The organism is Hyphomonas sp., assembly GCF_041689225.1.
GTDB lineage: Bacteria > Pseudomonadota > Alphaproteobacteria > Caulobacterales > Hyphomonadaceae > Hyphomonas.
Window position 1 is genome coordinate 1 of the sequence record NZ_JBDNGN010000128.1, and the last position, 56,701, is coordinate 56,701.

Below are 56,701 nucleotides of genomic sequence, written 5' to 3' on the forward strand. Positions count from 1 at the left end.
AAAACTGAAACGCTCTAGTTCAGGCTGACCCTGCCTTTGGCGAAATCGTTCGGGACGCCGTTGATGGAAAGCATGTTGCCTTCCACCCCGACATGGATCGTTTCGCCGTCGGCAATCCGGCCCTCCAGCAGGAGGCGTGCAAGCGGATCCTGCAACTCCTTCTGGATCACACGCTTCAGCGGTCGCGCCCCATACACAGGATCATAGCCGCGTGCGGCCAACCAGTTGCGGGCATCGAGGCTGAGGTCGAGCTTCATCTTGCGCGCGGACAGAAGATGCTCGAGGCGGCCCATCTGGATATCGACGATATGGTCGATCTCACCGCGCCCAAGCCGCTTGAAGAAGACGATCTCATCGATACGATTAATGAACTCAGGCCGGAAATGCATCCGGATCGCGCTCATCAAGCTTTCGCGGGCCTCGTCGGTAATCTCTCCTTCGGCACCACTCGCCAAGGCATCCGAGCCGAGGTTCGACGTCATGATGATGATCGTGTTCTTGAAGTCCACTGTCCGGCCCTGACCATCGGTAAGGCGGCCATCGTCAAGCACCTGCAGCAAGGTATTGAACAGGTCCGGGTGAGCCTTCTCGACTTCGTCAAACAGGATCACCTGATACGGGCGCCGGCGTACTGCTTCGGTGAGCGCTCCGCCTTCCTCATACCCGACATAGCCGGGAGGCGCACCGATCAGGCGGGCCACCGAATGCTTCTCGGAATATTCCGACATGTCGAGCCGGAGGATCGCCGTGTCATCGTCAAACATGAATTCGGCGAGCGCCTTGGTAAGTTCCGTCTTGCCGACGCCGGTTGGGCCGACGAACAGGAACGAGCCGATCGGGCGGTTCGGATCCTGCAAGCCTGCGCGTGCCCGGCGAACGGCATTCGACACGGCTTCGAGCGCCGCATCCTGACCAACAACGCGCGCACGCAAGGCATCTTCCATATGGAGAAGTTTCTCGCGCTCGCCCTCAAGCATCTTGTCGACCGGAATGCCGGTCCACTTGGAAACCACCGCTGCAATATGCTCTGGCCGGACAACTTCCGAAACGAGGCCATCGTCCTCCTCATCGGAACCTTCGACATCCGTGATCTGCTTTTCAAGCGCAGGAATGATGGCAAACTTCAGTTCGGACGCGCGGGCGAGATCGCCCGAACGCTGTGCCTCAGCCATGTCGGCATAGGCTCGATCTAGTTGTTCTTTCGCGGCTGCCGTGCCCTTGAGCTTGTTCTTTTCAGCTGACCAGGTCGTTGTCAGTTCATCTGATTGCGACTGGAGTTCGGCAATATCGGTCTCGATTGTATTGAGACGGTCTTTCGACGCGGCGTCCTTTTCCTTCTTGAGGGCTTCCGCTTCGATTTTCAGCTGCAAGAGCCGCCGGTCGATCTCGTCGAGCTCTTCCGGCTTGGAATCGACCTGCATGCGCAGGCGCGCGGATGCTTCGTCCATCAGGTCGATGGCCTTGTCGGGCAGAAAGCGGTCGGTGATATAACGGTTGGACAGAGTCGCGGCGGAAACAATCGCGGCATCCGAGACACGCACACCATGGTGTGCCTCGTATCGCGCCTTGAGGCCTCGCAGGATGGAAATGGTATCCTCGACCGATGGTTCGTCGACAAACACGGCCATGAAACGACGGGCGAGCGCCGGGTCGCCTTCAACATGCTTGCGGTATTCGTCGAGGGTGGTCGCACCGATACAGTGTAGTTCGCCACGCGCGAGAGCTGGCTTGAGGAGGTTTGACGCATCCATCGCGCCATCGCCCTTGCCGGCCCCGACCAGCGTGTGCATCTCGTCGATGAACAGGATCACGCCGCCTTCGGCCTGCTGAACTTCGTTGAGAACCGCTTTCAGGCGCTCCTCGAATTCTCCGCGGAATTTCGCGCCGGCTATCAGCGCGCCCATGTCGAGCGAAAGCAGGCGTTTGCCTTTCAGGCTTTCGGGCACATCGCCGTTCACAATTCGCAGGGCAAGGCCTTCGGCAATCGCCGTCTTACCGACGCCGGGCTCACCGATCAGGACCGGGTTGTTCTTGGTGCGGCGGGAGAGAACCTGCATAGTGCGACGGATTTCCTCGTCCCGGCCGATGACCGGATCGAGTTTGCCCTCGCGGGCATCCTTGGTGAGATCGCGAGCATATTTCTTCAGCGCCTCATAGGCTTCTTCGGCATTGGCGCTGTCGGCCGTGCGCCCCTGGCGCAGCTCGTCGATCGCCGTTTCCAGCGACTTGACGCTGGCACCGGAACTACGGAGGATCTCGGCCGCCGGATCGCCGGACAATCCGGCAATCGCCAGCAGCATGCGCTCGGTCGTGACAAAGGAGTCACCAAATTTTTTTGCACCGGCCTCGGCATCCTGAAAAAGCTTTGCACTGGCTTGCTCTAGACGCAGGCCCGTGTTCGCACCGCTGACCTTTGGAATTTTGGCCAACGCCGCATCAACACCCTGGACAACGAGTTCGGGCCGTCCGCCACCAGCACGGATGAGATTGACCGCCATCTGGTCACGGTCTTCAAGCATTGTTTTAAGGACATGAGCAGGCGTGAGTGCCTGGTGGCCTTCTGCCAGCGCAAGAGTCTGGGCGCCTTGAACGATCGCGCGTGCGCGCTCGGTATAATGTTCGATATTCATTGTTCATCCCCTTCTAAAGGCAGACAAGAGCTGTGGAATCGAGACCCCGCTCAGCGGCGGCCTCTTTCTGTGTACTGGATTTGGGGAGTCACATCCGGTAGCGCAAGTCGCGCCGCCTGCGACAAGTTCAATCGCGTCTGAAAATGAATTCGCGATCCACCTGCGCGCCGACGGGGAAGTCATATTCGCCGACCTTGCTGAATCTGTATCGGGAATAGAATCGCTGGGCGCGGTCGTTACCTGACCAAACTCCCAGAAAGAGAGGTGGCCGGCCGGCAACTTCAACCCATTCGAAGACGCGCAACATCAGTGCGGCACCAATGCCCGCCGACAGGATATCCGGGCGAACATAGAGCCGCCGAAGCTGGAGTGCGCCCTCTGGCATCGGGTCGACCGGAAGATCGCAGGGGCTCGCCTGAGCGTAGCCCACCAGATCTCCGTCTGACGTTGTCGCAACCCATATCGGCCGGTCAGGTTGCGACGCCTGATGCTGCCACGTTTCGAGTCCGTAGTTCTCCGACAGGAACGCATCAAGATCTTCTGGCGAATAGAGATTCTCGAACGCCGCGACGAAGGATGCAATGCCAAGCTCCCGCAAGGCTACGGCATCCGCAGGCACGGCCCGTCGGATTGCTATTTCACCGCGATCGCCGTGCAAAACGACAACGCCTAGTCTGCGGCGGATTCAGCGGAATCGGCAGCGCCCGCTGATTCACTTTCCGCAGCCTGAGCTGGCTTGCGGCGACCGCGCGAGAGCGTCTTCATGACGCCATCCGTAACGACCTCAGGTTCTTCAGAGGTCTCTTTTGCGCGATACGGCTTGCGGCGTGATTTCGGTCGGTCGGAATCCGACTTTGGCTTCGGCTTCGTCTCCGCAGCCTTTTCAGGTTTCCCGGCGCCGTCCTCGGCATCAATAACCTTGATCGGATCCGCTTTCATATTCGCGGATTCGTCATTGTCCGAATCCTCGTTGCGGGGCGCACGCGACGTCACTTCTACCGTGGCTTCATCCTGATCCGCATCGGAACCGGAATTATCGTAGGAATCGTCACCGCGATTGTCGCGGCGGTTATCTCGATCATCGCGCCCACCACGTTGCTGAGGCTGAGGCTGAGGCTGAGGCTGCTGCCTGTCCTTGGCTTCCGCCTGCTTGGCGACAATGCGCTGATAGTGTTCAGCGAACTGGAAATAGGCTTCTGACAGGACACGGTCGCCACTGGTATGGGCGTCCCGGGCATACTGCTGGTATTTTTCGAGGACCTGTTGCGCTGAGCCACGGATCTTCACGTCCGGTCCGACGCTTTCATAGTGCCGGTTCGGGTTATTGTGATTGGCGTTAATGGTATTACCGCCTGAGCGACGATTGCGCCCGCGTGAGCGTTTCATGAATGTGTATCCTGTTTCATGCGCCTGCTTATCTTGCAGGCAATTCCCAACGCAATGGCCGAAGGATTTTTGGCCGAGCCCCGTATTTGCGCGAGTCTGACGAGGGTGGAGCGACTTGGCTTAAGCGGCTTCCAACACCTCACGCGTAGCTTCTAACCTGTATTATGCACGCCGCCAAGCAGAAAAGTGATTATCAGGAATCAGGCTGAATGGCCCATACTACGCGGTCATTTCCACCAAGGTCCTTGCCACCACCCACCCCGACAAGACCCGCCGCTGACAGAATCTCGCGTACTGCGCGATTTTGATCGAATCCGATCTCAAGCACCAGTGGCGTTCCTGGTTTCAGAAACGTTCGGGCAAGACCGGAAATCTCACAATACGCGTCCAGGCCGTCCTCGCCACCGTCGAGTGCCGCTGCCGGATCATGGATACGCACTTCAGGATCAAGCGTGGAGATCACGTCCGTGCAAATATATGGCGGGTTCGAAATGATCAGGTCAGCGCCCTGCCATCCCTGCCAATCCGTCCATGTCGACATCATAACGCTGGCCCGCCTTTCGAGGCCATGGCGCACGATATTCTCTGTCGCGAGGGACGCCGCATCCGGATCCGCCTCGATGCCGACACCTGTAACGCCTGGCCTGCCACTGAGCATGGCAACGAGCAGGCAGCCCGACCCCGTGCCAAGATCGGCGATCGACAAGCCAGGACGATCGGGCAAAAGGCGCAGCGCCGCTTCCACAACGGCTTCGCTATCAGGCCGCGGCACCAAAGCGCGCGCATCTGAAATGAATTCGAGTCCGAAGAAAGATGCCGAGCCAGCGATGTGCTGAAAAGGCTCGCGCGCTTCCCGACGCGCCACCATTCGACCGAACATATCCGCCAGACTTTCCGGAACCGCCTGATGTCCTCTGAGAATGAGGTCCGACGTGGTTAGCCCCGACGCCAGAGACATCAGGTGCCGTGCCTCACGTTGCGGTGTGTCCAGGCCGACACTACGCAGCCGACCGGCCGCCTCTACGATCAGGTCCGTATACGTCGGGCGGTTCAGTTGCCATCCTCCATGGCCGCGAGCTTGCGAGCCTGGTCTTCCGTGATGAGGGCCTCGATCACTTCATTCAGCTTGTCGCCGCCGATAATCCGATCGAGCGAATAGAGCGTCAGCCCGATACGGTGATCGGTCATCCGGTTCTCCGGGAAATTGTAGGTCCGGACTTTCTGGCTACGGTCACCTGAACCGATCTGGCTGGCGCGCGCTTCGGCCCGTTCAGCATCCTTGGCAGAACGTTCGCGTTCGTAGAGACGGATTTTGAGCTGCTCCATCGCCTTCTCCCGGTTGACGTGCTGGGACTTCTCGGAACTCGTTGCGACAATGCCCGTCGCAAGGTGCGTGATCCGCACGGCGGAATCGGTCGTGTTTACGTGCTGGCCGCCTGCGCCCGAGGAGCGCATCGTATCGATACGGACATCTTCGGGTCGCACTTCGATCTCGACATTTTCGGGGGCGGGCAGGACCGCGACTGTCGCCGCCGATGTATGAATGCGGCCCTGCGTTTCCGTGGCGGGCACCCTCTGGACACGGTGCACGCCGCTTTCCCATTTCATGTGCCCGAAAACGCCATCGCCCGACACATTGGCGATGATTTCCTTGTAGCCACCCGAGTCGCCTTCGGACGCATCAATGATATCAACTTTCCAGCCCATGATCTGAAAATAGCGCGAATACATTCGGAACAGGTCGCCCGCAAAAAGGGCCGCTTCATCGCCGCCGGTGCCAGCGCGAAGCTCCATCACGATATCAGCCTTGTCGTCGACGTCCTTTGGAAGGAGCAAGACCTGGACCTCCTGCTCCAGCGCAGGCAGCTGGTCCTTGAGCTCTTCGACCTCATCCCGTGCCAGTGCAACGATGTCGGGGTCGCCACTCGCGACAAGCGCCTCAGCTTCGCTCAGCTCCTTGCGGGCGGACATCAGCTCGCGCGCCTTGTCAACGACGGGCTTCAGCTCAGCATACTCTTTCGACAGGGAAATTATCTCGGGCGTCTCAGTCGCTGCGCCCATTCGCGCTTCAACCTGTTCGAACCGGTCGACTACCTGTTGGAGTCTGGAAGGGGAAATAGTGGCCATGGCCGCCCTTTAGAGCGGTTTTGAGGGCGCGTGAAGCGCCCTCGCTGCCACATCTTGCCCTTATACGAAGATTCGGAGCACTTCACGCACGGCCATGACGATCAGTGTGATCGATGCCAGCGCGAACACCGTGAAGCGCAGGATCACTTTCGGCTGCAATACCTGAACGAGCGAATGGAGCACCCGGAGCCCCACGTAAATCCATGCCGCCAGCACCATGAAATGCCCCTGGCCGCCCGTCAGGGCCGCGAAGAACATCAGCGCGTAGAAGATCGTCGGCTGTTCGTGGAGGTGATTATAGTTATCGGCAACCGACCGGACATTCGCTGGCAACTTGTCGCCATAAGTGCCCGGGTGACGGGCCGAATCGGGGTCGATTTTTGCCTTTTGCATGGCCGGGATGCGCGTCGCGTACATCCACAGCCACATGACAAGCGTCCAGCAGACCAGCGCAAGAACAGGTTTCAGAAGTTCAACATTTACGGACATTTTGCCCCTCCCTCAGTTATTATTGTGGGGGAACTTACGGGGCAATCTGCAGTTTGAACAGCAGATTCGCGTGGTTGTGGCTGACCGAGATGGGCATTGAGAAAGGCCGTAAATGCGTCGATGTCTTCAGACACGACGCTATGGCCACCGGGACGCAGCCAGAAGGCGAGGCCTGCACTGGGGTCAAATGACTTCATGCCGCTACCGGTGAGGCCTTTGGCCCCCTCTGCTCGGTAAATGTCCGACGCCGCCTGTGCGGCGCGATAGGTCGAGTTCGGATCGGACCACACATCGCGACGCCCGTTGCCGAGCAGCACAGGCGTCGGCCCGAGCAAGGCAAGCAATTCGTGCTGATCAACCGGTAGTGCCGCAAGGTCCGCAGCATAGTCCTGAGCCGTGGGTGCCAGCCAGTGCGGATATGACTTGGCCATGCGCACAAGACCTTCTCCGGTCTTGGAGCGGGACAACGCCGCCCCGGCAAAGCCGGACTGGTGGGCAATCACGGCGTCGACGCGGCGGTCCCACACACCCGCGATCAGCGCCGACTTGCCGTGACGGGAGTGGCCCATCAGAGCCGTATGGCCCGCATCAATGCGCGGGTCGGCCTCGAGCACATCGAGCGCTGCAGAGAAACCGTAAGCCCAGGCCATCAGGGCACTTGTCGGATTCACGGGGCCACCCATGCTTGCCATCACCGCCTGCGCTTCGCCATCTCGATCCGGCACGAGTTCGCTTGCATAGAAGCTCGCATAGGCAAGGCCCGCAACAAAATATCGGGAAACCGGGACTTCGGCGATGTAGGTGCCAAAAATGCTGGTCGCCAGGAACCCGAAGACCCCGTTCATCTCCGAACCATCGCAGATGGACCCGTCGGCCGCCGTCACCGGACTTCCGGGAAACGCGGCGCAATTGCTCGCAAACGTCTGACTGATAACGAGCGGGGATTTTCCCGATGTCTTGGGGAACGCGGCAACGAGATGGAACGTCCGAGCTCCGGCGCCCGATCCAATCGTGATACCCAACTCTTCGAGCGACCCGCGTCCGTCGAGATAGTCCGCGTCCACGACGCGCCAATCGCCATGCGTTACCGGCATGCCCGCTGGCCACGGCCCATAGAGCGTGTCCTCGAAAGCCTGTTTCAATGCATCCCGGCGGCCCGAATCCTCAGCGAATGCCGCAACATCGAGCGGCGGCTGCGGCAACGGTTTGTTGGTGGTAGTGAGACTGGCATAGTTCAATCCCAACATGGTGCAATTGGACATGACCAACGCCGTGATCGCAATCAGGAAGAAAAGGGGTATCCGTTTGAGAAACCAGAACATGCAGAAATTGTCCTTTCAGCCAGTTTATTGGTCGACTGAATTACTAACGTCATTCGGCGATTTCGGCAGTCCCCTCACGAGAACGTTGTTACTCGGCGGCCACGGCGGTCGCCTCACGCGCTTCCTGCAACTGCTTCGCCTTCGCTTCAACAGCGTCAACGATTTCCTCGACCATGGAGGCATTCCCCACCTTTCGGTTCGGCTTGCCAGCCGCATACATCATGCCGGATTCAGCGCCGCCGCCCGTGAAACCGAGATCGGTCATCGCCGCCTCACCGGGCCCGTTGACGACACAGCCAATGATCGAGAGCGAAATCGGCTCGGTAATGTGCGCAAGACGTTTTTCCAGCGTCTCCACGGTCGAGATCACGTCGAAGCCCTGCCGCGCGCAGGAGGGACACGCGATGATGTTCACACCCCGGGTCCGCAAACCGAGCGATTTCAGCATCTCGTAGCCCACTTTGACCTCTTCGACCGGATCGGCTGAAAGTGAGACCCGGATCGTGTCACCAATGCCCGCCCATAGCAGGCTGCCCATGCCAATCGATGACTTCACCGTACCCGTGCGCAAACCGCCCGCTTCGGTGATGCCGAGATGGAGCGGCGCATCCGTGGCTTCAGAAAGTTGCTGGTAGGCCGCAACCGTCAGGAACATGTCCGACGCTTTGACGCTAATCTTGTACTCATGGAACCCGAGGTCATCGAGGATACGGGCATGGTTCAGGGCGCTCTCGACCATGGCTTCCGGGCAAGGCTCACCATATTTCTCGAGCAGGTGCCGCTCAAGCGATCCGCCATTGACGCCGATCCGCATCGAACAGCCATTAGCACGCGCAGCCGCCACGACTTCGCGCACGCGCGCCACGGAACCGATATTGCCGGGATTGATCCTGAGGCACGCCGCGCCTGCATCAGCCGCCTCGATGCCGCGTTTATAATGGAAATGGATGTCGGCCACGATCGGCACGCCGACATTGCGAACGATCTCGTTGAGCGCCGCCGTCGAAGCCTCATCCGGACAGGAAACACGCACAATGTCGACGCCCGCCTCTTCCATCCGCAATATCTGGGCAATCGTCGCCGCGGCATCATGCGTCAGCGTGTTGGTCATCGACTGGACGGCAATCGGTGCGTCCCCGCCCACGTCGACGGATCCCACGCGAATCTTGCGTGACGTGCGGCGGTCGATATTTCGCCAGGGCCGAATTGGGTTGTGGCTCATGAGACTTGGGACTCCGTGCGGGTCTTTACAGGCCCTGATGTGGCGCGCACGAGGCCCCGCGTAAAGGCCTGAAGGTGTCGCGGCCTATCGTGTCGCCTTGCTGGCACCGTTTGATGCGACCGTTGGCGCGGCCATATCTGCTGCTTCGGCGAGTTTCTGGTCAACACTTACTGAGAATACCGCGCCCCCATCCGGCCCCAGCGGACCGATCACAGCGTCACCAATGCGCCACTGGAATGCCCCGCCATCCTTGGCCGAAACAGTCCAGCCGGCGTCCAGGCGTGGAAAATAATTTTCGCCAACCGCCATGATACGGCTGCGGAAGATCGTGCCGTCTGCGCCGCGCACTTCGAGCCAGCCCTGACGAGCTGCAACGAGTTCCAAGGGCAAATGAGTCGGCAGAGGCCGACTGGTACGGCTGGCGTCCTCGAAGAGGCTATGGCGGGCACCATTGACCGCCACAATTGCCGGGGCGGGCGCAAGTTCGGACGCTGGCTTGACCAGCTGCGTCAAGCCAATTGCGCCGCCAGCGACAAGGGCGAGGACAGCAGCCGTGGCGACCATGAGCGGCCATTTTGCCTTTGGCTGTGTGATTTCGCCAATCTTGGGGACGGGCGCTGAATTTCTCACCTCGGATACCGCACCGCATTCGAGCGTGTACTGGGCGATGACCTGGCTATCCGGCAGGCCAAGCTCAACGCAATAGGCGCGCAAATAGGGCGTCAGATATCCTTTGGGGATCTGGCCAATTTCCATGCGTTCGATCCACATGAGAAAGTCTTTGCGCAACAACGACTTGCGAGAAATGTCGGCGATATTCATTCCGAGCTCTTCGCGGACCCGGCGCAGGACCTGACCCATTCTCAGGCTTTCACCGTCGAATTCGCGGGACTTGAAGACTGCCATCGCGCGCTCACGCCGCGATGTGGCATCAGCCGGCTCTGGAAGCACCGCAGGCGCGCCCGATTCATCAAGGGAACGACCCGTTTCGTTTCCGAAAGAGGGCATATCCGCCTGCGATTCAGATTCTTGCGTATTGTGGGTCTCTTCGTGTCCCATATTCTTCCAATCCAGCCTTCTGTCAGGGGGTTCGCCCCATGGAGGAGCAAATACTGGTCCAGAAACATGGTGAATTTTGGACCAGTCCGCCTCACCCGTCAGACAATTCCACTCCATGATCCGCCGCCAAGGCTAACACTTGGTTACGGAACGCTGCGTTCGGCTCGCCCAACACCTTGAGAAAATCGTTCCGAAACGCCCCAAGGTCGACCGATCTTACCATGCGCTTGACCGGGCCTATGGCAGCAGCAGGCATCGAGAGCGCATGAAAGCCCAGAGCGAGAAAGCAAAGTGCCGAGAGCGGCGAAGCGGTCGCCTCACCACAAGCAGACATCCTGATCGAATGCGTCGTGCAGTCCTCAGAGACCTGTTTGAGAAATCGCATGCCTGCCGGGCTGACCAGATCGTAACGATCCGAGACTGAGGGCGTCATGCGGTCAGCTGCGAAGAAAAACTGCATCAAGTCATTGGTGCCGACGGACAGGAAATCCACTTCACCGGCAAGTTCCGACAGGCTGAACGCCAGCGCGGGCGTTTCCAACATGACTCCCACTTCGAGCTGGGAAGGCCTTTTTCCCGTTCTTTCCTCGCTCCATGCGACTTCCTTCATCAACAGGTCGCGCGCATCGAAGAACTCCCTCGGCACGGTTACCATCGGAAACATCACCGTCAGGGGGTCCGTACCGGCGGCCCTCACAAGCGCTCTCAGCTGGCGCCGGAACAGGCCTTTGTGATCGAGCGCGAAGCGGATGGAGCGCCAGCCCAGAGCCGGGTTCTCTTCCCGCGCCGTGTTCAATGCTGGCAGGACCTTGTCGCCGCCAAGGTCGACCGTACGGAAGATGACGCGTTTCCCGGCCGCACGGTCGAGCACACGTCGGTAGAGCGCCACCTGGTCGCCCAGCCTCGGAAGCGTCTCCGACACGAGAAACTGGAATTCGGTGCGAAATAGTCCCACCCCGTCAGCGCCAGCCTGGTCGAGCATGTCGAGATCAAGGTCGAGTCCGGCGTTCAGGTAAAGCGAGACATGCGTACCGTCACGGGTCTTCGCGGGCAGGCCACGCAAGGCGGCATAAGTTGCCTGACGCTCTGACCTCAGCGCAACCCGTCCCTTGTACGCATCGTAGAGGGAGTCATCCGGACGGATGTGAAGAGTGCCCTTTTCCGCATCGACGATAACCCAATCGCCTTGGTCGATCCGGGTCGTCAGGCCTTCGATGCCGCCCAGCGTGGGTATTCCAAGCGCCCGGGCAACGATCGCGGCGTGTGATGAAATCGCGGCCTCTTCCATCAAAATCGCGCGCAGGCCAACATTGGCATAGTCCAGCAATTCGGCTGGGCCGAGGCGACGGGCAACCAGCACGCTGCGCTCTTCACTGATCTGCGGCTTGCCGTCGTCACCTGCCAATACGCGCAACAATCGGTTGTCGAGGTCTTCGAGGTCATTTAGGCGTTCGCGCAGGTATGGATCGCGGGCGCTCTGCAACCGCGCACGGTGCTCGCGACGGGCCCGATCGACCGAGGCTTCCGCCGACAGGCCGGACCGTACGCCTTCACGCAGCTTTTCTGCCCAGGACGGGTCGTGAGCCAGCAGCCGGTACGTTTCCATGACGTCTCGTGGGTCGTCGCCCAATTTGGCGCCATCCAGCGCCATCATCTTGTCGATGGATTCCCTGAGCCCCTTCAACGCTTCGGTCAGCCGCAATGCCTCGAGATGCTGATCGGCGGCGAAAAACTTCGCCGCAGGCACGACGGGATCATGCAAGACCGCGCGCCCATATCCAAGGCCCTCACAAAGTACGCGGCCGGAGAGAGTGGCAAGATTGCGTTCACGTTTGTGACTATCGCCGTTTGAGATGTGCTCCGGGTCCATCCGGTCGACAATTTCAGCGAGGACCATGGCAATGGTCTGCAATGTGTCGATCTCATCGTCGCCATAGGCGCGCTCGGTCCGGTTCTGGACCGTCAGGACGCCCAGGACTCGCCCGCCACGCAGGATCGGCATGCCCAGAAAGGCGTGGAACGGGTCTTCGCCTGTCTCAGGGCGATAAGAAAAGGACGGGTGACGGGGGGCATCCTGAATGGCCATGGCTTCGGCCCGTTTGGCCACCAGGCCGACGAGCCCTTCATTCGCACCGAGCCGAGTCGTCGAGACGGCCTCGGGCTTCAGGCCCTCGGTTGCGATCAGAAGCAGTTCTCCGCCGGCGATGCGCAGGTAAATCGAACAAACGTCCGCCACCATCGTGGAGGCGATCAGCCTGACCACCTGATCCAGCCGAAATCGTGTATCACCGTCCTCCGCCATGACGTGGCGGAGGCGGTTCATCAGGAGACGCGTGGCCGGCAGGTTATAGGGCATGGTTCTCCTGAGTGTCGCAGTCGGATTTACACTGCGTCAAGTCCGAAGGCCGTGTGCAGGGCACGAACAGCCAATTCGGTATAAGGCGCGGCAATCAGAACGGAAATTTTAATCTCAGACGTCGAAATGACGTCGATATTGATGCCCTTCTCGTACAGAGCCGTGAACATGGTCTCAGCCACCCCCGTGTGGCTCTTCATGCCTACCCCGACGATCGATATTTTGGAGACGTCGCGGGTCACTTCCAGCCGGTCATAGCCGATATCGTCCGACATTTTTTCAAGCGTTTCCTTGGCGATCGGACTGTCGCGGTCAGTGCAGGTGAACACCATATTGGCCTTTTCCGGTCCGCGCGCATTCGCCTGGACGATCATGTCGACATTCACGCCGGCACGCGCCAGCGCAGAAAAGATCTTGGCCGAGACGCCCGGCTTATCGGCCACCCCGTACAAAGTGACCTTCGCTTCGTCGCGTGAATAGGCAACACCGCTAACAACCTGTTTTTCCACGATTTCATCCTCTGAGCAGACAAGGGTTCCGGGGTTCGGCTCGCCAGGCTTCAGGAAGCTGGAAAGCACGCGCACCGGCACATTATGGTTCATTGCAAGTTCCACAGACCGCGTCTGAAGGACCTTGGCACCGAGAGACGCCATCTCGAGCATCTCCTCGTAAGATATTTTAGGTATCCGCTGGGCTTTGGGCACCATGCGCGGATCAGTCGTGTAGACTCCATCCACATCCGTATAGATGTCGCAAACAGTAGCGTTCAGCGCCGCCGCCACCGCCACGGCGCTCGTGTCCGAACCACCGCGGCCCAGGGTGGCCACACGCTCGTCATCCGTGACACCCTGGAAACCGGCAACAACCGCAATTTCTCCCCGATCCACGGAATCCGGCAGGCCACTATTGTCGAAGCCCAGAATGCGCGCGCGACCATGGTCTTCGTCGGTTTTCAAGCGCAGCTGCCAGCCGAGCCAGCTGCGGGCCTTGAGGCCCCTGCGACGCAAGGCCAGCGCCAAAAGTCCCGCCGTCACCTGCTCACCGGAGGCGACAATCACGTCGTATTCGTCGTGAAACTGATCGCGCGGCAGGTCGGGGCCCGCTGCGCCTTCAGCATAGGCCACAAGCTTGTTCGTCTCGCCGGCCATGGCCGATACAACAACGGCGATGTGCTCACCGCGGGCCGCGCGGTAGGCCACAATGTCAGCCACGTTCGCGATACGCTCGAGATCGCCGACCGACGTACCGCCAAATTTCAGAACCGCACGCGCCATTTCGCCCCATATCCTATAAACCGAAGGGATTGCCCTTTATATGCGTCCTCATAGGGTTAAGTTCAGCGCGGATCAAACAGGAACGCCAGAGGATGGTAAAAACAATTGAAGGCTCGCGCGCAGCGCCTAGTACGCCGAGCATCGACGCTGACGAAGTCGCCAAGTTTTCCGCCATGGCCGCTGACTGGTGGAACCCCACTGGAAAGTTCAAACCCCTGCACCGGTTCAACCCCGTCCGGCTGAAGTTCATCCGGGACACCGCGGAAGCCCATTTCGGGATTCCGGCGGGCAAGCTCAAACCACTCGAAGACCTGCGTCTGCTCGATATTGGATGTGGTGGCGGCCTCGTCTGCGAACCCATGGCGCGCCTCGGTGCCAAGGTGACGGGGGTCGATGCGTCCGAAGCCAATATCAAGACCGCCCTGACCCACGCCCAGGAACAGGGCCTGGAAATCGACTATCGTGCGGGCACCGCCGAAGGGCTGATCGACTCAGGCGAGGCGCCATTCGACATGGTCCTCAATCTGGAAGTCGTCGAACATGTCGCCGACGCCCACCAATTCCTGATCGATACCGCCAGTCTTGTCCGGCCCGGCGGCCTCATGATCGTGGCAAGCCTCAACCGCACGGCTAAGGCGCTCGCCACGGCTGTGATTGGCGCCGAGTACATTCTCGGATGGTTGCCACGCGGCACGCATGACTGGTCGAAATTCGTCACGCCGGAAGAAGTGCGCACGGCGTTGCACGCTGCAGGAATGCAACCCGAACCCGCAACCGGCGTATCCTACAAACCTCTCTCGGGTTCATGGGTGCTATCCAACGACACCGCCGTCAATTTTATGGTCGTCTCCAAGAGGCCTGCCACATGACCGCACTTCCTGCTCCGAAGGACGTACTCGATTTCTGGATCGGCGAGGCGGGAAATTCCGCCGAGTCGGCGACGTCGAAAAACAAGATGTGGTTTGCCAAGTCAGCGAAGATCGACTCCGATCTTCGCAAGAAGTTCCTGTCCTTGCTCGAAACGCTGGCCGCCGGACCATTGGCCGACGATTGGTCCGGCCGTGGCGCGCGCGAACGGTTGGCCGCTATCATTGTCCTGGACCAGTTCAGCCGGAACCTGTTTCGCGACAGCCCCCGCGCGTTTTCACAGGACGCGCTCGCCCTTCGCCTGTGCAAGGAAGGACTGTCCCGTCGCGAAGACCTGACGCTCAGTGAGGCTGAACGCATCTTCTTCTATCTGCCCCTCGAACATTCAGAAGATATCGGCGACCAGACCCGCGCCGTCGAGATGTTTTCAGCGCTGCATAAAGATGCCCGCAGCGATTTCAGGAAACTAACGGAAAGTACGCTCGAATACGCCTATGCCCACCAGGCAGTTATCGAACAATTCCGCCGCTTCCCACACCGCAACGAGGTGCTGGCCAGGACCTCCACTTCGAAGGAACTTGCCTACCTTGCCAAGCCCGGCAGCGGCTTCTAGTCGAGTGTCTGGGGGCCGCGAGGGTCTAGGCTCTTGGCCACGTCCATCTGCATCGCGCGTGACAAGGGGTAGGTCCAGGATGCGTATGACGCGCCGAGATACAGCACCCCCGGCAACAGGCAGAAGATCATCAGCAATCCGTTGATCGCTTCGGGCGTATTCGGCTCGCCCGGATGGAACCCTGCCAACTGGCCTACCATCAGGTACCCGACGCCGAAAGCCAGGCTTGAGCCGATCTTGTAGGCGCTGGTCAGGATCGAATAATAAATACCGGCACGGTTTTCTCCGGTCCTTGAAGTATGCCATTCGACCACATCTGCCGTCATGGATCTGGTCAGGATGATCGGTGCGCTGAACGCGGCGCCGTTGATGACGGCCCCGACAAGCAGGGGCCAGAACCCGCCGACCTGTCCGAAAAAGAAGTAGAGGATATAGCTGAGCGCCGACATCATCGTCGCCGCGCGAAAGGCAACATTCTTTTCCGTTCGCTTCGCCAGCAACAACCAGAGCGGCATGGCCGCAACGGCCACGATAAAGAAGATCATCAGGATCAGGCTGGACTGGACACCGGTCAGCCCAAACACGTATTCGGCGACAAAAAGGTAATTCGCGGCAGTGACCGCGATGGCTGTGCCAGCCAGCAATTCCATCGCGAGCAAGCGACCGAACATCTGGTTCTTCAGGGCGGCCAGAATGGGCTTCAGCTCGAATTTCATGGCATGGCCCTGGTCCCCCGGCACGGGCCGGTCCGGCACGAAGAAGAATGACAGGGCGCCCGCCACGGGCAAGGAAACGAGCAGAACGACGCCCATCACGGCAACCTGCCCGAAACGATCGAGTTCAAATCCGAACAATGGCAACAGCGCCGGCAACGCCAGCAGCGTCAGCATGGACAGCGTGCTCACGATCTCTGGCCACAGGAACAGGCGGGAGCGTTCGTCATACGTCGTTGCGATGGCCGGCACCCATGCAGAACGTGATGTCTGCAGCAGCGTGAACCCGACATAGAAGAGCAGCATCCACCCGACAAAATAGGCCGGGCCGACGCCAGTGCGCGGCGGCATGTAGACAAAATAAGTCGCGATCGCGAGCAGCGGTATGCTGAGCAGGATCCAGTGACGCACCCGGCCCAGCGGACTCCGGTAACGATCCACCAAATAGCCCATGACGGGATCGGTAAAGACGTCCCAGAACCGCAACAGCATGAACAGGAGGCCCGTCATTTCCAGACCAAGCCCGACCTCATTGGCATAAAGTGGCGAGAGGTACACCGCCAGCGGCAGGCCAACGCCAGCGAGCGGGATGCTGAGACTCGAAAAGGCAAGAACGCGTGGCAGCGAGAGGCGTTGGGAAGATGGCTGGATCATCCGGCTAACGTGCCCAAGCTAAACGTGACGGCCAAGTCATTTTTTTACGCCCCTGCGCCTTGACGGGTGACGCGCGAGCCGCAACCGTTCCCCGTAATCGGACAAAGGGATGGCTGGACATGCTGAAAAAACTGATCTTGGGAGCGTTGGGACTGATCGTCCTGATCGTCGCAATTATTATCGTGCGCACGTTCACCTATGGCGGCGAGCCGGTCGGGCAGCGGGTGGAATTGCCCGATACCCCTGCAATTTCTGCAGAATCAGCTGCCTACCACCTGTCTGAAATCATCCAGTTCAAGACAGTCACATTGTCTGGTGGCGATCCCCGTCCGGGCCAGGATGGCGAATGGCTCGCGCTTCACGACTGGTTGTCTGAAACCTATCCTGCTGCTCACGCCGCCATGACACGCGAAATCGTCCCCGGCACATTAACGCTTCTCTACACTTGGCAAGGCAGCGACCCAGCGCTGAAACCGATCCTGCTGATGGCCCATCAGGACGTCGTGCCTGTGAATATGGGCACCGAATCCGATTGGACCGGCGCCCCCTTCGCCGGCGAGATCATTGACGGTTATATCTATGGTCGCGGCGCAATCGACGACAAAGGCAACCTTGTCGGCCTGATGGAGGCGGCAGACGCCCTCGCGGCCACCGGCTTCCAGCCGAAGCGAACCGTTCTTTTCATGTTCGGACATGATGAAGAAGTGCTGGGCTCGGGGGCTGAGGCCGGTATCGCCCTGCTCAAGTCGCGCGGCGTCGAACCTGAAATGGCACTCGACGAAGGCTTCATGGTCATCGATCCCTCGCCACTCACAGGCAAGCCGATGGGCATTATCGGGGTCTCAGAAAAGGGTTACGTGACCGTCAATGTCACGGCAGTCGCGCAAGGTGGGCACTCGTCGACCCCGCCCCGGAACTCCGCAAACGTCAATCTCGCACGGGCGATCCTCGCCCTCGAAGAGAACCAGATGCCGGCCGATTTCAACAAACCGCCTATCTCCGACCTGTTCCGCGCCGCAGGCAAGGACATGCCCTTCACCCAGCGCATGGCGATGGCGAACCTCTGGCTGTTCCAGGGGATGGTCGAGTCATCGCTCGCCGATAACGCTGCCGGCAATGCAATGGTCCGCACGACAACCGCGCCGACCATGCTGCGCGGATCTGCCAAGGAAAACGTATTGCCGCAGCGCGCTGTTGCAACGGTGAACTTCCGTGTACATCCCAATGACACACCAGACAGCGTGATTGAACATGTGAAGGCCGTCACGGCAGGCATTGAAGGAATTGAAGTCGAAACAGGCGGAGACGGCATCAACACCCCTGCCTCGCCTGTCTCGCCGACTGACAACCGCGCTTATGCCGTGCTGGCCAGCGTTGCCGAAGCGGCTGGCAGTGGCGCACCTGCCGCGCCGGGACTGGTGCTGGGCGCCACGGATTCGCGCTACGCTGCCGCCATCACCAGCAATATCTACCGGTTTGCCCCGTCCGTCCTCTCGCCGGCCGACCTGACAGGTTTCCATGGCACGAACGAGCGCATCTCCATCGAGAACATGGGGCGATTGTCGAAAGGCTATGCCCAGATCATCCTCGGCATGGACGGCCCGGACCAATAGTCCGGGCGTGCCGTATGGGCTGACTAGCTGACCGGGCCGGTGACGTTGTCGATCGGCACGACATAGTGGCGGGCGCAGAACTGGCAATCGATCACCAGGGTTCCGTCCGGTTCGACCATCTCGTGCAAGGCATCATCGGGCATCGACTCAAGTGTGCCGATCAGGCGCTCCTCGTTGCACGTGCAGCGATCAGTGAGGTCGACCCGGTCTTCCATCCGCACACCTTGTTCGTGAAACAGGCGGAACAGGAGATCAGGCACAGCAAGGTCGGGATCTACGAGTTCGGCATCGCTGAGCGTGCCGAAAAAGGCTTCGGCTTCACGCCACACTTCTGATGTGTCGCCGCGGGCTTCATCGCTTGCAATCCGCTGCACCATCATGCCGCCGGAGACCCAGATCGGCGCTTCGCCTTTCCGGTCAAGCTCGGCGACGGCCAGCTTGATTCGGCTCGGCACCTGTTCGGACTGGGTAAAATAGTCTTCGGCGCATTCCGACAATGTACCTTTTTCCAGCGGCACGACGCCCTGATAAGGCGCGACCGAGGGATCGTCCTGGATCAAGATGAGGGCCAGGCGTCCGCTCGGTCCGAACAGTTGCGGCATGTGCGGGGCAGCGCCCTTGTTGACCTTTTCAAGATGGTCCCAGCGATCAGCATCGAACTTGGCGTAGCCGCGTACGCCGCCATCGGTTCGGTATTCGCCGACCAGCATCGACACCGGACCATCGCCTTCGGCCTGCACGAGAATCCGCCCCTCGAACTTCAAAGAGGCGCCGACCATTGCGGCCAATGTCACGGCTTCGCCCAGTATGCGGGCAAGATGTGGCGGATAGTCGTGGCGGTGCAGGATCGGCGATAGGCTTTCAGCACCCATGCGAACGGCCCGGCCGCGCACGGGGCGCTGGTCGATCTGGAAGTTGACGACGAAGTCGCTGTCGGGACGGGCAGTATCGGGCATGGTTGGCTTTCGGACGGGCGTGGAAGGCCCCATGTGGCAGTCCGAACCCTTATCGACAAGGGCTGCGTGCAAGCGCTATCTGCGCCTGCTGCGAATCAGCCGGCCCCAAAGAGTGCACTGAGGGCAAAACCCACAATAGCCAAAATGATACCGCCGACCAGGACCCATATTAGTCCGGGCATGCGCCGGGCCTGACGGGCGTCCTCTGTGTCAATTTCCTGACGTTCGTCGCTGTGTGTGTTGTTGTCGATCATCAAAATGCTCCTGCAATCACAGCGCATGATGAACCAAATTGTTCCGTTTTATCGGTCAGGCCGAGCAGCTTCCTCCACCCAGCACGCAGAAGCTCGCGCACCAGGCATGGTTCAGCTTGACTGGAGCCGCTGTCGCTTCGGCCAGCGTGACACCGAGTTCAAACGCAGGATCGTCCACTAGCAGCGTACACGCCGTCACAGAGGCCCGCGTCGCGCCCTTGCGGCGGATGACCATGCGTTGGCTGGAACACATGATGTCAGCCGGGTCCTTGCCGAGAATCTGCCAACAAGCCGTGGTGATTTCCGGCGGGTCGTCGCGGGCGATCATTTCGGGGAAAAGGACGAGCTGTGACGCATCGGATGGATCGATCCTGAGACCGAGGCGCGTTGCCATCTCACCATAGGCGACGCGCGCATCGGTGTCGTCTTCGTGAAGTGACTGCCGCCCGGCGAGCGCGACCTGAATGCCCTGCCCTGCCAGCCATGCGAGCCCCTTGCTGGCCTCGGCGAAGGCACCATCGCCGCGCTCTGCATCGTGCAAAGCCCTGTCATAGGAATCGAGCGAGATGCGCAAAACCATCCGGTCACCGAAGCGAGCATGAATCGCCGCAAGACCCGCCTGGATACGTGGACGCATCATTGGACGCATGGCATTCGTCAGCAGCAGCAGGCGATGGCCACGCTCCAAAACCGCTTCCATGATCGCCAGGATATCCGGGCACATGAAGGGCTCGCCACCCGTGATGCCAATTTCCTTGGCGCCTTCGCCAAGCGCGTCGATCTCGTCAAGGAACGGCGTCACGTCCGACAGCCTCAGATAAACCAGCCGGTCGTTCGAGGGCGAACTCAGGATGTAGCAGTTCGCGCATTCAATATTGCAGAGCGTGCCAGTGTTCAGCCACAGCGTTTTGAGACCACGCCAATCGACGCTGGCACGGATCTCGCCCTTGGCGGTTGTGTGCGGATCGGCGAACTTCTCGCGAGGAAAGACTGTGTGAGGCATCGGGCCTGTCTAACCGCAGGCGACGCCAAAGCGCCAGCCGTTTCGCGCATAAGTGATCGCGCGTGAAGCGGCTACTTGTCGAGGCACCAGCGCAGGATCGCTTTCTGGGCGTGCAGGCGGTTCTCGGCCTCGTCCCAGACCAGCGATTGTGGGCCGTCGATAATGTCGGCATCCACTTCCTCGCCGCGGTGGGCTGGCAGGCAATGAAGGAATTTCGCGCCCCCGGCGGCGAGTTCCATCAGGTCCCCGGTGACTGCGTAGGGTTCGAGAATTTCAAGACGCCGGTCGCCATCCTGGTCGCCCATGGACACGAATGTGTCGGCAATCACGACATCGGCCCCGGCAACAGCTTCCTCAGCCGTTTCATAGAGGTCGATCCGCGCCTGCAGTTCACGCGCGATTTCGACATCCTCGTCGTCCGGCGCGAAACGTTGTGGCGTACCGATCGCCAGCGAGAAGCCGAACTTCGCCGCCGCATGCAGGAAACTGGCGCAGACATTGTTGCCATCGCCAACCCAGGCGATGCGGGCCCCGCGCAGGGTCAGGCCATTTTCCTCAAGCGTCTGAAGGTCAGCCATGATCTGGCAGGGATGAGAACGATCCGTCAGGCCGTTGATTACGGGGACGCTGGCGAACTCGGCAAATGTCTCGACATCGCTATGGTCATTGGCGCGGATCATAACGGCGTCGACATAGCGCGACAGGACGCGCGCGGTGTCTTCAATTGTCTCGCCACGGCCAAGCTGCATGTCACTATTGGTGGCAGTGATCGAACTGCCGCCGAGCTGGCGCATCGCCATGTCGAAGGAAAAACGCGTACGGGTCGACGATTTCTCGAAGATCATTGCCAGTGTGTGGCCTTCCAGCGGCGCGCCAGTATCGACCCTGCCTTTTGGCCACCCAGCCCGCGCCTTCTTGGCCCGATGGGCCTCGTCGAGGATCGCACGCAACTCAGCCGACTCGAGATGCCAGATGTCGAGGAAATGGCGTGGGGCCGGAGGTCTAGTCATCGGCGGGCGCTCCCGTTGGAAAAAGAAGCGCGGGAGATAGCGCGTTTCCCACTTCAGCGCCAGTGAACCGCCCGTTGAGGTAAGCTGGACGTTACCATGTCGCCATACTTTGAGAATGACTTGCACGTGCACTCGCGCTGTGCCACGAAGAAATGCGAATGATTCTCAAATCGATTGCCGGAGGTCTTCAACGATGTGCATACCCATAGATGACGCCGCGATGCTATGCTGGCTTAGACAGCAAGTGCGGGTACTGGAAGCCTGGCGCGAGGAACTCGCTTGTCGGCCCGAGATCGAAATCGCGATGGTGACGCGCCTCGAGCGGCACTACGCGTGGCTGACGTCGGAGATCATGCGGCTCGAAATGCCTGGTCGCGCCGCCTGAACTCCGCCCATGCCGCGGCGCGGGAACGGGACGTGCGTTTCCTCCCAGACGCCTTGTCCCGCGTCGCGGCACTTCTCTCACGTATTCACTGGCGAAGGATCGCCTGTTTTCCCAGTTCGGAGCCTCAGGCCCGCTTCAAGACCCGGACGACGAGCAGCAGGAGGACGGCACCTATCGTGGCATGGATTATGGCGCCGACAATGCCTGCCCCGAGGCTCACATTGAGGGCGGGGAAGAGGTAGCCGGCAATGAAGGCGCCGACGATGCCGACGACGATATTGCCAATGATGCCGAAACCGAACCCCTTCACAATGAGTCCGGCCAGCCAGCCAGCGACAGCGCCGATCAACAGAAAAACAATAAGGCTTTCAAGGGTCATTTTGCGTTTCCTCGCATATTGTCAGGCTGCACATGCGGCCATTTCATTACAGTGCGGGTCACTCTCGGCGCCTTTCGCCCCGCACGCCATCACGACCGAACGCAGGCCGGCTTGTCGCTCCGCCCGACACAGTGCGCCCCTCATCTCTCCACTGGCGAAGGCCCGTACTTTGCCCTATGTCACGGGCAAGCCCACCGGCCCCTCTAATCTCAGGAGAGACAGGACTAATGGACACCGTACTCATCATCGGCGCTGGCGCGGCCGGCTCTGTCGTCGCGCAAAAATGCGCCATGGACCGCGACACGTTCAAGCACATCACACTGGCCTCGCGCCGCATCGAGAGCTGCGAGAAAGTGGCAAAGTTGTGCAACACGCCGATCGAGATCGCGCAGGTCGATGCCGACAATGTTGCCGAGGTCGCCGCGCTCATCAACAAGGTGAAGCCGGACCTGTTGATCAACATGGCCCTGCCCTATCAGGACCTGCCGATCATGGACGCCTGCGTCGAGACCGGCACCAACTATATGGACACCGCCAATTACGAGCCACGCGAGATCGCCAAGTTCGAATACAGCTGGCAGTGGGCCTACCAGGACAGGTTCGTCGAGAAAGGCATCACCGCCATTCTCGGCTGCGGCTTCGATCCGGGCGTCTCGAACATCTGGTGCGCCTATGCCCAGCAGGAACTGTTCGACGAGATAGAGTATATCGACATCGTCGACTGCAATGCCGGCGATCATGGCAAGACGTTCGCGACGAACTTCAATCCGGAAATCAACATCCGTGAAGTGACGCAGGACGGGAAATACTGGAAAGACGGCAAGTGGATCGAAATCCCTGCCCTGTCGATCAAGTGTGACATCGACTATCCCGAAGTCGGCCCGCGCGCCTCCTACCTCATCTATCACGAGGAAGAGGAAAGCCTCGTCAAGAACATCAAGGGCCTGAAACAGATTCGCTTCTGGATGACGTTCGGCCCCGAGTACATCAAGCACCTTGAAGTGTTCAAGAGCATCGGCTTGATCGGGCTCAAGCCGATCAAGCACAAGGGGATGGACATCATACCGATGGAATTCCTGAAGGACCTGCTGCCCGTGCCGTCATCGCTCGCCGAAGGCTATACTGGAAAGACGTCAATCGGCGTGATCATCCGTGGCAAGAAGGATGGCAAGCCGATGACAAAGATGCTCTACAACGTCTCCGACCATGCCGAGACCAACAGGGAAGTCTCCGCACAGGCTGTTTCCTACACGACCGGCGTCCCACCCGTTTCCGGCGCAAAGATGTTCTTTGACGGCATCTGGAGCGGCAAGGGCGTGTTCAACGTCGAACAGTTCCCTGCGAAACCGTTCCTGGATGACGTCGCCAAACGCGGCCTGCCGACGACGATTGTGGACTTGGAGCCCGGCGCGCAGGATGAACTGTTTGCCGTGAAAACCAGATCTTCACCAAAGGCCTCATCCTGAGCGAAGTCGAAGGACGAGACTCGGGCGGAATGCGCTGCAAGCCTGCGCCCGCCCTTCGACTTCGCCCAGGGTGAACGCACCTCTTGAATGAGTCCAATGACATGACCTCTGCTTCCCTTCCCGAAAATATCCCCACTCCCGCCTTCGTCCTCGACGTCGCCCGCCTCCGGTCCAACCTCGAGACGGCCCGCCGCGTGCGTGAGGAGGCCGGTTGCAAAGTGCTGCTCGCCACCAAGGCGTTCGCGATGCCCGCCGTGTTCCCGATGATGCGCGAGTATCTCGATGGCACCACGGCGAGCGGCGAGCATGAAGCGATCATGGGCCACGCGGAATTCGGCAAGGAAGTACATGTCTATTCGCCAGCCTATACGGAAGACGAAGTGCGCCGCCTGACCAAGGTCGCCCAGCACATCTATTTCAATTCGGACGAACAGCTCATGCGCTTCGGCGCAATTGCTCGGGACGCGAGCTGCAAGGTCGGCCTGCGGGTGAACCCCGGCTATTCCAATGCGACACTCGGCGGCGACCTCTATAACCCCACCGCCCCCGGCAGCCGCTTCGGCGAAGTACCCGCCATGCTGGACAGCGTCGACTGGTCCGGCGTCGACATCTTCCATGTCCACGCCCTATGCGAGAGCCTGCACGAAGGCTCGGTCGGCCTGATCGAATTCGTGGCGGACAATTTCGGAAAATATATCGAACAGGTCTCCGCCGTGAATTTCGGCGGCGGCCATTTCCTCAACAAGCCGGGCTATGATGTCGATGCGCTGATCGCGGCCATCAAGGCGTTCAAGGCGAAGTTCGACGTCGAGGTCGTTCTGGAGCCCGGCGCGGGACTCGTCGTCAACACGGGCGAACTGTACGCCACCGTGCTGGCCCTTCACCGGAACGAGATGGACCTTGCCATTCTCGACGCCTCAGCCTCGACCCACATGCCCGACGTTCTGGAAGTGCCCTACCGGCCCGATATCATCGGCGCGGGCGAGGCAGGCGAACTCACTCACACCTACCGCCTCGGCGGCAAGACCTGCATGACCGGCGACGTGATCGGCGACTATTCCTTTCCCGAACCGCTCGTGCCCTGCCAGCAGCTGATCTTCACCGACCAGATGCACTACAGCTTCGTCAAGACCAACACGTTCAACGGCACGCCGCTCGCCAACCTCGCCGTGCGCTGGGAAGACGGCGTCGTCGAACCGCTGACCGATTTCGGCTACGAGGAATTCCGCCGGCGCCTGGGGCGCTAGGCGCCACCTTCCAGATGGTTCATCTGGTTATTGCCAAGTGACGGGATGCGCGCCCGCGCCATAGCGACCTGCTCAAGGTCGATATCGCCCCAGATGACTCCCGGTTCGTCGCCATCAGCCTCCGCAAGTATCTCCCCCCAGGGCGAGATAATCAGCGAGTGGCCGAATGTCTCGCGGCCATCTGCGTGCTTGCCGCCCTGCGCAGGAGCAATCACGAAACAGCCCGTCTCGATAGCGCGCGCCCGCAGCAACACATGCCAGTGCGCCTCGCCGGTCACGCGTGTAAAAGCTGCCGGGGCTGTCAGTATCTGCGCCCCGGCCTGTGCCAGCGTCCTGTAGAGCGCCGGAAAGCGCAGGTCGTAGCAGATGGTCATGCCGATGGGACCAATGGATGTTTCCGCAAGCACTGCTGACGTGCCCGGCCGGTAAGCGCGGGATTCGCGATAGGTCTGGCCATCACCGACCTCGACATCGAACATGTGGATCTTGTCGTATTGCGTGATGATCTTGCCGTCCGGCCCGATAAGGAATGACCGGTTGGCAAACCGGTCGTCACCCTCAAGCGTCACGGCGATGGAGCCAAGCAGCAGCCAGACGCCAAGCTCGACTGCGAGCGCCCGGAACGCCGCCAGCGTCGCGTCATCATCCTGCGCCACGACCTTGGGCCGCGCCATACCCGGCCGGATGTCGAGCAGGCTGGTCATCTCCGGGGTCGCGATCAGCATAGCGCCTGCCGCGGCCGCCTGGCGCACCAGACCCGACGCAGCCGCGATGTTCGGCGCCACTTCGGTACCGGATCGCATCTGCACACAGGCGGCTCTGAGACGCGTCATACGGACCTCAGGCCAGCAGTACCCATTCTGTCAGCGCGGCATCAATTATGCCCGTCGCTTCCCGCACGTGTTCATCGGTAATGATCAACGGCGGGGCGAGGCGCAACACATTGGCCCCGGCTACACCCACGAGGAGGTTATTCTCGCGGCACAGTCCCTGTAGCGATTTTGGGTCCGCTTTCATTTTGAGGCCGGTGAGCAGTCCCTTGCCGGTGACGCCTTCCACCTTGTCCGGGTGGCTGTCGGCCAGACTCTTCAGGCCCTGAGCCAATGTGCCGGAGACACGACGCACTTCGGCAAGGAAATCCTCGTTCGCGATGATATCCCATACCGCGTTCCCGACGGCCATAGCGAGCGGATTGCCGCCATAGGTCGACCCGTGGCTGCCGGGCTGCATATGCTCGGCGCAGGCTTCGGTCGTCAGGCAGGCACCAAACGGAAAACCGCCGCCAATACCTTTCGCGGCACATAGGATGTCTGGCTCGGCGCCCTCGACCCAGTCATGCGCGAACAGTTTGCCGGTGCGGCCCATGCCGCACTGGACCTCGTCAAGGATCATCAGGATACCATGCGCGTTGCACAGCTCGCGCAGACCGATCAGGCATTGGTCTGGCATGGCACGCACGCCGCCCTCTCCCTGAACAGGTTCGACGAAGATAGCGGCTGCGGTTGGGCTGGCGGCCGCTTCTTTCAGGGCTTCATGGTCGCCCCATTCGAGATGAACAAAACCCGGGAGCTTCGGTCCGAAACCTTCCAGATATTTCGGGTTGCCACCGGCATTGATCGCACCGAGCGAGCGACCATGGAATGCACCCGTGAAAGTGATGATGTCGATGCGTTCTTCACGTCCATTGGCCCAGTGGTATTTGCGCGCGGTCTTGATCGCGCACTCGACCGCTTCCGTGCCGGAGTTCGTGAAGAAGACGCGGTCGGCGAACGTGTCGCGGCAAATCTTGTCGGCCAGTTGCTCAGCAGCAGGCACGCGAAACATGTTGGACGTGTGCCACAGCTTGCCGGCCTGGTCACGCAGGGCATCAACCAAAGCCGGGTGGGCATGGCCGAGTGCCGTCACTGCGATGCCCGCAATGAAGTCGAGAGAGCGTGTGCCGTCTTCGGTGAAAAGGTATGGCCCTTTTCCTTCGACGAACACCTCTTCCGGCGGGCGGTAGACGGGCATGATGTGCTGGCGTGGATCGGTCATGAATGCTCCCTGCGGTGCGCAAGTGTGAAGTGGTGGCGATACGCTTGGCGAGACGCTCTTGGGAAGTCAACTCATGCGCCGCCGATCCCGGTAAATTGTCGGCCGGGCGCAAGGCAGGTTGGTCCTCCGCAAGCGAATCATTCGGGGCGTCTTTTGGCGATCCACCAGAAATGGAACCGTCTTCTATCCCAGCGACAATGGCCCGCTGGTGCTTTCGGACAGGAGCACCACTCAGTTTACGAACGATCATTCGAACAAGGGTCGTGGCAACCCGGCCACGCGCCCGTTCGTTCGGACTACCGTCGATTCCAACGACTCCGGCAAGCGCATCTGAACGTATTCAGGTGATGCCAGCCAAACAGGTGATATCTGACGATTACAAAATATTAATTGAAAAACGATAACAGTTGTTGACGATTACCGATAATCACATATTGTTAATCGGTAATCAAAGGCGGTCCGGGCACAATGTCCAAAACGCCCCCTACCTCACCTGAGCCGTTGTTTCGGTTCGTCTTGGCTCTCACACTGCCACGTGTTCCCCTGACACACGGCGGAAGACTCGACCTGAACACACCTCCAAAACGGAAAGAGGCGCAAGACCTGAAACAGGATCTCGCGCCTCTCCACCGTTTGCAGCGTTTCCTCCCAGAAACTTGCCTATTCATACGGCACGAGTTTCACACATGTGTCAAGAATGTGTTCAACAAATTTTTGGCGTCCGAGGTTGAACGCGGTTCTATCCGTTCCAGGAGGCGCGAACATGAGGCCCGCGCGGCCTCGCTCCAGTCCGCTGTCGGCGACAGCGCGAACGAGGCTTCGCTCTTGAGAATTACGCCATCATCCAGGATTTTCAATCCGTTCGCGCGCAGGGTCGCGCCCGTCGACGTTATATCGACAATGACGTCAGCTGCCCCGGTTGCTGGCGCCGCTTCCGTCGCCCCGGCACTTTCGACCAGCCGGTATTCTCCGACCGATTTGGCCGCAAAGAACCGCCGGGTCAGGCGCATGTATTTTGTTGCCACCCGCAGGCGCCGATGATGCAGCTTGCGAAAGGCCGCGCCCGCAGCTTCAAGATCAGCCATCGTATCGACGTCGAGCCAGGCCTGCGGCACCGCGACGATTACATCCGCACCCCCAAAACCAAGCTGCTGGACAACCCGAAAGTCACTTGCGCCTTCCGGCGCCAGGTCGTGCAACAGGTCTTCACCCGTCACACCAGCGTGCAGGCTGCCCTCGATCAACCCTTGCGCAATTTCACGGGCGGACATGAGACGCATCTCAACCTCGCCCAGCCCGGAAATCTCGGCCTGGTAACCGCGCTCGCCGCCAATCTGGCTGACGGGAAATCCGAGTTCCGAGAGCCATTGTTCGGTCTTTTCCTTGAGACGACCCTTGGATGGAATGGCGAAGGACAGCTTGCTCATGACATGCTCTCCCGTGCACGGACGACCCGGTCGGGTCGCACGACACCGCCGATGCCCGAAACTTTCGCCCGGCCACCCGACAGGCCCGCGATCAGGCCGTCATAGCGCCCGCCTGACGCGATAGGCTGACGCTCGCCGAGCGCGCCCGCGAAGGTCTCGAAGACAAAGCCGTCATAATAGGTGAAGCGCCGCCCGAAGCCGGACCGGAACCTGCCCGCCTCGCTCACGCGCGGCACTGCTGAAATGATCGTGTCCACGCGGCGCGCCAGGCGTTCGATCACAGGATCGACGGCTGCAAGGCCGTGCTCACGTGCGATGCCCGAGAGCACTACGGCTGTAGCTTGCGCAGCGCAGTTCACACTTGCAAGCGCAGCAATCGCCCGACGCGCATCTTCGGGCACGCCGCCGGCGTCTGCTGCAGCGGCCTTGGCCTTGAGGCCGTCGACAATCTCTGCCACCGAGCGTGTCCCGATCATCGGGATTGCACGGTCGCGAATGGCCGCAAGATACATTGTTTCGGCTGCGTCCGGGGCGGCATCCGACAACCGGTGGGCCAGGTCGACCTCCGGCGCCGATGGCGCACCCGCCAGCAACTCGGCCACGCCCCCTTCTTGACGGAAGGCGCGCTTCAGGAGCTCTGCTGTCACCCCCGCGAGCCCCAGCGCATCCACAAATGCCGGAAACACGGCGAGATCGCCCATGACCATGCGCCAGTCATTGATGCCGCACGCCGCAACAGCCGACTGCACGAGTGCGAACGCGTCGGCATCCTCCTCAGGCGTCGACGGGCGTCCGAACCGTTCAAAACCCACTTGCGTGAATTCCATAGGGTCATCCGGCGAGGCCGGCAGGCGGAAGGCCCGGGCCGCATAGTTGTAGGCTTCGGGACCGTTATCGCCGGAGGCGAGACGCTCGGCTTCCAGGCCCGCCACCGGCAGGGTGAGGTCCGGACGCATCACCATTTCATTACCGCGATGATCGGTGAAGACGCAGAGCCGCGCGCGCACGGCTTCGCCAGAGAGCTCGAGGGGAATGTCAGATGCGAGAACGTAGGCGGGGTCGACCGACCGCGCACCCGTTCGCGCAAAGACTGCGCTCGCCGCTTCGACAACCTGCTCCGGCGTCATCCCTGCGCCTCGACGATGCGGCGGACAGCGTCCACCATTTCCGCGCGCGGCACTTCGATCTGGCCTGGCCGTGCTTCGCGATATTCCTCATTCGACTGGATCGCCTTGGCTTTGAGCACGCCCATTTCGAGGTCCTTGATCGTGACCGTGCCCTTGGCGAGTTCATCACCGCCAACCATGACCACGGCAGGGGCGCCGCGACGATCCGCATATTTCATCTGCGGGCGCATGCCCGAAGGGCCCATATAGGCTTCGGCCCGGAGCCCTGCGCGGCGAAGGTCTGCCGCGATCTCAAGCGCCACAGAAGGGTTTTCCTTGTCGAGGTTCAGCACCACGACCGGACCGTCCAGCTTCGTCGTTTCGCCCATGATCGCCAGCGCCGAAGCAAGTCGTGAAATACCTATGGAGAAGCCGGTCGCCGGAACTGTCTCGCCAGTGAATCGGGCCACCAGGTCGTCATAACGCCCGCCACCGCCGATCGAGCCAATGCGGTATGTCTTGCCATCGTCACCGACGACTTCGCGCAGCAATTCAGCCTCATAGACCGGGCCGGTATAGTATTCGAGGCCGCGTACGACAGACGGGTCGATGACGACATCGCCTTCCGGCGTACCCAGCGCTTCCAGCGCCATCGCGATGGATTCAAGTTCGGCAAGGCCGGCCTTGCCTTCTTCGCTATTGCCTGCAGCCTTCGACAGGTTCGCGAGTGTCTCCACCCGGGTCTTGGCGCCCGCCTCGGCAAAGGCGAGCACGGCTTTGACTTCCGTGTCCCCAAGGCCTGCGCCCTTGGTGAAGTCGCCACTCTCGTCGAGGCGGCCCTTGCCAAGCAGGTCGGCCACGCCGCCCGAACCCAGCCGGTCCAGCTTGTCGAGCGCGCGCAGGATCGCGAGACGCGTGCCCGCAGAGGCCGCTCCCACACTTTCGAGTACACCGTTCAGCAGGCGGCGCGTGTTCACGCGGATGACGAATTCACCGGTCTCCATGCCCACCGCGCGCAGGGCTTCGGCGCCCATCGCGACCATCTCGGCATCGGCATGGAAGCCGGGCGCGCCGACGGTGTCGGCATCGCATTGCCAGAATTCACGGAAGCGGCCGGGGCCTGGTTTCTCATTGCGCCAGACAGGGCCGGCCGCATAGCGCCGAAAAGGGCGGCCAAGCGTCTGGCCAGCCTCGGCGACAAACCGCGCCAGCGGCGCCGTCAGGTCATAGCGCAGGGCCATCCATTGCTCGTCATCGTCCTGCAGCGAGAACACACCCGCATTGGGACGGTCGTCGTCTGGCAGGAACTTGCCCAGCGCATCCGCATATTCGAACGCGCCCGTTTCCAGCGCCTCGAAGCCCCATTGGCGGTAAACGGCCGTGACCTTCTCGACGAGTTCAGCCTGCGCATGGATCAGCGCCTCGCGCTTGTCGGGAAAACCGCGCGGCTTGCGGGCGAGATCCTTGCCGGTAAGGGGGGCATCAGACATGAGACGGGGCCTTTGTGAGTTCCGGCGCCCGCACTAGCGGACAGGGGGAGCCGGGGCAAGGCCGATCAGGGCTAGCCCCGGCCGGGCATGCCTTCCCGGCGGGGGATCAGCTTGAAGATGCCTGTGCCCCGCATCAGCAGCTTTTCGCCGGTCCAGATACGTCCCTCGACGGTCACAATATCTTCCGCCACACCAACAACCTTGCCATTGCCCTCGACAAAACTGCCAAGAGTCGCCCCGGACAGGAAATCGCACATCAGGCGGATAGTGACCCACCACGTGTCCTCATTCTTCTCCACCGCGCCGCCCCAGGCCATGTCGGCGAAGGTCATCAGCATGCCGCCATGTGCGTTCATCATGCCATTGGTGTGATGCTCCTCGACCTTGAAGGCACGGGTAAGGCCAGTCGCATCCCGCTTCTCGAACAGTGGGCCGACCTGTCGGCCAAAGCCGCGGTGCCAGGGCAGGTGCACATAGCCTTCAGGGATTTCGAATGTCTGGCTTCTGGTAAAATCATCGGTCATGGAATGCGGAATAGCGCCGTCCGAACCGATTTGCCAGCCCGTTTGCGACGATCCTCAAAGTCCGGCGGAGGAGAGCGCCGCCGCCTGCCGCGCAGCGACAGTTTTCACGTCAAAGCCTTCGAGGCTTTCCTCGAACAGGCGGTGATAGTTCACTTCCGCTTTCAGGCGCAGGTAGGCCGCGCCAAGGCCGATCGCCGCCCGGTCCATGAAGACGAACTCGCGGGGAATTTTCACCGGGCCCTTCTCCTTGAGCAGGCGGCGGACCTGGAACGCTTCCTTGCGGCCATATTCGCCTGCCGACACGCCATCGGCGACACTGCGCACCCGGTCGTCTAGCAGCGGACCATAGATGAAGCGCGCCCAGATATTCAGCACCTCGACCAGTTCGCGAGATAGGTTCTGGAAGCCCCATTTCTCATACGCCGCATAGGCGGCATCGAAATCCTCCGCCAGCATGGCGCGGTAGAGATCGACCACGCCTTCCACGAAGGTTGGCGGGAACACGCGGATGCAGCCGAAATCCAGCAGGTTGATGCCGCTGCCGCCGCCGGTGACTTGGTAATTGCCGAGATGTGGGTCGCCATGGATGACGGCATGGCCATTGAACGGACCCCACCAGGTCCAAAACAGCATTTCGGCGATGTGGTCGCGGGTTTCCTGCGCTGCGCCCTCGAAGGCATCGAGGCGCTCGCCGTCCAGCCAGGTCATCGTCAGGAGGCGATCGGTCGATAATTCCGGCACGGGTTCAGGCACCTGGACGAAGTCCTTGTCGGTGAGCATTCCCGCATACAGCGCCATATGCTTCGCTTCGCGCCCGTAATCGAGTTCCTCGCGGAGACGGTCGGTGACTTCGCCGACCATCTCGGTGAGATCGATCGATCCGTCCATGCGCTTGAACAGGCCGAGCATGGCTTTCAGCTGACCGACATCCGATTCCACCGCGCTCGACATGTCCGGGTATTGCAGCTTGCAGGCGACGCGCCGGCCATCATGCATTCGCGCGTCGTGCACCTGGCCCAGCGAAGCCGCGTGAGACGCGTCCTTCCGGAACGTGTTGAACAGTGACAGCCAGTCAGGGCCAAGTTCCGCCCGCATCCGGCGCTTGACGAAGGGCCACCCCATGGCGGGCGCCTGCGCCTGAAGCTGGCCAAGTTCAGCGGCATATTCGGCTGGCAGGAAATCCGGGATGGTCGACACCATCTGGGCGACCTTCATCAATGGCCCCTTGGAACGCCCCAGCGCGGCGGCCAGCGCCTTCGCGATCCGCTCGTCGCCCTGATCACCGCCAAACAGGGAATTTGCCGCGAAGCTGATGCCGGCGCCCGACAGGTTCGCGCCCACTTTCGCCGTTCGCGCGAGTCGCCCGCTCAATCGGTTGCGTTCCGGATCGGGCACGTCGGGCGTATCGGTCATACATGCGATATAGGCGGTTTCCCGCCGATTGGCAGGTGCGACATTTGCAAAAGACCGGCGCGGCAGTTGCAGCGGCTGCGCTAGTAAGGCAAGTCTGATGCCTGAACGTGCTGGAGGCCGCCCCATGAACCCATCTGCAAACTATGATGTCGTCATCTATGGAGCCACCGGATTCACCGGCCGCCTCGTGGCCGAGTACATGAATACCACCTATGGCGTCGGCAAGGACGTAAGCTGGGCCATGGCCGGGCGGTCGCTCGACAAGCTCAAGACCGTGCGCGACGAAATGGGCATCCCGAAATCCGTTGAATTGATCGTCGCTGATGCGTCCGACCCGGCGTCGCTGGACGCCATGGTCAAGTCCGCCCGCTGTGTCCTGACCACGGTCGGCCCCTACCAGCTCTACGGCACGCCCCTGGTCGAGGCCTGCGCCACCAATGGCACTGACTATGTCGACCTGTCCGGCGAAGTCGCATGGATGCATGACATGATTGCGGCCTACGAAGACACGGCGAAAAAGAGCGGCGCACGCATCGTCTTCTCGTGCGGCTTCGACTCCATTCCTTTCGATCTTGGCGTCCTGTTCCTCCAGAACGAGGCGATGCGCGAGTTCGGCACCCCGGCGGTCCGGGTGAAGGGGCGCATGCGCAAGATGAAGGGCACGTTCTCCGGCGGCACCGCGGCCTCAGGCCGCGAGAGTATGGCCCGGGCTATGCGCGATCCCGCCGTCATGGCGGTGTTGCGCAATCCGTTTTCGCTGACCGGCGGTTTTGAAGGCCCGGACCAGCCACACGGCATGTCCGTGCAAGAGGATGACGATTTCGGTTCCTGGGTGGCTCCGTTCATCATGGCGCCGATCAACACCAAGAACATTCATCGCTCCAACGCGGTCATGGGCCACCCCTATGGCAACGACTTTGTCTATGACGAGATGATGCTGACGGGTCCCGGCGAGGCCGGCAAGGCAGCGGCCGAGATGGTTGCCAAAAGCAACACGATGGGCGGAGACGACGGTCCCAAGCCTGGCGAAGGCCCGTCGAAAGAAGAGCGCGAGGCCGGTCTGTATGATTTCGCCCTACTCGGCATCACCAAGAACGGCGATCGCCTCAGGGCCACTGTCACGGGCGACAAGGACCCCGGTTACGGATCGACCTCCAAGATCATTTCCGAAGCGGCCATCTGCCTCGTCAAGGATTGCACCGACCTCGGCGGTGGCATCTACACGCCTGCTGCTGCCATGGGTCTCACACTGGTTGGCCGGCTAGAATCGCATGCCGGATTGACGTTCAACATCGACAAATGAGGCAAAAGGGTGACAAGCGCCCTTTTTTCAGGCTATAGCGCCCGCGTCCGCTCCTGATCGCGGTCGCAACCTGAGAGTCGTTCACCGCCTCAACCTCGCCGGCCCCGAAGGTCCGGCCACGCGCAGCACCCAAAAAATCAATCAATCCGGCAGCTGCGACCAGAACGCCAGCGCCAAAGGCCGGGATACCGGTCGCAAGAAGGATACGTCGCCCCATGTCGTACAATACACTGCTGACAGAGTCTGACGCCGAAACCGGCATCGCCATCATCACACTGAACCGGCCAGACCAGCTCAACGCCCTCAACGATGAGATGATGACGGAACTGACCCATGCCATCGACCGCTTCGAAGCGGACAAGGATATTGGCTGCATCGTCCTGACCGGCTCACGCAAGGCCTTTTCCGGCGGCGCAGACGTTCGCGAAATCATGGACCAGGATTATCCCGCCGCCTATTATGACGACCTCATCACCCGCAATTGGGAGCGCGCATCGAGCGCCCGCAAGCCACTGATCGCGGCCGTAAGCGGCTATGCCATCGGTGGCGGCTGCGAATTGGCCATGATGTGTGACATCGTCATTGCAGCTGACTCGGCCCGTTTCGGTCAGCCGGAAATCCGCCTCGGCGTGATGCCGGGGGCTGGCGGCACGCAGCGACTTGCGCGGTTTGTCGGCAAGTCCAAGGCCATGGAACTCTGCCTGACCGGACGGATGATGGAAGCTGCAGAAGCCGAACGCTGCGGCCTGGTTGCCCGGGTTGTACCGGCAGACGACCTCATGGAGGTTGTGCGTGAGATGGCACGTACCATTGCCGCGATGCCGCGTGCTGCAGCCATGATGACGAAAGAGGCCATTAACGCCGCATATGAAACCCCCATGTCGCAAGGCATCCGTTTCGAGCGTCGTCTATTCCAGTCGCTGTTTGCGACCGAGGACCAGAAGGAAGGCATGTCTGCCTATGTCGAGAAACGCTCGGCCCACTTCAAGGACCGCTAGGCTGCCAGCAGCCGCCTGAGCAGGGCCGCTATTCTCTTTATTGCAAAGTGTTGTTAACCTTGGACCGCTCAGGGGATGGGGCGGCTTTGCAGCGGGGAACAGCTCATGGCGGAGGTAGGCGCAGTCTCAACGAGCCTGATTATCAGTGTGCTTGTGGCGTTGCTCGTGATTGGCGGCGCCGTCGCCGCCCTGGCCTACAAGGCACGCGGCCCGTTCATATTGCCCGCGGATGACGACACCTACCTGGTTCGCGGACCCGACGGACGCATCCACGCCCTCACAGCAGACATGAAGGTCACGGTCGACGATCCGCGCATTGTTCAGTTCCAGCACCGCCAGCACCTGCGCTTTCCTGTTTACGATCCGCGGTTCAGTTCGCTCGCGCATGACCATCTGGTGACCGATGCGGGCGCCATCTCCCTGCGCATCCATACGACCACGCCCTTCCCTTTCACGGCCGTGACCAATGACGGCCACGTGGTGACAGTCACCCCATCCGTAAGTTTTTGCGTCAATCGGGACCGCGTGACGGATCTCGCCCGGCTGGGGGATTTCGGCGATCAGTTCGAACGGCGTATCCGCTCGGCCTTTTCCGGTGCGATCGGCAGGCGCAAGGACGAACAATTGCGCGAAAGCCATCACGAGATCGAACGGGAAGTGACCGAAGAGCTTGCCGGGATGGAATCTGGCACAGGAGGTCTTGGCGTTCCGCTGGGTGTCAGCGTGTTCGAGGGAAGGTTCAGCTATCGTGATGGATCGACCCTTCCCAGCGACGTCGTGGTGGCCCCAAATGCAATGGCGTCGGACGGTGGTGCTATCGGTACCGACGCTACCGGTGAGGCCACAGTGGCGCCCCAGCGCTTAGCGCTGGCGCAGACCGCCCAGCTCGGGGAGGTCGGTTCGCGCGACATAGAGACGCCCGGTGCAATGCAGTTTCTCGGTACAGAACTCGACAAGCTGCTCGACCAGTTCCGTGATCGCAGCCCCGAGCAGATCGCAGCCCTGCTGAGCCTGATGGAGATGCAAACCCGTCAGAATATCGTCTCGATGCTCAGTAAATCCGGCGGACTTGTCGTATTCTCTGCGAAGGAGCTGGGCTTGGAAGGCAACCAGGCGCTGACCGAGCGGATGAACGAGATGGCTGCCGAGACCAAGGAACCGCCGGAAACCGAGTAGCGGCGGCCCGCTGGAGCAGTTTTCTGTCAGCCCCCAGTTGACGCGTTCGCACCGTTTATGTATGCCCCCGCCTTCAGCTTGAGGGAGGTCTCCTTCGGGCTTCAGGAGTTAGATATGGCCAATACCCGTTCCGCCAAGAAGATGGTCCGCAAGATTGCGGCTCGTACCGAGGTCAACAAAGCGCGCCGCTCGCGTGTGCGCACTTATGTCCGCAAAGTCGAGGAAGCCATCGAAGCAGGCGACAAGTCTGCCGCCCAGAACGCCCTGCGCGTTGCACAGCCCGAGCTGATGCGCGCCGTCACCAAAGGCGTCATGCACAAGAATACGTCGTCCCGCAAAGTCTCGCGCCTCTCGGCCCGCGTCAGCGCAATGGGCTGAAGCCTTCCCGGCTTCGAACCCCGATGACAAAACAAGGCCCGCCCGGCTCACGCCCGGCGGGTTTTTTCTTGCGGCGAATTTAGGATCCAAGGCTCGCAAAAACGTCCCGGAGATGGTTTCTTCGAATGGGTCCTCTTTTGGTTCTTTTTTGCATTTTTGCGCGTTCCCGGGAGGCAGGTCTGCAAGAATGGGTCGGCTTTGTTAGGTGCAATATTTTATCGCTAACAAAAACCGGAATTTCACAGCCAATTACTCATAGATGGTGTTGACAGAACATTAGCGAACGATTGCGCTGAACGACTCACTCACAAAAAAAATACACAAGATAAGCGGCTGATTTTGATGAAATTTTGGTCACAGGGCCCAAGAGTCAACTGGCCAATACCGGTTGTCAAAAAAAAGATACACTTGTCAGAAAAACGGCAGGAAGTTACTTTGGGGATACCAGCTAATAGCTCTCCCTGCACGGAGTACTTACGGGGCCCAGATAGTGATCTGGAGGGAGAGTTGCGTGCCTGCTGGTCAGGACGAAACATAACAAGAAAATGGGGCTCGGCGATGGACCGAAATACACTTTTTGATTCTGAGCATAGCGTAGAGTTTTCGGGCACGGAAAAAGTCAACAATCTCCCAGGCCAGGCCATCTGGCAGAAGGTCCGGGAGACGCTCGCAACCGTCTTGAACGCAACCGACTATGATCGTTGGATCGAAGACCTGCGCCTGATCGCAGAAGTCGATGGCGAAATGGTGATCGCGGCCCGCGACCCCCTCGCCTATGACCGCGTCGTGGCTGAGCACAAGCGGCTTATCCAGCGTACATGGCGCGACCATGATCCCGCCCGCCGTGGCATCCGACTGGAGTGCTGGCGCAATGCCCGCGCCGAAGTGCGTGACCTCGTCTCCGATCCATGGGCAGAAGCCGCTCCGGCGCCCCAGCCGGAAGGTGCTGCGGCCACTGGTGACGATGGCGGCAAGACGACAACCGCAACCGGCGCGAGCGGTGCGCCCAACATGACCTTCGAAACACTGGTTACCGGTCAGTCGAATGAGATCGCTGTGCAACTCGCCCAGCGGATTGCTGCCGGGCAGACTGTGGGCACCTTGACGACGCTGATCTATGGCCGCCAGGGCACCGGCAAGACGCACATCCTTCTGGCCTTGAAGAACAAGGTCGAGGCGCAGGAACCGGACCGGGTCGTCGTCTATCTCACGGCCGAGGAATTCATGTCTGCCTACCATGATGGCGTGAAGGTGAAGGACACGAGTGGACTAAAGAAGCGCCTGCGGTCGGCGACGCTGCTGCTGATCGACGACCTGCACCGCATTGCCGGCAAGCCGGGCACCGAGACAGAGCTTTACCAGAACATCCGTGAAGTCACCGGTAATGGTGGCCTCGTGGTCCTGGCGGGTGATGAGGCCCCCGGCGACGTGACCGGTTTCGGCCCCCGCATGCGGGCAGAGCTGAAAGGCTCGATCGCCGTCGAAGTCGGCCTGCCGGATGCCGACATGCGCCGCGAGATCCTTGTGCGCCTGGCAGCTCACATCGAAGCGGGTCATCCAGACTTCGTGCTTACCGACGAAATGATCGCCCGCATCAATGCCGGCATTCGTGGACCGGGCCGGGAACTCACCGGTGCAATCTGGAGCCTTTACACCGAAGCCGGTTTCGGAGACCGCGCGCCGACCATGGAAATGCTCGACCGCGTGATCCGCCGCCATCAGGGAGAAGTCAAAGTGCCCACGATCGAACTCGTCAAACGCGCCACCATGAAGGTTTTTGGCATTTCCAAGAGCGATCTTGAAAGCCCATGCAAGGCCCGCGCGGTTGTCTATCCCCGTCAGGTCGCAATGTATGTTTGCCGTGAGAAAACCGGCAAGTCGCTTCCCCAGATCGGTCACAGCTTCGGCAAGCGGGATCATACGACGATCCTCTACGCCCACCGGAAAGTGTCGAAGAATATCGCGACGGATCCGGAACTTGCAGGCGACATCGCACGTGTCACCGAAGCAATCTTCGAACTCCAGGCGGCCGGCGCGAACTAGAACCGCCAGGTTGCCCTTGGGCATCGCCGGATCGGCGCTTGGCTTTTCCGCCCGATTGTTTAAGGGTTCTTAGCCCGCTCTCCACTGGAGGGCGGGCTGATTCTGCCGCGGGCCACCTGCCCGGCCGGCACGGACCAGCCAAGTGAATTTGATCAGGAAGACAGGCGCACCGGGCGCCGGTGATGGACGGACCAGCAGATGAAACTTACCATTGAACGTAGCGATCTCCTCAATGCTCTCTCGCATGTGCAGAACGTCGTCGAGCGCCGCAACACCATTCCAATCCTGTCGAACGTATTGCTGCAGGCCAGCAAGGGCGAACTGAAGCTCACGGCGACCGATCTCGATATTGAGGCTGTCGACAGCGCCGACGCAAAGGTAAGCCGCGAAGGCGCCGTCACGGCACCTGCCGGCACATTGTTCGACGTTATCCGCAAGCTGCCAGCTGGCGCCGAAATCGAATTGGAAACCCAGCCCGACAACCAGCGCCTGGCGATCCGCGCCGGCCGGTCGCATTTCGAATTGCCGACCCTGCCCGCCTCCGACTTCCAGACGATGAGCGGCGATGACGGCGCGACGGCCTTTTCGGTCAATGCGAAAGACCTTGCCCGCCTGATCGACAAGACACGGTTCGCCATCTCGACCGAAGAGACCCGTTACTACCTCAACGGCGTCTACCTTCACGGCGCCAAGAACGAAGACGGCAAGGCCGTCCTGCGCACCGTCGCCACAGACGGCCACCGCCTGGCCCTCGCCGAGATTGCGGCCCCGAAGGGCTCTGAAAATCTCGAAGGCGTCATCGTGCCCCGCAAGGCCGTGGCCGAAGCGCGCCGCCTGATCGACGCCGTCGACGGCGATGTCGATATCGAAGTGTCCGATACGAAGATCGTTGTTCGCGCCGGTCGCGCGGTGCTGACCTCGAAACTGATCGACGGATCCTTCCCGGACTATGCCCGCGTCATTCCCAAGGGCAATGACAAGAAGCTGGTCGTCGACAACAAGTCCTTCGAAGCCGCCGTTGACCGCGTCTCGACGGTCTCGGCAGAACGCTCGCGTTCGGTGAAAATGTCGGTGTCTGACGGCAAGTTGACGCTCGCCGTCAGCCACGCGGAGACGGGCGCCGGCAATGAAGAGCTCGAAGCCGAATACAGCTCCGACGCGATGGAGATCGGCTTCAATGCCAAATACTTGCTCGATATCGCCGGGCAGATTGAAGCCGACACAGTCGAATTCATGTTCAATGATCCGGCGTCTCCCGCGCTCGTGCTCGACCCGTCGGATGACAGCGCACGCTACGTACTGATGCCGCTGCGAGTTTAACTCCGTGATCCTGGCCCTGCACCGCCGCCGGTTTTTGATCGGCGCGATTGCAACAGCCAGCCTCGGCGCATGTGCATCACCAGAGGTGCGGAACAACACAATGTATGGACTGATCGGAAAATTCACCTCCACAGACGGCGATCGCGATAGTCTGTCGGCTATCTTGCTGAATGGCCCGCGCGATATGCCCGGCTGCCTCAGCTGTATCGTCGCCAATGATCCCGGCGATCCCAACGCGCTCTGGATTGCGGAAGTATGGGACAGTGCAGACAGTCACAAGGCCAGCCTCGGGCTTCCCTCTGTCCAGGCCGCCATCAAGGAAGGTCGGCCCCTTATTGCCAGCATGCAGCAGGTTGCCGAAACGGCGCCCTTGGGTGGCCACGGGCTGACCGCAACATGACTTCTCGGCATGCTGGAAACTTATGACCGCGCTCACCCGCCTCTCGCTGACTGACTTCCGCAATTACGCGTCTCTTTCCCTGAACCTCGATGGCCGTCACGTCTGCCTGTTTGGCGCCAACGGTGCGGGCAAGACCAACCTGCTCGAAGCTGTCAGCCAGCTTGGCCCTGGTCGCGGCCTGCGCTCCGCCACGCTGCCGGAAATGGTCCGCAAGGATGCACCCGGCAGCTGGACCGTCGCCGCCACGCTGGCCAATGACCAGAAGATCGGCGTCGCGCTCGAAACCGGCTCAGGTGCCAAGCGCAATGTCCGCATCGACGGGGCGTCTGCCACCGCATCCGATCTGGCCGATCTTGTCCGCATCGTCTGGCTGACGCCTTCCATGGACAGCGTCTTCCGGGGCGGCGCATCGGACCGGCGCCGCTTCCTCGACCGCCAGGTCATGGCGCATGTCCCGTCCCATGGCCGCGCCGCCAGCCGCTATGAACAGGCCATGCGCGAACGCAACGCCCTGCTGGAACGCGGCCATGTCGACCCGGCCTGGGCCGATGCCATTGAGGCCCGCATGGCCGAAGCCGGCGCCGAGATCGCGATCAACCGCGCACATGTCCTGGAATCCCTGCAGGGCGCGATCGAGGCCCGGCCCGAAGGCCATTTCCCCAAGGCCGATCTCACGCTGGAAGGCGACGCCGAACAGGCCGCCCTGCGCGGCGACGATTTCAAGTCGATCTTCGAGACGCTGGCCGAGACGTTCCGCACCACGCGCCGCCGCGACATCGCCGCCGGGCGTACGATCGACGGCCCGCACCGCTCAGACCTGGTCGTCATCCACCGTCCCACCGGCGCGCCCGCACGCGATGCATCGACCGGCCAGCAAAAGGCCCTCCTGATTGGCTTGATCCTCGCCTCGGCTGGCGCCTTGCGCGCAGGCGGCGATGGCCCGGCGGCCCTGCTGCTGCTCGACGAAGCCGCCGCCCATCTCGACCCGGACCGCCGCGCCGCGCTCTATGACGAGCTCTGCGCGCTCGGCGGACAAGCATGGCTGACCGGCACCGAACGCTTCCTGTTCGAGGCCTTTGGCGACCGCGCCCAATGCGTCCGCGTCGAAGACGGCACCGCCAGCGTCGAGGCCTAGTCGACCGTCGCGCCGCTGGCCCATTCCACCAGCATCGGATTGACCTCCGCGTGACGCTGGTAGTTCAGGCCATGCGTCCCGCCCGCGATGATCCGCACGTCCGCGCGCGGGATCAGCGGCACCAGTTTTGCCGCGCTGGAAACCGCGATGGTGTCGTCCGCATCTCCGAACACGGCCACGACCGGTATTTTCGTCTTGTCGGAGACTGTGCTGAACAGGCGGGCCCGGTCCGACATCGGGAAATGCCGCATTGTCGACAACAGGGCTTCGCCATAACCGCGGAAGTCCAGCTGTCGCGCGACATCGCCCTGCAGGCGGTTGGCCGGATCAAGGGCGCTTTCATCGAGTTGCGAATTGCCCAGCAAGATGCCGCGCCCGAAGACACGCCAGATCCAGTCGCCGATCACCGGCACGCGCACCAGCTTGGCGGCGCCGCTGTTTCCACCGGTCACATCCAGACCCGCAGGCACCAGCAGGAAAATATCCGACACGCGTTCTGGATGGCGCCCGGCAAACGACATCACGATCGGCCCGCCCATCGACAGGCCGACAAGACGTACCGGCTCCGACAGGCCGAAGCCGTCAAGCAGGTCCATCAATTCACGGTCGTAGAAGGCTTCATCATAAGGCCCCTTGGGCCGGTCAGACCAGCCGCGCCCGAAATGGTCGTAGCGCACGACCCGGAACCCGGCATCGACCAGCGCCGCCGCATTCTGTTCGAAAATGAAGGACGGCGTCGAGAAGCCGTGCACCATGACGACAATCTCGCCATCGTCGGACCCCTGCACCAGATAGTGGAGCGTACCGCCCGACACGTCGAGAAACGCGCCCGGCGCCTCGGCCCGGGCGTCCGCATCCAGGACCTTCAGGTTCCGGCCGGCCCACCAATACGTGACCAACAATACGGCGGCGACAAGGCCCACCGTCCACAGCAGCAGTCTGACCATCAGTCCATCCCGTTACGCCCCAAGCGGGGGACCCATCATTGCATTTCGCTTACCGGTGCATATCGAGCCAAATCCTGAGTTTTTGCAAGTCTGGAATGAGCGCATCCACGTCGGCCGATGACAGGACTGCCTGCAGGTCGGCTAGTCCCGGCCCTGTAGCGGCCAATGCAGCCTCGCGGGCGCGCCGTCCGGCCTCCGTCAGCGTCACGATCTTCGCCCGACCGTCTGCCGGATTGGCGCGCATGGAGATGAACCCCTTGGCCTCCAGCCGCTGCAGTGTGCTGGTCATCGTGCCCTTGGTCACCTGAAAGGCCGCCGCGAGCCGGGCGGGCGACCAGTCGCCATCCAGTCGCACCAGATGGTTCAGCAGGCCAAACTGCGCAACGGTCAGCCCGTGCGGCAACAGCCGCTCCAGCCGCGCACTCGACAACTGGTTGATGATGCCGATTTCGTTGAGCAGCAGGAACAGCGCCTGCTGGCTTTGGGACAATGCGTTCATGCGGGGACTTTCACGCGATCAGGTGGGTTTCCATCGGCCAGCGAGGCGTGGCCATGATGGGTTTGGCATACCCTACCCTGACCAACATCTGAAGCCTCTGGCCGCCGCCGATCAGGTCATGCACTTCGTCATACAGGTCCGCCATTTCCGGATATTCCTGCAATGACTGGCTCCAGGGGTGGATCGAGACGCCCAGCGATGTCGCTGTCAGGTTCATCCGCGCATACGCGCGCCCCGCATTGATCTGGTCGGTGCGGGTCTGATTGCCATTGGTCAGCCAGGCAAACCCCCGCGCCGACATTGCCAGCGCTTCAAACATGTTGAGCCCCTGCTGGAACCCTGCGGATGTCTGGTCGGCCAATGTCTCGCGATTGACCATCCCGATCAGCTTGCCGGCCGCGATGAACGCCCCCTCAAGTTCAATCCCGTCCGGATTGGCCGCCACTTCCTTCGCGCCGATGCGCATCAGGTCGACACTTTCCTGATTGGTCGCGGGTGTGTTCATTTCCATCTGATGGGCCCGCCAGGTCAGGTCGCGCAGCGTCTCTGCCATCGGTGTGTTGCCGATGGTGGTGGCAGACACGCCGAAGTCGCTGCCTGCCTGCATCATGGCCGCCAGTTTCTCAGCCTCCACATCGCGGGCCTCATACGCTTCCTTGTTCGACCGCCGCGCCAGCACGTGCGCAAACAGCGGGTCGGGCCCTGCCCCGCCCGGCACAAACCGCACGCTCGCCACGGGCCGCGCGTCCAGCGTTGCCATGTCCTCGCCATCCGGGAACAGCGTGATCTCCGTGCCATAGCTGTCTTCGGCCGCCGCCAGCGCCAGCAGCTCGAGGAACGCGCCATGCCCGATAACGATCTGGCGGTCATACGGGTCGGTCGCTGGCAGGCGGCGGTCCAGGTCGCAATACAGCGTCAGGGCGTCGTCGCCGACGAGCCGCACCAGCCAAGGCTGGCGATTGTGGGGGTTGGGCGCGAGGATCGCGTAGGACAGGGCACGCCGGCGGAATTCCGTCTCCTCGCCCGCCTCGCGCCACGGTGCCCGGGCCGACCGCGACGGGCCGTTCGCGGCCACAGCCGCCATTACGCAGCCACCCCCCACCAGTTTCAATACCCCTCGACGCGTTGCCATCGTCTTTCCTTCCTATTTAGTTCGATGCCATACCTTTTGGTTCTACATCAAACTAAAGTCAATCACGGGCGGGGAGTGGATCATGACGCCAGTGCGGTCTAGGTAGAGATCAGACCCCTATCCGGAGACATGCCCCATGAAGACCCGCGCCGCCGTTGCCTTTGAAGCCAAGAAACCCCTCGAAATCGTCGAGCTGGACCTCGAAGGCCCGAAGGCCGGTGAAGTGCTCGTCGAAATCATGGCCACCGGCATCTGCCACACCGACGCCTACACGCTCGACGGGCTCGACAGCGAGGGCCTGTTCCCGAGCGTGCTCGGCCATGAAGGCGCGGGCATTGTCCGCGAGGTCGGCGCAGGCGTCACCAGCGTCAAGCCGGGCGACCATGTCATCCCGCTCTACACGCCCGAGTGCCGCCAGTGTAAAAGCTGCCTCTCAGGCAAGACCAATCTCTGCACCGCCATCCGCGCGACGCAGGGCAAGGGCCTGATGCCGAACGGCACCAGCCGCTTCTCCTACAAGGGCCAGACCATCTTCCATTACATGGGCTGCTCGACCTTCTCGAACTTCACCGTCCTGCCCGAAATCGCGGTTGCGAAAATCCGCACCGACGCGCCCTTCGACAAGGCCTGCTATATCGGCTGCGGCGTCACCACCGGCGTCGGGGCCGTGACCAACACGGCCAACGTCCAGGTTGGCGACAATGTCGTCGTCTTCGGCCTCGGCGGCATCGGTCTCAACGTGCTGCAGGGCGCGAAGATGGCGGGCGCCGACAAGATCATCGGCGTCGACATCAATGACTCGAAAAAGGAATGGGGCGAGAAATTCGGCATGACGCATTTCGTCAATCCGAAGAACACGAAAGACGTCGTCGCCGAGATCGTCGCCCTCACCGATGGCGGCGCGGACTATTCCTTCGACTGCACCGGCAATACCGATGTCATGCGCCAGGCCCTCGAATGTTGCCATCGCGGCTGGGGCACCTCGATCATTATCGGCGTGGCCGAGGCGGGCAAGGAAATCAGCACACGGCCTTTCCAGCTGGTCACCGGTCGCAACTGGCGCGGCACGGCCTTCGGCGGCGCCAAGGGCCGCACCGACGTGCCGAAAATTGTCGACTGGTACATGAATGGCAAGATCCAGATCGACCCGATGATCACCCACGTCATGGGCCTCGAAAAGATCAACGACGCCTTCGACCTGATGCATTCAGGCGAAAGCATTCGCAGTGTGGTCGTGTTCTGATGCAGGAATATCCTCTCAGTTGGTTGCCAAGATGGTATCAATCGCAATGCGACGGAGATTGGGAACATTCGTTCGGCTTAAAAATAGAGAGTCTCGATAATCCGGGCTGGAGCGTGCACGTCGATCTTGAGGGCACGTCTCTTGAGACGCGCGATCTGCAGGCATTGAGTTTGGACCGTTCTGAAACAGACTGGTTGCACTATCGAAGGGAAGCTATGCAGTTTTTTGGTGCGTGTGGATCCATGAACTTATCGGAATTGCTGGAATGCTTCAGAAGTTGGGCCGAAGGCGGGATAAAGTTTCCTCAAAGCGACAAGTAGCAATCCCTGTCCAACAAGTGCGAGGTGACCTTCGCCAGTTACTATAAAATCAAAAGGGAGAAAAAATGTTCAGTCACGTAATGATCGGCACCAACGATCTCGAAAAATCAAAAAAACTCTACGACGCACTGTTCAAGTCGATTGGTGGCCGCGAGGCGATTGTCGATCCCAAGGGGCGCCTGATCTATATTCACAATGGCGGCACCTTCCTCGTCACGCCGCCCATCGACGGCCAGCCCGCCTGCCATGCCAATGGCGGCACGATAGGCTTTGCAGCGGATTCACCGGAACAGGCCGACGCCTGGCACGCGGCCGGCATCGCCGCCGGCGGCAAGCCGATTGAAGACCCGCCCGGCTGGCGCGAAGGCACGGGCATGCGCCTCTACCCCGCCTACCTGCGCGACACCGACGGCAACAAGATCTGCGCCATGCATCGCGGCTAGCAGGGATTGAGATAAATGGTCCCGGTCGACCTCTACTACACCCATCCCCGCCTCGCTGGCATCTACGATCTGGGGAATGCGGGCGCGGAAGACCGGGACTTCTACCTCTCCCTCGCCGGGAACAGCCCGCGCGATATTCTCGACCTCGGCTGCGGCACCGGCCTTGTCTGCGCCGCCTATGCCGCACGTGGCCACCGTGTGACCGGCGCTGATCCCGCGCGAGCCATGCTGGACGTCGCACGGTCCAAACCACATGGCGCGTCCGTGGAATAGGTCGAAGCGACTGCTGAAGGCTTCCGTTCGCCGAAGCGCTTCGATCTCATCATCATGACCGGGCACGCCTTTCAGGTCCTGCTGAAGGATGCGCAGGTCACTCAGGCCCTCGCCAATATGGCCGCTCACCTGAAACCGGATGGCCTCGCCGTATTCGAAAGCCGCAATCCCGCCATCGACTGGGACCGGGCCTGGGCCCGCGAGCGAACGCTGCAATCGCCGGACGGCACGCAGATTCTCGGCTCCCGCCGGATCATTTCATCCGATCCCGACGCGGGACTGATCACCTTCGCGTGGGACTATGATTTCGGCGACGCGGTCCTAACCTCAGAAAGCACGTTGCGTTTTCTGCCGCACTCCCGGATCATGCACCTCGCAGAACAAAGCGGCCTTGGCCTGCGCGGATGTGCTGGGCGACTGGGACGGCGCACCGTTCCAGCCAGACAGGTCGCGTGAGATGATCTTCAAATTCCGCCGGGCATGACGCCGCCCGCAATCGAAGGACGCCCGCACATGATCAAATATGCAACGATTGGCACGGCCGTCGCCGCACTCGCCGGCTGCGTCTCCGTCGACGTCGACGACACCAATTTCGCCACAAACGTCTCCCACTACGGCGGCATGACTGTTGGCGGCGTGGAACTGCCCTTCTCCAAGGCCGTTATAGTCGGCAACACGATCTATCTTGCCGGCGAAGTCGGCATCGATCCGGAAACCGGATCGATCGCGCCCGGTGGCACCGGACCCGAGACGACCCAAATCTTCGCAAATCTGGAGCGCACCTTGAACACATTCGACGCCGACCTGTCCGATCTCGTCAAATGCACCGTATATCTCGGTGACATGGAAGACTATGGTAAGATGAACGCCGCCTATGCCGCCGCCCTTCCCGATCCCAAGCCAGCCCGAGCCACAGTCGGCGTCTCGGGCCTCGCCGTTGGCGCGCACCTGGAAATCGACTGCATTGCGGTGACATCATGAGCGAGAATATCTCCGCCGACTGGAAGCTCCAGCCCCGGTTCGGCCAGACAGACACGGACTTCACCCATTACGCGATGGTGGCCGATGGCCGCGTCGTTGAGCCGAACGCCGACTTTAAGACCGAAGCCGGCCCATCGGTTCTGTCAATGAAAGCCTGGGCGAAAGATCCGGACGAAGCCGGCGATATGATCGTCGCGATCAGCAACCATCTCGGCTTCAAGATCGCGGACAAGGTCGATATCTACGCGACCGACCCTGACGCCCCGCCCAAGGACAAGCCCTTTGGCTACGATCTGAAGTTCACGCCTTACGCTGAACCGGACGCGACGCTGCAGTAAGCAAAGTTGCCGCTAGTCCAGCTTCAGCCGGAAATCCCGCCGCGCCAACCGTGCGGGCAGCCTGAACTCCATCAGTGGTGAGCCACCCACCCGGTCCAGCAACTCCGCCAGCCGCGCCTTCGCGCCATCGTCCATCGTGTCGATTGCGTCGGTGACGGCCTGCAGCCGCCACAGCGGGAAGCTGCGCGCCGCGCACTCGCCGTCAAAACCGCCGGTCTGGAATTCGACCAGTCCGAATCCGCGCGGCACATCCGCCCCGGCACCCGCCGATTTCGCCCAATTTTCGAACAGGGCCGCCGTCTCCACCAGCGTCGGCATCTGTTCGGTCATTTGCCGACTGAGGATCGGCTCCAGCGTTGTCGGTACGGCGTCTTCGGGCAAAAGGTCACCATCGCCCGGCGCGCCCGACTGAACCCGCCGCACATAGTCTGCCACTTTCGGTGCCAGCCTTTCCATGATCCGGCCGCTCTCCGGGTCGCGCAGCAGGTGCGCATAGAGCGGACCGTTCAGCGCGAAATCGCCCAGCGATGCCCGCCCGCCCAGCACATAGGCATGATGCCGCAAGTGTTCGGTCATGTCCTTCAGGAAGGCATCATAGGCCGCCTCGACACCGGGGATCGTGTCCTCGTTGACGCCCAGCATCGGCACCGCACTCTTGAAACGCTCTCCATTTTTCTTGCCGATCGCATATTGCTCGGCGGGAGGCGCGTCCGGCGCCGACATCCGGCCGAACTCGCCATAGGTCCAGTCCTCATTGTAGTTCCAGCGATAGTGCATCGCCGGGATCACCAACCACTCGTCCGCAAACAGGTCCAGCAGGCGCGACACGACCCGCTGCACCGGCCCGTCAGGAATGGCGCGCGGCCGGTCCGGCATCTGCGCTTCCACCGTTTCGATGATGTCCGTCGTATCCTGAACCACGTCGCCGCCCGCCATTTCGACGACGGGCACCACCGGCCAGCCGACCTTTGGCAGGATCACGTTCTGGTAAACGTCGCGCGTCGCCGGCCGCTCCTCGAAGTCTGCTCCCCGCCAGCGCAGGTAGGCCCGCGCCTTGCCCGAAAACAGGCTGACCTCCGAGCCGTACAGAACGTATGCCGCCATGCCTTGATCCTCCCGCCCGGTTCGGGCCATGCTCCGCGCAACATCAGGAGCGCTTCGCAATCACCCTAAACACCGTCTCCGAATGGACAAGCTTTGGCGGCCTCGTCAGCTTGCATGACCATGCGTCAGCCCTTCTCGGCTGCGACATGCGCTTTGCCGTCTACACCCCGCCGCAGGCCAAGGACGGCCCCGTACCGGTCCTCTGGTATCTCTCCGGCCTGACCTGCACCTGGGCGAATGTGATGGAGAAATCCGGCCTGCAACGCGCCGCCGCCGAACACGGCATCATGATCATCGCGCCCGATACCAGCCCGCGTGGGCCCGGCGTGCCGGATGATAAGGCCTATGACCTTGGACAGGGCGCCGGCTTCTACCTCACCGCCACCGAGCCGCCATGGGACACCCATTTCCGCATGGACCAGTACATCACGAAGGAACTGCCCGGCATCATCGAAGCAAGCTTCAAGGCCGACATGACCCGGCAAGGCATCTTCGGCCATTCCATGGGCGGCCACGGCGCGCTCACGCTCCACTTCAAGCACCCGTTCACCTACCGGTCCTGCTCCGCCTTCTCGCCGATCACCAGCCCGGCCCGCGTACCCTGGGGTGAGAAAGCCTTCACCGCCTATATCGGCCCGCCCTCGATTGCCTGGGAACAGTATGACGCCACCGAACTGGTCCAGAACCGCCAGACCGATGCCCATCTGTTGATCGATACCGGCCGGGCCGACAGCTTCCTCGAAACCCAGCTGAAGCCCGACATCTTTATCGAAGCCTGCGAGCATTCCGGCCAGGCCCTGACCTACCGCCTGCACGACGGCTATGGCCACGACTATTACTTCATCGCCTCATTCATGGACGATCACATCGCCCACCATGCCAAAGCCCTGAAAGGCTGATCGCCATACCCTGCTCCCGCGGGTCGACTACACGCTCAATCCCTTCTGAGGCGAATGTTGGCCGCTGTGGTATTGCGGCCTGAAACGTGCAATGAGCAGCCAAACCGCGCGCCCGCCCGATCGCGGACGGCGCGCTGCGCATGGATTCTCCGCGCACGCCCTTGAAAGACAAATGCTAAATGACTGATATGCCCCTCGTTCCTCCGGCCCTTGCCGAGGCGCTCGCCACACGCGGCTATGAGACCCTCACGCAAGTGCAATCGGCAGTGATTGCACCGGAACTGGCGGGCAAAGACCTGCTCGTTTCCGCCCAGACAGGCTCCGGCAAGACCGTCGCCTTCGGCCTCGCCATGGCCGCCGACCTGCTCGGCACCGAGTCCAAGTTCGCCAATGCCGACGCTCCGCTCGCCCTGATCGTTGCCCCAACGCGGGAACTGGCCCAGCAGGTCGCCCGCGAACTGCAATGGCTTTACGCCTCCACCGGCGCGCGCTTGGCCACCTGCGTCGGCGGCATGGACATGCGCGAGGAGCGCAAGGCGCTCGCCCGCGGCGCCCATATCGTCATCGGCACGCCGGGACGCCTCGCGGACCATATCAAGCGCGGATCGCTCGTCACGTCAGACATGCGCGCCGTCGTTCTGGATGAAGCCGACGAAATGCTCGACATGGGCTTCCGCGACGAACTGGAGCTCATTCTCCAGGGCACGCCGGAAACGCGCCGCACCCTGCTCTTCTCCGCTACTGTGCCCAAGGGCATCGCCGCCCTCGCCAGCCGCTACCAGCGCAATGCTGTCCGCGTCATGACCGAGGCCGAGAAATCCCAGCACGTCGACATCGAATACAAGGCGCTGCTCGTGGCCCCCGGCGACGAAGAGAACGCCATCGTCAATATCGTGCGCCATTCCGACAGCGAGAGCGCGCTGGTCTTCTGCACCACCCGTGCTGCCGTCAACAAGCTGATGAGCCGCATGGGCAATCGCGGCTTCCCCGTGGTCGCCCTGTCGGGCGAACTCAGCCAGAAAGAGCGGACCAACGCCCTGCAATCCCTGCGCGATGGCCGTGCCCGCGTTTGTATCGCCACCGATGTCGCCGCCCGCGGCCTCGACCTGCAGAATCTCGGCCTTGTCATCCATGCCGACCTGCCGCGCGATCCGCAGACCCTGCTTCACCGTTCGGGCCGTACAGGCCGTGCTGGCCGTAAGGGCGTCAGCGCCCTTTTGGTCGCGCCCAAGGGCCGCCGCCGGGTCGAACGCCTCCTGCGCGACGCAAAGATCGACGCGACATGGGGCAAGCCGCCCACGGCCGAGGAAATCAACGCGCTCGACGACGCCCGCCTGCTCGCCGATCCGGCCCTCAGCCGACCGATCCATGAGAGCGAAGCCGACATGATCGCCAAGCTGCTCGAAACGCATGGCGCCGAACAAGTCGTCGCTGCCTTCCTGCGCAAGAACCGCGAAGGCCGCTCGGCCCCGGAAGACCTGCGCGACGTCGACGACCGCGCCCCTGCCACCCGCAAGGACCGCGACGACTGGACCGACCGCAATGACAGCGGCCCGCGCGAGCGTCGCCCGCATGTCGAGCGCAAGGGCTTCGAGAACGCCGCCTGGGTCTCCCTGAACATCGGCCGCAAGAAAAACGCCGAAGCCCGCTGGCTTTTGCCCATGCTGTGCAAGGCAGGTGGCCTCAGCCGCGAGGATATCGGCGCGATCCGCATCAACCCGTCCTCCACGCATGTGGAACTGACCAAGGAGGCCGCCGAGCGCTTCTTCGCCACGCTGGGTGAGGGTGCCTCGCTCGAGAAGGGCATTCGTGCCTTCCCGCTGGACGGCGCTCCGGCCCCCGAGGCCCGTGAAGCCCGCGACGATCGCCCCCCGCGCGGCCCGCGTGCCCCGCATGTCAAACCGCACCTGAAACGCGCCAAGGATGTTCAGGGCGGCAACTGGAACCCGGATGCCAAGAACCAGGGCAATCCCGGAAAGCCGAAATGGGAAAAGCCCGCCACGGCAGAACCCTCGCTCGGCGACTACATCCAGTATGACAGTCCGAAAGACAAAAAGCCCTTTAAAGGCAAGCCCAAACCGGGCGGCGGCGCAGCCGGCGGCAAACCGGGTTTCAAAGGTAAGCCAGCCGCCGAAAAAGGCGCAAAACCGGCAAAACCGCTCAAGAAAACGCCCAAGCCGGGCTGACCGTTTCGCCTGCCCTCCAATGCAGCAAAAACACCCCTCACAAGCCCCTGTTTTCATTGCGGAAAACAGGGGCTTTTTTGCACTGCAAAATAGGTCGCGATTCATTTCCCTTATGGGTCGAAACCCCCTATAAATACGGGGAAATCTGACGAATCGACAAGGATGCCGGAATGACTGAAGAAATCATAGGTGAATCCCCCGAATATGGCGCTGACAGCATCAAGGTCCTGAAGGGCCTCGAGGCGGTCCGAAAGCGCCCCGGCATGTACATTGGTGACACCGATGACGGTTCGGGCCTGCACCACATGATCTACGAAGTCGTCGACAATGCGATCGATGAAGCCCTGGCTGGCCATGCCGACCGCGTCACCGTCACGCTGCTGGCCGATGGCAGCGCCGAGATTACCGACAATGGCCGCGGCATCCCCGTCGGTAAGCACACTGGCGAAGGCGTCTCTGCCGCCGAAGTCATCATGACCCAGCTGCACGCGGGCGGTAAATTCGACCAGAACTCCTACAAGGTCTCCGGCGGCCTGCACGGCGTCGGCGTTTCCGTTGTCAACGCCCTGTCCGACTGGCTGGAACTGACTATCCACCGCGAAGGCAACGAACACTGGGTCCGCTTCATTGATGGCGGACGCGTCGAGGCGCCCCTCATCACGCGCGGCCCCTCGCCGATGACCGACAAGGGCAAGCCTTATACCGGCACCGCCGTGCGCTTCATGGTCTCCTCATCCACGTTCACGATGACCGATTACGACCGCAAGACGCTCGAACACCGCCTGCGCGAGCTCGCCTTCCTGAACTCCGGCGTGCACATCATTTTCCGCGACGAGCGCGACGCCGATGTCTACGAGATCGACCTGATGTACGAGGGCGGCGTGAAGGCCTTCGTCGAGCACCTGGACCGCCAGAAGACGCCGATCCTGCCAGACCCGATCTATGTCATCGGCGAGAAGGACGGCGTCACCGTCGAAGCCGCGCTCGAGTGGAATGACAGCTACCACGAGAACGTGCTCTGCTTCACCAACAACATCCCCCAGCGCGACGGCGGCACCCACCTGGCCGGCTTCCGTGGCGCGCTGACCCGGATCATTAACAAATATGCCAACGAGACCGGCATCGCCAAGAAGTCGAAGGTCGAGATTTCCGGCGATGACGCCCGCGAAGGCCTCACCTGCGTGCTCAGCGTAAAAGTGCCTGACCCGAAGTTCAGCTCGCAGACGAAAGACAAGCTCGTCTCGTCCGAAGTGCGCCCCGTGGTCGAATCCCTGATGGGCGAGAAACTGTCGGAATGGTTCGAAGAGCATCCCAAGGAAGCCCACGAGATCATGATGAAGATCGTCGAGGCTGCCGCCGCACGTGAAGCCGCGCGCAAGGCGCGCGAGCTGACCCGCCGCAAGTCCGCCCTCGACATATCTTCCCTGCCCGGCAAGCTTGCCGACTGCCAAGAAAAAGACCCGGCCAAGTCCGAAATCTTCATCGTCGAAGGCGACTCAGCTGGCGGCTCGGCCAAGCAGGGCCGGTCGCGCGACAATCAGGCCATCCTGCCTTTGCGCGGCAAGATCCTGAACGTCGAGCGCGCCCGCTTCGACAAGATGCTCTCGTCCGACCAGATCGGCACGCTGATCATGGCGCTTGGCGCCGGCATCGGCCGCGACGAGTTCAACATCGAGAAACTGCGCTACCACAAGATCATCATCATGACCGATGCTGATGTCGACGGCGCGCACATCCGCACGCTGCTGCTCACCTTCTTCTACCGCCAGATGCCCGAGATCATCGAACGCGGTTATCTCTACATCGCCCAGCCGCCGCTCTACAAGGTGACGCGCGGGCGGTCCGAGCGCTACGTCAAGGATGACGCGGAACTCGAAGCCTACCTCATCGGTGAAGGCACCAGCGGCGAAACGCTGATTCTCGGCGACGGCACGCAGATCGGCAGCGAAGACCTGCGCGACCGCGTGCGCCAGGCCGCCAATTTCCGCGCCAGCCTCAAGCGTCTCGCACAGCGCGCGCCAGCCGACCTGATCGAACACGCCGCCCTTGCCGGCGCCATGACCGCCAATGCGCCGGACGAAACCGCCGCTGCCACCGCCGCCCGCCTCAACCGTCTCGCCGAAGAGGGCGAAGACACGTGGGAAGGCCAATTTGAAGACGGCGGCCTCGTGCTCAAGCGCACCGTGCGCGGCGTCGAGGAACTGGCCGTACTGCCGCCAGCCCTGCTCGCCAGCCAGGACTCTGTGCGCCTCGCTGAGCGCGCCGCCGGCCTTGCCGAAATCTACACAGACCCCGCCATCCTGCGTCAGGAAAAGGGCGGCGACGTGCCGGTCAACGGCCCGGCCTCCCTGCTCGATGCGGTGCTGAACTCGGGCCGCAAGGGCCTCAAGGTCCAGCGCTACAAGGGCCTCGGCGAAATGAACGCCGACCAGCTATGGGAAACCACGCTCGACTCAAACGCCCGCACCCTGCTGCAGGTCCGCGTCGACCATGCCGACGAAGCCGACGACATGTTCACCAAACTGATGGGCGACGTCGTGGAGCCACGGCGCGAGTTCATCGAAGAGTTCGCGCTGGAAGCCGAGGTGGATGTGTAACCGCATTCCGTATTCCCGGGCTTGACCCGGAATCTGAGCCCATGGTGTCCTGACGTCGCCGCATGAGGCCCCAGCTTTCGCCGGGGACACGGAAGTTGGGGGAACGACGTGGCCTTCTTCACATACATCGTGACGAACAAGCCGCGCGGCACGCTCTATTGTGGTCAGACGGACGATATCAACCGGCGCGCGTGGGAACATCGCAACCGGGTGATCAAGGGCTTCACCCACCAATACAATTGCGACATGCTGGTCTGGTTCGAGACATTCGAAACACGCGAGAATGCCACTGAACGCGAACGCCAGATCAAGAACTGGAAACACGACTGGAAGATCGAACTGATCGAAGAGGCAAACCCGGACTGGCGCGACCTGGCCGACACGCTCCTGTAGTCTCCCCACGCCGCCTTCCCGGGCTTGACCCGGGATCTCATGCGATCACGCACGGACCAAGCCGCTTGAGACCCCGGCCTTCGCCGGGGGCACGGGAGAGATAGATCACCGCACCTTCACGCTCACCATATCGACCACGATCATGTCGTGGCGCACCGAGAAATTCTCCGGCGTGTCGCAGCGCAGGGAGACCTGCACCTCGTCCGGCAGGTCCTTAAGGCTCCAGCGCGTATAGTTCGTGGTCACACACATTGTTTTCGTTTCGCCGACGCCGACATTGGTTTCATACGTGTCCGGCTCGCGGTCGATCAGCTTGCCCTTCCGGCCCCGCATCTCGACATCGTATTCCTGCATCGCATAGGTGTTGTTGTGCACATCGACGCAGACTTCAAACTCGTCATCCGTGATCGCATCATCGATCACGCGCGACTTCACCCCCACGATCTGCCCGCCCGGCCGCCCACCATAGGCCACCGCCGCATAGGTATTGTTAATCGCGTCATAATACAGCCCGGCATGGAACCGGCAGAGCGACTTGCCCACCATGGGCAGCGAATAGGTCGGCGTCGCCTTGCCGCTGGCGCAGATCGACGCCATTTCGCGCTTCATCCGACGGTCGCATTCGGCCAGCGTCCTCTCCTGCAGCCGGTAGCAGGCATCATGACGCTGGCAGACCGGGCGGAACGGTCCGTCGGTCACCGCGCCCACCACATTGACGAAGCTTTTCGGCAGCTTGGTCTGGATGAATTCCGGCCCGCACCTGTCGTCCGGGTCGCGCATGGTCGCCTCGCGCGTCGCATAGGCCTCGCCCACCGGCTCAGGATAGTCCACGCCTTCGCCCGTCACCGTGCAACCGGCCAGGACCAGGGCCAGAAAGACCGCCGCGCCCCTCATGCCTCGGTGAGCCTCAGTTCGATCCCCGCAATCCAGACGCTCTGGTCCTCGACCTCCAGGTCGGCTTCGCGTGCACGTGCCAGGATTCCGCCCATGTCCGGCAGGCTCATCTCGAAGGCGATCAGGCGTTCGGTCTGCCCCTGGATGAAGGTCAGCCGCCCGTCATCGGCGAGCTTCACGCCCGCGCCGCCGCCCGGCACGTCCAGCGCAGCGCACCAGCGCGCCATCAGGCGCATCGGGTCGGGGCTGACCAGCACTGCGCCGGTCAGCTTGCCGGGCGTGCTGTTTGCCTGCCAGTCCGGCCCGCCCCAGCGCCATGCGCCTGCGGGTCTTGGCTGGTCGAGCGAGACGATCGCGCCCCCAATGTCGGCCGGGTGCAGGTGGCTGGCGGAAATGTCCTTAAGGTCAATGTCCCAGACGCGGCGGATTCCAAGCCGCTCGGCCCGCGCCCGCGCCTGTTCCATGTCGTCGATCTCGAAGATCGCCATATAGCCGCCCGGCCCGCCGCGTGTCATGAACCGCGCCGCCGGAGCCGTCTCCACCGTCGGCACCACGACTTCGAGGAACTGGTCGCCAATCGCGAACACGCCATTGACTAGGCCAAACTCGGCCACGCCCGGATCGGGAAACGGCTCGCCGAGGGCGAACACGGTCTTGAGCGTGTCGATCGTGTCGGTCGT

At 61.6% G+C, this 56,701-nt stretch carries 55 protein-coding genes (1 of these 55 cut by a window edge); 25 read left to right on the plus strand and 30 right to left on the minus strand.

The features are described 5' to 3' along the window. Window positions 1-14 precede the first annotated feature (14 nt). From clpB to ACESNB_RS12840, 11 genes are all read right to left on the minus strand, one after another. Window positions 15-2,630 (minus strand): ATP-dependent chaperone ClpB, encoded by a 2,616-nt coding sequence (gene clpB, locus ACESNB_RS12790; protein ID WP_373007886.1) that lies wholly within the window; start codon window positions 2,628-2,630, stop codon window positions 15-17. Window positions 2,631-2,757: 127 nt separating this feature from the next. Next, complete coding sequence (locus ACESNB_RS12795) at window positions 2,758-3,228, minus strand: N-acetyltransferase family protein (RefSeq protein WP_373007888.1); 471 nt, start codon at window positions 3,226-3,228, stop codon at window positions 2,758-2,760. A 71-nt stretch (window positions 3,229-3,299) separates the two neighbouring features. Continuing rightward, entirely contained in the window at window positions 3,300-4,016 is a 717-nt protein-coding gene (locus ACESNB_RS12800) for a DUF4167 domain-containing protein (protein WP_373007890.1), read from the minus strand. A 193-nt stretch (window positions 4,017-4,209) separates the two neighbouring features. Beyond that, on the minus strand, window positions 4,210-5,070 hold the full coding sequence (prmC, locus tag ACESNB_RS12805) for a peptide chain release factor N(5)-glutamine methyltransferase (protein WP_373008008.1): 861 nt from the start codon (window positions 5,068-5,070) through the stop codon (window positions 4,210-4,212). Then, the gene (prfA, locus tag ACESNB_RS12810; RefSeq protein WP_373007892.1) at window positions 5,067-6,143 is read right to left on the minus strand and encodes a peptide chain release factor 1; all 1,077 of its coding nucleotides are present in this window, start codon (window positions 6,141-6,143) and stop codon (window positions 5,067-5,069) included. The genes prmC and prfA overlap by 4 nt, the downstream gene beginning before the upstream one ends. Window positions 6,144-6,203: 60 nt before the next feature. Then, on the minus strand, window positions 6,204-6,632 hold the full coding sequence (locus ACESNB_RS12815) for an MAPEG family protein (protein ID WP_373007894.1): 429 nt from the start codon (window positions 6,630-6,632) through the stop codon (window positions 6,204-6,206). Then, complete coding sequence (locus ACESNB_RS12820) at window positions 6,623-7,954, minus strand: alpha/beta hydrolase family protein (RefSeq protein ID WP_373007896.1); 1,332 nt, start codon at window positions 7,952-7,954, stop codon at window positions 6,623-6,625. Before ACESNB_RS12820 ends, ACESNB_RS12815 begins: the two co-directional genes overlap by 10 nt. 88 nt (window positions 7,955-8,042) lie before the next feature. Beyond that, on the minus strand, window positions 8,043-9,176 hold the full coding sequence (ispG, locus tag ACESNB_RS12825; protein WP_373007898.1) for a flavodoxin-dependent (E)-4-hydroxy-3-methylbut-2-enyl-diphosphate synthase: 1,134 nt from the start codon (window positions 9,174-9,176) through the stop codon (window positions 8,043-8,045). Window positions 9,177-9,260: 84 nt separating this feature from the next. Further along, window positions 9,261-10,082, minus strand: coding sequence for a helix-turn-helix domain-containing protein (locus ACESNB_RS12830; RefSeq protein ID WP_373007900.1), 822 nt, complete (start codon window positions 10,080-10,082; stop codon window positions 9,261-9,263). 244 nt (window positions 10,083-10,326) lie between these two features. Next, a complete protein-coding gene (gene ptsP / locus ACESNB_RS12835; RefSeq protein ID WP_373007902.1) occupies window positions 10,327-12,591 on the minus strand; it encodes a phosphoenolpyruvate--protein phosphotransferase in 2,265 nt (754 codons plus the stop codon). A gap of 26 nt (window positions 12,592-12,617) precedes the next feature. Next, window positions 12,618-13,865, minus strand: coding sequence for an aspartate kinase (locus ACESNB_RS12840; RefSeq protein WP_373007904.1), 1,248 nt, complete (start codon window positions 13,863-13,865; stop codon window positions 12,618-12,620). A 92-nt stretch (window positions 13,866-13,957) separates the two neighbouring features. On the opposite strand from ACESNB_RS12840, the gene ubiG reads away from it, so the two are divergent. Further along, a complete protein-coding gene (gene ubiG, locus ACESNB_RS12845; RefSeq protein WP_373007906.1) occupies window positions 13,958-14,734 on the plus strand; it encodes a bifunctional 2-polyprenyl-6-hydroxyphenol methylase/3-demethylubiquinol 3-O-methyltransferase UbiG in 777 nt (258 codons plus the stop codon). Continuing rightward, window positions 14,731-15,345, plus strand: a complete 615-nt coding sequence (locus ACESNB_RS12850; protein ID WP_373007908.1) for a DUF924 family protein — start codon at window positions 14,731-14,733, stop codon at window positions 15,343-15,345. The genes ubiG and ACESNB_RS12850 overlap by 4 nt, the downstream gene beginning before the upstream one ends. Here the strand turns inward: ACESNB_RS12850 and ACESNB_RS12855 are convergent. Then, window positions 15,342-16,712 (minus strand): MFS transporter, encoded by a 1,371-nt coding sequence (locus tag ACESNB_RS12855; RefSeq protein WP_373007910.1) that lies wholly within the window; start codon window positions 16,710-16,712, stop codon window positions 15,342-15,344. The genes ACESNB_RS12850 and ACESNB_RS12855 overlap by 4 nt on opposite strands. 119 nt (window positions 16,713-16,831) lie before the next feature. Between ACESNB_RS12855 and ACESNB_RS12860 the strand changes: the two genes are divergently transcribed. Then, window positions 16,832-18,325 (plus strand): M20 family peptidase, encoded by a 1,494-nt coding sequence (locus ACESNB_RS12860; protein WP_373007912.1) that lies wholly within the window; start codon window positions 16,832-16,834, stop codon window positions 18,323-18,325. Window positions 18,326-18,348: 23 nt separating this feature from the next. Here ACESNB_RS12860 and ACESNB_RS12865 read toward each other — a convergent pair whose 3' ends face one another. The 4 genes from ACESNB_RS12865 to argF all read right to left on the minus strand — a co-directional run bounded on the left by ACESNB_RS12865 (window position 18,349) and on the right by argF (window position 21,548). Then, window positions 18,349-19,281 (minus strand): Hsp33 family molecular chaperone HslO, encoded by a 933-nt coding sequence (locus tag ACESNB_RS12865; protein ID WP_373007914.1) that lies wholly within the window; start codon window positions 19,279-19,281, stop codon window positions 18,349-18,351. 95 nt (window positions 19,282-19,376) lie between these two features. After that, window positions 19,377-19,535, minus strand: coding sequence for a hypothetical protein (locus ACESNB_RS12870; protein ID WP_373007916.1), 159 nt, complete (start codon window positions 19,533-19,535; stop codon window positions 19,377-19,379). Between the two features lie 55 nt (window positions 19,536-19,590). Next, window positions 19,591-20,538: a radical SAM protein gene (locus tag ACESNB_RS12875; protein ID WP_373007918.1), complete on the minus strand. Its 948-nt coding sequence runs from the start codon at window positions 20,536-20,538 to the stop codon at window positions 19,591-19,593. A gap of 71 nt (window positions 20,539-20,609) precedes the next feature. Then, a complete protein-coding gene (gene argF, locus ACESNB_RS12880) occupies window positions 20,610-21,548 on the minus strand; it encodes an ornithine carbamoyltransferase (protein ID WP_373007920.1) in 939 nt (312 codons plus the stop codon). 193 nt (window positions 21,549-21,741) lie between these two features. On the opposite strand from argF, the gene ACESNB_RS12885 reads away from it, so the two are divergent. Further along, the gene (locus tag ACESNB_RS12885; protein ID WP_373007922.1) at window positions 21,742-21,933 is read left to right on the plus strand and encodes a hypothetical protein; all 192 of its coding nucleotides are present in this window, start codon (window positions 21,742-21,744) and stop codon (window positions 21,931-21,933) included. 124 nt (window positions 21,934-22,057) lie between these two features. Here the strand turns inward: ACESNB_RS12885 and ACESNB_RS12890 are convergent, their stop codons facing one another. Then, complete coding sequence (locus tag ACESNB_RS12890) at window positions 22,058-22,312, minus strand: GlsB/YeaQ/YmgE family stress response membrane protein (RefSeq protein WP_373007924.1); 255 nt, start codon at window positions 22,310-22,312, stop codon at window positions 22,058-22,060. A 227-nt stretch (window positions 22,313-22,539) separates the two neighbouring features. Here ACESNB_RS12890 and ACESNB_RS12895 point away from each other — a divergent pair, with 227 nt between their 5' ends. After that, a complete protein-coding gene (locus tag ACESNB_RS12895) occupies window positions 22,540-23,778 on the plus strand; it encodes a saccharopine dehydrogenase family protein (RefSeq protein WP_373007926.1) in 1,239 nt (412 codons plus the stop codon). A 101-nt stretch (window positions 23,779-23,879) separates the two neighbouring features. Further along, window positions 23,880-25,025: a carboxynorspermidine decarboxylase gene (locus tag ACESNB_RS12900; RefSeq protein ID WP_373007928.1), complete on the plus strand. Its 1,146-nt coding sequence runs from the start codon at window positions 23,880-23,882 to the stop codon at window positions 25,023-25,025. Here the strand turns inward: ACESNB_RS12900 and ACESNB_RS12905 are convergent. The 7 genes from ACESNB_RS12905 to ACESNB_RS12935 form a co-directional block, all read right to left on the minus strand. After that, window positions 25,022-25,858, minus strand: coding sequence for a carbon-nitrogen hydrolase family protein (locus ACESNB_RS12905; protein ID WP_373007930.1), 837 nt, complete (start codon window positions 25,856-25,858; stop codon window positions 25,022-25,024). The genes ACESNB_RS12900 and ACESNB_RS12905 overlap by 4 nt on opposite strands. A gap of 7 nt (window positions 25,859-25,865) precedes the next feature. After that, complete coding sequence (locus ACESNB_RS12910; protein WP_373007932.1) at window positions 25,866-27,059, minus strand: aspartate aminotransferase family protein; 1,194 nt, start codon at window positions 27,057-27,059, stop codon at window positions 25,866-25,868. A gap of 680 nt (window positions 27,060-27,739) precedes the next feature. Continuing rightward, window positions 27,740-28,486: an ATP phosphoribosyltransferase gene (gene hisG, locus ACESNB_RS12915; protein ID WP_373007934.1), complete on the minus strand. Its 747-nt coding sequence runs from the start codon at window positions 28,484-28,486 to the stop codon at window positions 27,740-27,742. After that, window positions 28,483-29,613, minus strand: a complete 1,131-nt coding sequence (locus ACESNB_RS12920; RefSeq protein ID WP_373007936.1) for an ATP phosphoribosyltransferase regulatory subunit — start codon at window positions 29,611-29,613, stop codon at window positions 28,483-28,485. Before ACESNB_RS12920 ends, hisG begins: the two co-directional genes overlap by 4 nt. Next, window positions 29,610-31,082 (minus strand): histidine--tRNA ligase, encoded by a 1,473-nt coding sequence (hisS, locus tag ACESNB_RS12925; RefSeq protein ID WP_373007938.1) that lies wholly within the window; start codon window positions 31,080-31,082, stop codon window positions 29,610-29,612. The genes ACESNB_RS12920 and hisS overlap by 4 nt, the downstream gene beginning before the upstream one ends. 71 nt (window positions 31,083-31,153) lie before the next feature. Beyond that, the gene (locus ACESNB_RS12930) at window positions 31,154-31,606 is read right to left on the minus strand and encodes a PaaI family thioesterase (protein WP_373007940.1); all 453 of its coding nucleotides are present in this window, start codon (window positions 31,604-31,606) and stop codon (window positions 31,154-31,156) included. Between the two features lie 54 nt (window positions 31,607-31,660). Continuing rightward, window positions 31,661-33,019 carry an ABC1 kinase family protein gene (locus tag ACESNB_RS12935; protein ID WP_373007942.1) on the minus strand — a complete coding sequence of 453 codons (1,359 nt, stop codon included), beginning with the start codon at window positions 33,017-33,019 and terminating at the stop codon, window positions 31,661-31,663. 124 nt (window positions 33,020-33,143) lie between these two features. On the opposite strand from ACESNB_RS12935, the gene ACESNB_RS12940 reads away from it, so the two are divergent. The 8 genes from ACESNB_RS12940 to recF all read left to right on the plus strand — a co-directional run bounded on the left by ACESNB_RS12940 (window position 33,144) and on the right by recF (window position 41,772). Beyond that, complete coding sequence (locus tag ACESNB_RS12940) at window positions 33,144-34,322, plus strand: trans-acting enoyl reductase family protein (protein WP_373007944.1); 1,179 nt, start codon at window positions 33,144-33,146, stop codon at window positions 34,320-34,322. A 215-nt stretch (window positions 34,323-34,537) separates the two neighbouring features. After that, window positions 34,538-35,320 carry an enoyl-CoA hydratase gene (locus ACESNB_RS12945; RefSeq protein ID WP_373007946.1) on the plus strand — a complete coding sequence of 261 codons (783 nt, stop codon included), beginning with the start codon at window positions 34,538-34,540 and terminating at the stop codon, window positions 35,318-35,320. A 105-nt stretch (window positions 35,321-35,425) separates the two neighbouring features. Beyond that, on the plus strand, window positions 35,426-36,496 hold the full coding sequence (locus ACESNB_RS12950) for a hypothetical protein (RefSeq protein WP_373007948.1): 1,071 nt from the start codon (window positions 35,426-35,428) through the stop codon (window positions 36,494-36,496). A 114-nt stretch (window positions 36,497-36,610) separates the two neighbouring features. Next, window positions 36,611-36,874 carry a 30S ribosomal protein S20 gene (rpsT, locus tag ACESNB_RS12955; protein ID WP_373007950.1) on the plus strand — a complete coding sequence of 88 codons (264 nt, stop codon included), beginning with the start codon at window positions 36,611-36,613 and terminating at the stop codon, window positions 36,872-36,874. A gap of 558 nt (window positions 36,875-37,432) precedes the next feature. After that, window positions 37,433-38,917: a DnaA ATPase domain-containing protein gene (locus ACESNB_RS12960; RefSeq protein WP_373007952.1), complete on the plus strand. Its 1,485-nt coding sequence runs from the start codon at window positions 37,433-37,435 to the stop codon at window positions 38,915-38,917. A 198-nt stretch (window positions 38,918-39,115) separates the two neighbouring features. Next, the gene (gene dnaN / locus ACESNB_RS12965) at window positions 39,116-40,237 is read left to right on the plus strand and encodes a DNA polymerase III subunit beta (RefSeq protein ID WP_373007954.1); all 1,122 of its coding nucleotides are present in this window, start codon (window positions 39,116-39,118) and stop codon (window positions 40,235-40,237) included. Window positions 40,238-40,337: 100 nt separating this feature from the next. Continuing rightward, on the plus strand, window positions 40,338-40,637 hold the full coding sequence (locus ACESNB_RS12970; RefSeq protein ID WP_373007956.1) for a putative quinol monooxygenase: 300 nt from the start codon (window positions 40,338-40,340) through the stop codon (window positions 40,635-40,637). Between the two features lie 22 nt (window positions 40,638-40,659). Continuing rightward, window positions 40,660-41,772 carry a DNA replication/repair protein RecF gene (gene recF, locus ACESNB_RS12975; protein WP_373007958.1) on the plus strand — a complete coding sequence of 371 codons (1,113 nt, stop codon included), beginning with the start codon at window positions 40,660-40,662 and terminating at the stop codon, window positions 41,770-41,772. Here the strand turns inward: recF and ACESNB_RS12980 are convergent. The 3 genes from ACESNB_RS12980 to ACESNB_RS12990 are packed head-to-tail and all read right to left on the minus strand — an operon-like array spanning window position 41,769 to window position 44,350. Continuing rightward, window positions 41,769-42,719 carry an alpha/beta fold hydrolase gene (locus tag ACESNB_RS12980; RefSeq protein WP_373007960.1) on the minus strand — a complete coding sequence of 317 codons (951 nt, stop codon included), beginning with the start codon at window positions 42,717-42,719 and terminating at the stop codon, window positions 41,769-41,771. The genes recF and ACESNB_RS12980 overlap by 4 nt on opposite strands. A 49-nt stretch (window positions 42,720-42,768) precedes the next feature. Continuing rightward, window positions 42,769-43,218 carry a MarR family winged helix-turn-helix transcriptional regulator gene (locus tag ACESNB_RS12985; protein ID WP_373007962.1) on the minus strand — a complete coding sequence of 150 codons (450 nt, stop codon included), beginning with the start codon at window positions 43,216-43,218 and terminating at the stop codon, window positions 42,769-42,771. Between the two features lie 10 nt (window positions 43,219-43,228). Next, entirely contained in the window at window positions 43,229-44,350 is a 1,122-nt protein-coding gene (locus tag ACESNB_RS12990; RefSeq protein WP_373007964.1) for a twin-arginine translocation pathway signal protein, read from the minus strand. 136 nt (window positions 44,351-44,486) lie between these two features. On the opposite strand from ACESNB_RS12990, the gene ACESNB_RS12995 reads away from it, so the two are divergent. From ACESNB_RS12995 to ACESNB_RS13025, 7 genes are all read left to right on the plus strand, one after another. Next, window positions 44,487-45,593: an S-(hydroxymethyl)glutathione dehydrogenase/class III alcohol dehydrogenase gene (locus ACESNB_RS12995; protein WP_373007966.1), complete on the plus strand. Its 1,107-nt coding sequence runs from the start codon at window positions 44,487-44,489 to the stop codon at window positions 45,591-45,593. After that, entirely contained in the window at window positions 45,593-45,913 is a 321-nt protein-coding gene (locus ACESNB_RS13000; RefSeq protein ID WP_373007968.1) for an immunity 53 family protein, read from the plus strand. Before ACESNB_RS12995 ends, ACESNB_RS13000 begins: the two co-directional genes overlap by 1 nt. 65 nt (window positions 45,914-45,978) lie before the next feature. Further along, window positions 45,979-46,356 (plus strand): VOC family protein, encoded by a 378-nt coding sequence (locus ACESNB_RS13005; protein WP_373007970.1) that lies wholly within the window; start codon window positions 45,979-45,981, stop codon window positions 46,354-46,356. A 15-nt stretch (window positions 46,357-46,371) separates the two neighbouring features. Further along, the gene (locus ACESNB_RS13010) at window positions 46,372-46,629 is read left to right on the plus strand and encodes a methyltransferase domain-containing protein (RefSeq protein WP_373007972.1); all 258 of its coding nucleotides are present in this window, start codon (window positions 46,372-46,374) and stop codon (window positions 46,627-46,629) included. 54 nt (window positions 46,630-46,683) lie between these two features. Further along, window positions 46,684-47,085, plus strand: coding sequence for a hypothetical protein (locus ACESNB_RS13015; RefSeq protein ID WP_373007974.1), 402 nt, complete (start codon window positions 46,684-46,686; stop codon window positions 47,083-47,085). 57 nt (window positions 47,086-47,142) lie between these two features. Continuing rightward, window positions 47,143-47,610: a RidA family protein gene (locus ACESNB_RS13020; protein WP_373007976.1), complete on the plus strand. Its 468-nt coding sequence runs from the start codon at window positions 47,143-47,145 to the stop codon at window positions 47,608-47,610. Then, window positions 47,607-47,948: a hypothetical protein gene (locus ACESNB_RS13025; RefSeq protein ID WP_373007978.1), complete on the plus strand. Its 342-nt coding sequence runs from the start codon at window positions 47,607-47,609 to the stop codon at window positions 47,946-47,948. The genes ACESNB_RS13020 and ACESNB_RS13025 overlap by 4 nt, the downstream gene beginning before the upstream one ends. Window positions 47,949-47,960: 12 nt before the next feature. On the opposite strand, the gene ACESNB_RS13030 is transcribed toward ACESNB_RS13025, so the two are convergent. Beyond that, window positions 47,961-49,052, minus strand: coding sequence for a glutathione S-transferase N-terminal domain-containing protein (locus ACESNB_RS13030; RefSeq protein WP_373007980.1), 1,092 nt, complete (start codon window positions 49,050-49,052; stop codon window positions 47,961-47,963). A gap of 59 nt (window positions 49,053-49,111) precedes the next feature. Here ACESNB_RS13030 and fghA point away from each other — a divergent pair, with 59 nt between their 5' ends. The 4 genes from fghA to ACESNB_RS13050 all read left to right on the plus strand — a co-directional run bounded on the left by fghA (window position 49,112) and on the right by ACESNB_RS13050 (window position 55,127). Continuing rightward, complete coding sequence (gene fghA, locus ACESNB_RS13035; RefSeq protein ID WP_373008010.1) at window positions 49,112-49,951, plus strand: S-formylglutathione hydrolase; 840 nt, start codon at window positions 49,112-49,114, stop codon at window positions 49,949-49,951. Window positions 49,952-50,130: 179 nt separating this feature from the next. Continuing rightward, window positions 50,131-52,137, plus strand: coding sequence for a DEAD/DEAH box helicase (locus tag ACESNB_RS13040; RefSeq protein WP_373007982.1), 2,007 nt, complete (start codon window positions 50,131-50,133; stop codon window positions 52,135-52,137). A 170-nt stretch (window positions 52,138-52,307) separates the two neighbouring features. After that, window positions 52,308-54,734 carry a DNA topoisomerase (ATP-hydrolyzing) subunit B gene (gene gyrB, locus ACESNB_RS13045; protein ID WP_373007984.1) on the plus strand — a complete coding sequence of 809 codons (2,427 nt, stop codon included), beginning with the start codon at window positions 52,308-52,310 and terminating at the stop codon, window positions 54,732-54,734. A gap of 108 nt (window positions 54,735-54,842) precedes the next feature. Continuing rightward, entirely contained in the window at window positions 54,843-55,127 is a 285-nt protein-coding gene (locus ACESNB_RS13050; protein ID WP_373007986.1) for a GIY-YIG nuclease family protein, read from the plus strand. A 105-nt stretch (window positions 55,128-55,232) separates the two neighbouring features. On the opposite strand, the gene ACESNB_RS13055 is transcribed toward ACESNB_RS13050, so the two are convergent. Further along, a complete protein-coding gene (locus tag ACESNB_RS13055; RefSeq protein ID WP_373007988.1) occupies window positions 55,233-56,021 on the minus strand; it encodes a hypothetical protein in 789 nt (262 codons plus the stop codon). Further along, window positions 56,018-56,701: the 3' portion of a hypothetical protein gene (locus ACESNB_RS13060; RefSeq protein ID WP_373007990.1), read on the minus strand. The gene runs 42 nt beyond the window's last position; only the last 684 of its 726 coding nucleotides appear in the window; the start codon falls outside the window, past its right edge — the gene reads right to left on this strand; the stop codon is at window positions 56,018-56,020. Before ACESNB_RS13060 ends, ACESNB_RS13055 begins: the two co-directional genes overlap by 4 nt.

Bases quoted from the DNA above. Each gene is read 5' to 3' on its own strand.
- clpB (WP_373007886.1), bottom strand. From the start codon at position 2,630: ATGAATATCGAACATTATACCGAGCGCGCACGCGCGATCGTTCAAGGC.
- ACESNB_RS12800 (WP_373007890.1), bottom strand. From the start codon at position 4,016: ATGAAACGCTCACGCGGGCGCAATCGTCGCTCAGGCGGTAATACCATT.
- prfA (WP_373007892.1), bottom strand. From the start codon at position 6,143: ATGGCCACTATTTCCCCTTCCAGACTCCAACAGGTAGTCGACCGGTTC.
- ACESNB_RS12815 (WP_373007894.1), bottom strand. From the start codon at position 6,632: ATGTCCGTAAATGTTGAACTTCTGAAACCTGTTCTTGCGCTGGTCTGC.
- ACESNB_RS12820 (WP_373007896.1), bottom strand. From the start codon at position 7,954: ATGTTCTGGTTTCTCAAACGGATACCCCTTTTCTTCCTGATTGCGATC.
- ispG (WP_373007898.1), bottom strand. From the start codon at position 9,176: ATGAGCCACAACCCAATTCGGCCCTGGCGAAATATCGACCGCCGCACG.
- ACESNB_RS12830 (WP_373007900.1), bottom strand. From the start codon at position 10,082: ATGGCAGTCTTCAAGTCCCGCGAATTCGACGGTGAAAGCCTGAGAATG.
- ptsP (WP_373007902.1), bottom strand. From the start codon at position 12,591: ATGCCCTATAACCTGCCGGCCACGCGTCTCCTGATGAACCGCCTCCGC.
- ACESNB_RS12840 (WP_373007904.1), bottom strand. From the start codon at position 13,865: ATGGCGCGTGCGGTTCTGAAATTTGGCGGTACGTCGGTCGGCGATCTC.
- ubiG (WP_373007906.1), top strand. From the start codon at position 13,958: ATGGTAAAAACAATTGAAGGCTCGCGCGCAGCGCCTAGTACGCCGAGC.
- ACESNB_RS12850 (WP_373007908.1), top strand. From the start codon at position 14,731: ATGACCGCACTTCCTGCTCCGAAGGACGTACTCGATTTCTGGATCGGC.
- ACESNB_RS12855 (WP_373007910.1), bottom strand. From the start codon at position 16,712: ATGATCCAGCCATCTTCCCAACGCCTCTCGCTGCCACGCGTTCTTGCC.
- ACESNB_RS12860 (WP_373007912.1), top strand. From the start codon at position 16,832: ATGCTGAAAAAACTGATCTTGGGAGCGTTGGGACTGATCGTCCTGATC.
- ACESNB_RS12865 (WP_373007914.1), bottom strand. From the start codon at position 19,281: ATGCCCGATACTGCCCGTCCCGACAGCGACTTCGTCGTCAACTTCCAG.
- ACESNB_RS12870 (WP_373007916.1), bottom strand. From the start codon at position 19,535: ATGATCGACAACAACACACACAGCGACGAACGTCAGGAAATTGACACA.
- ACESNB_RS12875 (WP_373007918.1), bottom strand. From the start codon at position 20,538: ATGCCTCACACAGTCTTTCCTCGCGAGAAGTTCGCCGATCCGCACACA.
- argF (WP_373007920.1), bottom strand. From the start codon at position 21,548: ATGACTAGACCTCCGGCCCCACGCCATTTCCTCGACATCTGGCATCTC.
- ACESNB_RS12885 (WP_373007922.1), top strand. From the start codon at position 21,742: ATGTGCATACCCATAGATGACGCCGCGATGCTATGCTGGCTTAGACAG.
- ACESNB_RS12890 (WP_373007924.1), bottom strand. From the start codon at position 22,312: ATGACCCTTGAAAGCCTTATTGTTTTTCTGTTGATCGGCGCTGTCGCT.
- ACESNB_RS12895 (WP_373007926.1), top strand. From the start codon at position 22,540: ATGGACACCGTACTCATCATCGGCGCTGGCGCGGCCGGCTCTGTCGTC.
- ACESNB_RS12900 (WP_373007928.1), top strand. From the start codon at position 23,880: ATGACCTCTGCTTCCCTTCCCGAAAATATCCCCACTCCCGCCTTCGTC.
- ACESNB_RS12905 (WP_373007930.1), bottom strand. From the start codon at position 25,858: ATGACGCGTCTCAGAGCCGCCTGTGTGCAGATGCGATCCGGTACCGAA.
- ACESNB_RS12910 (WP_373007932.1), bottom strand. From the start codon at position 27,059: ATGACCGATCCACGCCAGCACATCATGCCCGTCTACCGCCCGCCGGAA.
- hisG (WP_373007934.1), bottom strand. From the start codon at position 28,486: ATGAGCAAGCTGTCCTTCGCCATTCCATCCAAGGGTCGTCTCAAGGAA.
- ACESNB_RS12920 (WP_373007936.1), bottom strand. From the start codon at position 29,613: ATGACGCCGGAGCAGGTTGTCGAAGCGGCGAGCGCAGTCTTTGCGCGA.
- hisS (WP_373007938.1), bottom strand. From the start codon at position 31,082: ATGTCTGATGCCCCCCTTACCGGCAAGGATCTCGCCCGCAAGCCGCGC.
- ACESNB_RS12930 (WP_373007940.1), bottom strand. From the start codon at position 31,606: ATGACCGATGATTTTACCAGAAGCCAGACATTCGAAATCCCTGAAGGC.
- ACESNB_RS12935 (WP_373007942.1), bottom strand. From the start codon at position 33,019: ATGACCGATACGCCCGACGTGCCCGATCCGGAACGCAACCGATTGAGC.
- ACESNB_RS12940 (WP_373007944.1), top strand. From the start codon at position 33,144: ATGAACCCATCTGCAAACTATGATGTCGTCATCTATGGAGCCACCGGA.
- ACESNB_RS12945 (WP_373007946.1), top strand. From the start codon at position 34,538: ATGTCGTACAATACACTGCTGACAGAGTCTGACGCCGAAACCGGCATC.
- ACESNB_RS12950 (WP_373007948.1), top strand. From the start codon at position 35,426: ATGGCGGAGGTAGGCGCAGTCTCAACGAGCCTGATTATCAGTGTGCTT.
- rpsT (WP_373007950.1), top strand. From the start codon at position 36,611: ATGGCCAATACCCGTTCCGCCAAGAAGATGGTCCGCAAGATTGCGGCT.
- ACESNB_RS12960 (WP_373007952.1), top strand. From the start codon at position 37,433: ATGGACCGAAATACACTTTTTGATTCTGAGCATAGCGTAGAGTTTTCG.
- dnaN (WP_373007954.1), top strand. From the start codon at position 39,116: ATGAAACTTACCATTGAACGTAGCGATCTCCTCAATGCTCTCTCGCAT.
- ACESNB_RS12970 (WP_373007956.1), top strand. From the start codon at position 40,338: ATGTATGGACTGATCGGAAAATTCACCTCCACAGACGGCGATCGCGAT.
- recF (WP_373007958.1), top strand. From the start codon at position 40,660: ATGACCGCGCTCACCCGCCTCTCGCTGACTGACTTCCGCAATTACGCG.
- ACESNB_RS12980 (WP_373007960.1), bottom strand. From the start codon at position 42,719: ATGGTCAGACTGCTGCTGTGGACGGTGGGCCTTGTCGCCGCCGTATTG.
- ACESNB_RS12985 (WP_373007962.1), bottom strand. From the start codon at position 43,218: ATGAACGCATTGTCCCAAAGCCAGCAGGCGCTGTTCCTGCTGCTCAAC.
- ACESNB_RS12990 (WP_373007964.1), bottom strand. From the start codon at position 44,350: ATGGCAACGCGTCGAGGGGTATTGAAACTGGTGGGGGGTGGCTGCGTA.
- ACESNB_RS12995 (WP_373007966.1), top strand. From the start codon at position 44,487: ATGAAGACCCGCGCCGCCGTTGCCTTTGAAGCCAAGAAACCCCTCGAA.
- ACESNB_RS13000 (WP_373007968.1), top strand. From the start codon at position 45,593: ATGCAGGAATATCCTCTCAGTTGGTTGCCAAGATGGTATCAATCGCAA.
- ACESNB_RS13005 (WP_373007970.1), top strand. From the start codon at position 45,979: ATGTTCAGTCACGTAATGATCGGCACCAACGATCTCGAAAAATCAAAA.
- ACESNB_RS13010 (WP_373007972.1), top strand. From the start codon at position 46,372: ATGGTCCCGGTCGACCTCTACTACACCCATCCCCGCCTCGCTGGCATC.
- ACESNB_RS13015 (WP_373007974.1), top strand. From the start codon at position 46,684: ATGACCGGGCACGCCTTTCAGGTCCTGCTGAAGGATGCGCAGGTCACT.
- ACESNB_RS13020 (WP_373007976.1), top strand. From the start codon at position 47,143: ATGATCAAATATGCAACGATTGGCACGGCCGTCGCCGCACTCGCCGGC.
- ACESNB_RS13025 (WP_373007978.1), top strand. From the start codon at position 47,607: ATGAGCGAGAATATCTCCGCCGACTGGAAGCTCCAGCCCCGGTTCGGC.
- ACESNB_RS13030 (WP_373007980.1), bottom strand. From the start codon at position 49,052: ATGGCGGCATACGTTCTGTACGGCTCGGAGGTCAGCCTGTTTTCGGGC.
- ACESNB_RS13040 (WP_373007982.1), top strand. From the start codon at position 50,131: ATGACTGATATGCCCCTCGTTCCTCCGGCCCTTGCCGAGGCGCTCGCC.
- gyrB (WP_373007984.1), top strand. From the start codon at position 52,308: ATGACTGAAGAAATCATAGGTGAATCCCCCGAATATGGCGCTGACAGC.
- ACESNB_RS13055 (WP_373007988.1), bottom strand. From the start codon at position 56,021: ATGAGGGGCGCGGCGGTCTTTCTGGCCCTGGTCCTGGCCGGTTGCACG.